Origin of the sequence: Rhizobium aethiopicum, from assembly GCF_900094625.1 — a bacterium.
GTDB classification, from domain to species: domain Bacteria; phylum Pseudomonadota; class Alphaproteobacteria; order Rhizobiales; family Rhizobiaceae; genus Rhizobium; species Rhizobium aethiopicum.
In genome coordinates, this window is the sequence record NZ_FMAJ01000019.1 from 1 (window position 1) to 56505 (window position 56505).

Annotated in this window: 55 protein-coding genes and 7 pseudogenes (1 of these 62 only partly in view); 48 read left to right on the plus strand and 14 right to left on the minus strand. The window is 58.1% G+C overall.

All coding sequences use genetic code 11. The features are described 5' to 3' along the window. A pseudogene (locus tag GA0061105_RS27230) lies at nt 1-348 on the plus strand (transposase); the annotation flags it as partial. 443 nt (nt 349-791) lie between these two features. Here GA0061105_RS27230 and GA0061105_RS27235 read toward each other — a convergent pair. Then, nucleotides 792-1559: an SDR family oxidoreductase gene (locus GA0061105_RS27235; protein WP_004671535.1), complete on the minus strand. Its 768-nt coding sequence runs from the start codon at nt 1557-1559 to the stop codon at nt 792-794. Nucleotides 1560-1693: 134 nt separating this feature from the next. On the opposite strand from GA0061105_RS27235, the gene GA0061105_RS27240 reads away from it, so the two are divergent. From GA0061105_RS27240 to GA0061105_RS27275, 8 genes are all read left to right on the plus strand, one after another. Next, nucleotides 1694-2203 carry a flavin reductase family protein gene (locus GA0061105_RS27240; RefSeq protein WP_008534378.1) on the plus strand — a complete coding sequence of 170 codons (510 nt, stop codon included), beginning with the start codon at nt 1694-1696 and terminating at the stop codon, nt 2201-2203. Between the two features lie 72 nt (nt 2204-2275). After that, nucleotides 2276-2683 (plus strand): carboxymuconolactone decarboxylase family protein, encoded by a 408-nt coding sequence (locus GA0061105_RS27245; protein WP_008534380.1) that lies wholly within the window; start codon nt 2276-2278, stop codon nt 2681-2683. Between the two features lie 60 nt (nt 2684-2743). Then, the gene (locus GA0061105_RS27250) at nt 2744-3865 is read left to right on the plus strand and encodes an LLM class flavin-dependent oxidoreductase (RefSeq protein ID WP_011053356.1); all 1122 of its coding nucleotides are present in this window, start codon (nt 2744-2746) and stop codon (nt 3863-3865) included. A gap of 123 nt (nt 3866-3988) precedes the next feature. Next, nucleotides 3989-5158, plus strand: a complete 1170-nt coding sequence (locus GA0061105_RS27255) for an ABC transporter substrate-binding protein (RefSeq protein WP_008534383.1) — start codon at nt 3989-3991, stop codon at nt 5156-5158. Next, complete coding sequence (locus tag GA0061105_RS27260; RefSeq protein WP_011053357.1) at nt 5158-6453, plus strand: LL-diaminopimelate aminotransferase; 1296 nt, start codon at nt 5158-5160, stop codon at nt 6451-6453. The genes GA0061105_RS27255 and GA0061105_RS27260 overlap by 1 nt, the downstream gene beginning before the upstream one ends. An 11-nt stretch (nt 6454-6464) precedes the next feature. Next, the gene (locus tag GA0061105_RS27265; protein ID WP_008534386.1) at nt 6465-6863 is read left to right on the plus strand and encodes a GFA family protein; all 399 of its coding nucleotides are present in this window, start codon (nt 6465-6467) and stop codon (nt 6861-6863) included. A gap of 359 nt (nt 6864-7222) precedes the next feature. Continuing rightward, nucleotides 7223-7741, plus strand: a complete 519-nt coding sequence (locus GA0061105_RS27270) for an NAD(P)H-dependent oxidoreductase (protein ID WP_004671524.1) — start codon at nt 7223-7225, stop codon at nt 7739-7741. A gap of 16 nt (nt 7742-7757) precedes the next feature. Beyond that, nucleotides 7758-9038: a bifunctional 3,4-dihydroxy-2-butanone-4-phosphate synthase/GTP cyclohydrolase II gene (locus GA0061105_RS27275; protein ID WP_082935757.1), complete on the plus strand. Its 1281-nt coding sequence runs from the start codon at nt 7758-7760 to the stop codon at nt 9036-9038. Between the two features lie 235 nt (nt 9039-9273). Here GA0061105_RS27275 and GA0061105_RS27280 read toward each other — a convergent pair whose 3' ends face one another. Both GA0061105_RS27280 and GA0061105_RS27285 read right to left on the minus strand, forming a co-directional pair. Continuing rightward, nucleotides 9274-10380, minus strand: a complete 1107-nt coding sequence (locus GA0061105_RS27280) for an NAD(P)-dependent alcohol dehydrogenase (protein WP_037145482.1) — start codon at nt 10378-10380, stop codon at nt 9274-9276. 363 nt (nt 10381-10743) lie between these two features. After that, nucleotides 10744-11373: a 2,3-bisphosphoglycerate-dependent phosphoglycerate mutase gene (locus GA0061105_RS27285; RefSeq protein WP_064842555.1), complete on the minus strand. Its 630-nt coding sequence runs from the start codon at nt 11371-11373 to the stop codon at nt 10744-10746. Between the two features lie 255 nt (nt 11374-11628). Here GA0061105_RS27285 and GA0061105_RS27290 point away from each other — a divergent pair, with 255 nt between their 5' ends. From GA0061105_RS27290 to GA0061105_RS27335, 10 genes are all read left to right on the plus strand, one after another. Next, complete coding sequence (locus GA0061105_RS27290; RefSeq protein ID WP_004671515.1) at nt 11629-12717, plus strand: substrate-binding domain-containing protein; 1089 nt, start codon at nt 11629-11631, stop codon at nt 12715-12717. A 55-nt stretch (nt 12718-12772) separates the two neighbouring features. After that, nucleotides 12773-14302, plus strand: coding sequence for a sugar ABC transporter ATP-binding protein (locus GA0061105_RS27295; RefSeq protein ID WP_170964873.1), 1530 nt, complete (start codon nt 12773-12775; stop codon nt 14300-14302). Nucleotides 14303-14314: 12 nt separating this feature from the next. After that, nucleotides 14315-15256 (plus strand): ABC transporter permease, encoded by a 942-nt coding sequence (locus GA0061105_RS27300; protein ID WP_004671512.1) that lies wholly within the window; start codon nt 14315-14317, stop codon nt 15254-15256. Nucleotides 15257-15261: 5 nt separating this feature from the next. After that, complete coding sequence (locus GA0061105_RS27305; RefSeq protein ID WP_026188838.1) at nt 15262-16260, plus strand: ABC transporter permease; 999 nt, start codon at nt 15262-15264, stop codon at nt 16258-16260. Between the two features lie 58 nt (nt 16261-16318). Continuing rightward, nucleotides 16319-17422, plus strand: a complete 1104-nt coding sequence (locus GA0061105_RS27310) for an NAD(P)-dependent alcohol dehydrogenase (RefSeq protein WP_004671507.1) — start codon at nt 16319-16321, stop codon at nt 17420-17422. 12 nt (nt 17423-17434) lie between these two features. Continuing rightward, the gene (locus tag GA0061105_RS27315; RefSeq protein ID WP_004671505.1) at nt 17435-17746 is read left to right on the plus strand and encodes a putative quinol monooxygenase; all 312 of its coding nucleotides are present in this window, start codon (nt 17435-17437) and stop codon (nt 17744-17746) included. A 63-nt stretch (nt 17747-17809) separates the two neighbouring features. Beyond that, entirely contained in the window at nt 17810-19075 is a 1266-nt protein-coding gene (locus GA0061105_RS27320; RefSeq protein WP_077991326.1) for an NAD(P)/FAD-dependent oxidoreductase, read from the plus strand. Nucleotides 19076-19371: 296 nt separating this feature from the next. Then, nucleotides 19372-20337 carry a helix-turn-helix transcriptional regulator gene (locus tag GA0061105_RS27325; protein ID WP_008534397.1) on the plus strand — a complete coding sequence of 322 codons (966 nt, stop codon included), beginning with the start codon at nt 19372-19374 and terminating at the stop codon, nt 20335-20337. A 292-nt stretch (nt 20338-20629) separates the two neighbouring features. Beyond that, complete coding sequence (locus GA0061105_RS27330) at nt 20630-22891, plus strand: methyl-accepting chemotaxis protein (RefSeq protein ID WP_077991327.1); 2262 nt, start codon at nt 20630-20632, stop codon at nt 22889-22891. 175 nt (nt 22892-23066) lie between these two features. Then, nucleotides 23067-25865, plus strand: a complete 2799-nt coding sequence (locus GA0061105_RS27335; RefSeq protein WP_077991329.1) for a sensor domain-containing protein — start codon at nt 23067-23069, stop codon at nt 25863-25865. A 747-nt stretch (nt 25866-26612) separates the two neighbouring features. On the opposite strand, the pseudogene groEL reads toward GA0061105_RS27335, so the two are convergent. Continuing rightward, nucleotides 26613-26836 (minus strand): annotated as a pseudogene (gene groEL, locus GA0061105_RS33560) (chaperonin GroEL); the annotation flags it as partial. Nucleotides 26837-27130: 294 nt separating this feature from the next. On the opposite strand from groEL, the pseudogene GA0061105_RS27345 reads away from it, so the two are divergent. From GA0061105_RS27345 to GA0061105_RS27375, 7 genes and pseudogenes are all read left to right on the plus strand, one after another. After that, a pseudogene (locus GA0061105_RS27345) lies at nt 27131-27844 on the plus strand (ArdC family protein); the annotation flags it as partial. Nucleotides 27845-28008: 164 nt separating this feature from the next. Then, a complete protein-coding gene (locus GA0061105_RS27350) occupies nt 28009-29433 on the plus strand; it encodes a tyrosine-type recombinase/integrase (RefSeq protein WP_077991331.1) in 1425 nt (474 codons plus the stop codon). Continuing rightward, nucleotides 29430-31217, plus strand: coding sequence for a hypothetical protein (locus GA0061105_RS27355; RefSeq protein ID WP_077991333.1), 1788 nt, complete (start codon nt 29430-29432; stop codon nt 31215-31217). The genes GA0061105_RS27350 and GA0061105_RS27355 overlap by 4 nt, the downstream gene beginning before the upstream one ends. A gap of 206 nt (nt 31218-31423) precedes the next feature. Beyond that, the gene (locus GA0061105_RS27360) at nt 31424-33364 is read left to right on the plus strand and encodes an integrase (protein ID WP_425348782.1); all 1941 of its coding nucleotides are present in this window, start codon (nt 31424-31426) and stop codon (nt 33362-33364) included. Further along, nucleotides 33361-33942: a hypothetical protein gene (locus GA0061105_RS27365; RefSeq protein ID WP_077991337.1), complete on the plus strand. Its 582-nt coding sequence runs from the start codon at nt 33361-33363 to the stop codon at nt 33940-33942. The genes GA0061105_RS27360 and GA0061105_RS27365 overlap by 4 nt, the downstream gene beginning before the upstream one ends. Then, nucleotides 33935-34486, plus strand: a complete 552-nt coding sequence (locus tag GA0061105_RS27370) for a hypothetical protein (protein ID WP_077991339.1) — start codon at nt 33935-33937, stop codon at nt 34484-34486. Before GA0061105_RS27365 ends, GA0061105_RS27370 begins: the two co-directional genes overlap by 8 nt. Before the next feature lie 32 nt (nt 34487-34518). Continuing rightward, nucleotides 34519-34731 (plus strand): annotated as a pseudogene (locus GA0061105_RS27375) (zincin-like metallopeptidase domain-containing protein); the annotation flags it as partial. A gap of 110 nt (nt 34732-34841) precedes the next feature. Here GA0061105_RS27375 and GA0061105_RS27380 read toward each other — a convergent pair. Further along, nucleotides 34842-35024 (minus strand): hypothetical protein, encoded by a 183-nt coding sequence (locus GA0061105_RS27380; protein WP_016737443.1) that lies wholly within the window; start codon nt 35022-35024, stop codon nt 34842-34844. A 768-nt stretch (nt 35025-35792) separates the two neighbouring features. Then, nucleotides 35793-36164: a hypothetical protein gene (locus tag GA0061105_RS27385; RefSeq protein ID WP_004673403.1), complete on the minus strand. Its 372-nt coding sequence runs from the start codon at nt 36162-36164 to the stop codon at nt 35793-35795. Nucleotides 36165-36262: 98 nt separating this feature from the next. Here GA0061105_RS27385 and GA0061105_RS27390 point away from each other — a divergent pair, with 98 nt between their 5' ends. From GA0061105_RS27390 to virB11, 13 genes are read left to right on the plus strand one after another with little or no spacing between them, the layout of a single operon-like run. Then, complete coding sequence (locus tag GA0061105_RS27390; protein ID WP_077991342.1) at nt 36263-36799, plus strand: hypothetical protein; 537 nt, start codon at nt 36263-36265, stop codon at nt 36797-36799. A gap of 3 nt (nt 36800-36802) precedes the next feature. Beyond that, nucleotides 36803-37471: a lysozyme family protein gene (locus GA0061105_RS27395; RefSeq protein ID WP_077991344.1), complete on the plus strand. Its 669-nt coding sequence runs from the start codon at nt 36803-36805 to the stop codon at nt 37469-37471. Beyond that, complete coding sequence (locus tag GA0061105_RS27400) at nt 37468-37767, plus strand: TrbC/VirB2 family protein (RefSeq protein WP_077991346.1); 300 nt, start codon at nt 37468-37470, stop codon at nt 37765-37767. The genes GA0061105_RS27395 and GA0061105_RS27400 overlap by 4 nt, the downstream gene beginning before the upstream one ends. A gap of 5 nt (nt 37768-37772) precedes the next feature. Further along, nucleotides 37773-38111, plus strand: coding sequence for a VirB3 family type IV secretion system protein (locus GA0061105_RS27405; RefSeq protein WP_077991347.1), 339 nt, complete (start codon nt 37773-37775; stop codon nt 38109-38111). Continuing rightward, on the plus strand, nt 38104-40470 hold the full coding sequence (locus tag GA0061105_RS27410) for a VirB4 family type IV secretion/conjugal transfer ATPase (RefSeq protein WP_077991348.1): 2367 nt from the start codon (nt 38104-38106) through the stop codon (nt 40468-40470). The genes GA0061105_RS27405 and GA0061105_RS27410 overlap by 8 nt, the downstream gene beginning before the upstream one ends. Further along, nucleotides 40467-41168, plus strand: coding sequence for a P-type DNA transfer protein VirB5 (gene virB5, locus GA0061105_RS27415; protein WP_077991351.1), 702 nt, complete (start codon nt 40467-40469; stop codon nt 41166-41168). The genes GA0061105_RS27410 and virB5 overlap by 4 nt, the downstream gene beginning before the upstream one ends. Beyond that, nucleotides 41165-41398 (plus strand): EexN family lipoprotein, encoded by a 234-nt coding sequence (locus tag GA0061105_RS27420; protein ID WP_007636178.1) that lies wholly within the window; start codon nt 41165-41167, stop codon nt 41396-41398. The genes virB5 and GA0061105_RS27420 overlap by 4 nt, the downstream gene beginning before the upstream one ends. 2 nt (nt 41399-41400) lie before the next feature. Beyond that, nucleotides 41401-42333 (plus strand): TrbL/VirB6 family protein, encoded by a 933-nt coding sequence (locus GA0061105_RS27425; RefSeq protein WP_077991353.1) that lies wholly within the window; start codon nt 41401-41403, stop codon nt 42331-42333. A 39-nt stretch (nt 42334-42372) separates the two neighbouring features. Continuing rightward, nucleotides 42373-42657: a hypothetical protein gene (locus tag GA0061105_RS27430; protein WP_077991355.1), complete on the plus strand. Its 285-nt coding sequence runs from the start codon at nt 42373-42375 to the stop codon at nt 42655-42657. Nucleotide 42658: 1 nt separating this feature from the next. Further along, nucleotides 42659-43330 (plus strand): VirB8 family type IV secretion system protein, encoded by a 672-nt coding sequence (locus tag GA0061105_RS27435; RefSeq protein ID WP_077991356.1) that lies wholly within the window; start codon nt 42659-42661, stop codon nt 43328-43330. Further along, nucleotides 43327-44184, plus strand: a complete 858-nt coding sequence (virB9, locus tag GA0061105_RS27440) for a P-type conjugative transfer protein VirB9 (RefSeq protein ID WP_077991357.1) — start codon at nt 43327-43329, stop codon at nt 44182-44184. Before GA0061105_RS27435 ends, virB9 begins: the two co-directional genes overlap by 4 nt. Before the next feature lie 8 nt (nt 44185-44192). Next, on the plus strand, nt 44193-45368 hold the full coding sequence (virB10, locus tag GA0061105_RS27445; RefSeq protein ID WP_077991358.1) for a type IV secretion system protein VirB10: 1176 nt from the start codon (nt 44193-44195) through the stop codon (nt 45366-45368). A gap of 7 nt (nt 45369-45375) precedes the next feature. Beyond that, the gene (gene virB11, locus GA0061105_RS27450; protein ID WP_077991360.1) at nt 45376-46404 is read left to right on the plus strand and encodes a P-type DNA transfer ATPase VirB11; all 1029 of its coding nucleotides are present in this window, start codon (nt 45376-45378) and stop codon (nt 46402-46404) included. A gap of 43 nt (nt 46405-46447) precedes the next feature. Here the strand turns inward: virB11 and GA0061105_RS34195 are convergent, their stop codons facing one another. The 4 genes from GA0061105_RS34195 to GA0061105_RS27465 form a co-directional block, all read right to left on the minus strand. Continuing rightward, entirely contained in the window at nt 46448-46693 is a 246-nt protein-coding gene (locus tag GA0061105_RS34195) for a VapC50 family PIN domain-containing toxin (protein ID WP_483434109.1), read from the minus strand. After that, entirely contained in the window at nt 46585-47025 is a 441-nt protein-coding gene (locus GA0061105_RS27455; RefSeq protein WP_245304432.1) for a PIN domain-containing protein, read from the minus strand. Before GA0061105_RS27455 ends, GA0061105_RS34195 begins: the two co-directional genes overlap by 109 nt. Then, on the minus strand, nt 47015-47461 hold the full coding sequence (locus GA0061105_RS27460; protein WP_077991362.1) for a MerR family transcriptional regulator: 447 nt from the start codon (nt 47459-47461) through the stop codon (nt 47015-47017). The genes GA0061105_RS27455 and GA0061105_RS27460 overlap by 11 nt, the downstream gene beginning before the upstream one ends. 303 nt (nt 47462-47764) lie before the next feature. Then, complete coding sequence (locus GA0061105_RS27465) at nt 47765-48955, minus strand: DUF1173 domain-containing protein (protein ID WP_077991364.1); 1191 nt, start codon at nt 48953-48955, stop codon at nt 47765-47767. A 310-nt stretch (nt 48956-49265) separates the two neighbouring features. On the opposite strand from GA0061105_RS27465, the pseudogene GA0061105_RS33565 reads away from it, so the two are divergent. From GA0061105_RS33565 to GA0061105_RS33000, 6 genes and pseudogenes are all read left to right on the plus strand, one after another. Beyond that, nucleotides 49266-49525: pseudogene (locus tag GA0061105_RS33565) on the plus strand (toprim domain-containing protein); the annotation flags it as partial. A 179-nt stretch (nt 49526-49704) separates the two neighbouring features. Next, on the plus strand, nt 49705-49827 hold the full coding sequence (locus GA0061105_RS33825) for a hypothetical protein (protein WP_258719717.1): 123 nt from the start codon (nt 49705-49707) through the stop codon (nt 49825-49827). Nucleotides 49828-49911: 84 nt separating this feature from the next. Next, on the plus strand, nt 49912-50178 hold the full coding sequence (locus GA0061105_RS27475) for a type II toxin-antitoxin system Phd/YefM family antitoxin (RefSeq protein ID WP_004676093.1): 267 nt from the start codon (nt 49912-49914) through the stop codon (nt 50176-50178). Further along, nucleotides 50175-50571: pseudogene (locus GA0061105_RS27480) on the plus strand (type II toxin-antitoxin system VapC family toxin). The gene GA0061105_RS27475 and the pseudogene GA0061105_RS27480 overlap by 4 nt, the downstream one beginning before the upstream one ends. A gap of 605 nt (nt 50572-51176) precedes the next feature. Continuing rightward, nucleotides 51177-51500 carry a DUF736 domain-containing protein gene (locus tag GA0061105_RS27490; protein ID WP_004676095.1) on the plus strand — a complete coding sequence of 108 codons (324 nt, stop codon included), beginning with the start codon at nt 51177-51179 and terminating at the stop codon, nt 51498-51500. Between the two features lie 345 nt (nt 51501-51845). Then, nucleotides 51846-52013: a hypothetical protein gene (locus tag GA0061105_RS33000; protein WP_004676096.1), complete on the plus strand. Its 168-nt coding sequence runs from the start codon at nt 51846-51848 to the stop codon at nt 52011-52013. 81 nt (nt 52014-52094) lie between these two features. Here the strand turns inward: GA0061105_RS33000 and GA0061105_RS27495 are convergent, their stop codons facing one another. After that, nucleotides 52095-52400 (minus strand): WGR domain-containing protein, encoded by a 306-nt coding sequence (locus GA0061105_RS27495; RefSeq protein WP_012489498.1) that lies wholly within the window; start codon nt 52398-52400, stop codon nt 52095-52097. A 503-nt stretch (nt 52401-52903) separates the two neighbouring features. On the opposite strand from GA0061105_RS27495, the pseudogene GA0061105_RS27505 reads away from it, so the two are divergent. Both GA0061105_RS27505 and GA0061105_RS27510 read left to right on the plus strand, forming a co-directional pair. Further along, nucleotides 52904-53385 (plus strand): annotated as a pseudogene (locus GA0061105_RS27505) (hypothetical protein). A gap of 158 nt (nt 53386-53543) precedes the next feature. Then, the gene (locus GA0061105_RS27510; RefSeq protein ID WP_077991365.1) at nt 53544-53813 is read left to right on the plus strand and encodes a type II toxin-antitoxin system prevent-host-death family antitoxin; all 270 of its coding nucleotides are present in this window, start codon (nt 53544-53546) and stop codon (nt 53811-53813) included. Nucleotides 53814-53821: 8 nt separating this feature from the next. Here GA0061105_RS27510 and traG read toward each other — a convergent pair whose 3' ends face one another. Genes traG through GA0061105_RS27525 form a run of 3 tightly spaced genes read right to left on the minus strand, consistent with a single transcriptional unit; the run spans nt 53822 to nt 56248 of the window. Further along, nucleotides 53822-55741 carry a Ti-type conjugative transfer system protein TraG gene (traG, locus tag GA0061105_RS27515; RefSeq protein ID WP_077991366.1) on the minus strand — a complete coding sequence of 640 codons (1920 nt, stop codon included), beginning with the start codon at nt 55739-55741 and terminating at the stop codon, nt 53822-53824. Further along, a complete protein-coding gene (locus GA0061105_RS27520; protein WP_077991367.1) occupies nt 55738-55971 on the minus strand; it encodes a conjugal transfer protein TraD in 234 nt (77 codons plus the stop codon). Before GA0061105_RS27520 ends, traG begins: the two co-directional genes overlap by 4 nt. Further along, nucleotides 55961-56248: a TraC family protein gene (locus GA0061105_RS27525; protein WP_077991368.1), complete on the minus strand. Its 288-nt coding sequence runs from the start codon at nt 56246-56248 to the stop codon at nt 55961-55963. Before GA0061105_RS27525 ends, GA0061105_RS27520 begins: the two co-directional genes overlap by 11 nt. Before the next feature lie 221 nt (nt 56249-56469). Between GA0061105_RS27525 and traA the strand changes: the two genes are divergently transcribed. Continuing rightward, on the plus strand, nt 56470-56505 hold the 5' portion of the coding sequence (gene traA, locus GA0061105_RS27530; protein WP_077991369.1) for a Ti-type conjugative transfer relaxase TraA. 4662 nt of this gene lie beyond the right edge of the window; the window shows 36 of its 4698 coding nt (coding positions 1-36); the start codon lies at nt 56470-56472; the stop codon falls past the right edge of the window.

The following is a 56505-nucleotide window of genomic DNA, read 5'->3' on the forward strand; positions in this document are numbered from 1 at the left end:
CGCACAATGGCGCAGTGTCGCCGATCAAATCAGGCCGAAAGTGCCGAAGCTTGCCACCATCATGGACGACGCTGAAGAGGAAGTGTTCGCCTACATGACCTTCCCGAAAGAGCACCGGGAAAGCTGCACTCGACGAATCCAATTGAGCGTCTCAACGGCGAAATCAAGCGACGCACCGAGGTCGTCGGCATCTTTCCGAACGACGAAGCCATCGTCCGTCTCGTCGGCGCACTGCTGCTCGAACAGAATGATGAATGGGCCGTTCAACGCGCCAGGTATATGACGCTTGAGACCATGGCCCAAATGAGCGATGAGCCCCAAATCAGCCTGCCCGCTGTGGCACGCTGATATCCCCTCCGACCCGACCTCGGAAAGCACGGCAATCAGCCGTCAGCTACCCCACCTCCCGGGACACGATCGTATCACCTTGTATTCCGGACTAAACTTATGCCGACAGCGTTGCGATAGAGGGCATTCGGAACCAGCATGCGGCTATTCCGGAAGGTCGGCACTCGCATGACGTCATCTGACCGACATCGTGGGGTTATTCGACAAAAATTGCGAAATGTCCTTGATCCAGTTTCCGCTGTTAGATCTCGTTGTCGCCGGCAGTCCTTTCTCTATCATATTTGCTGGAGCGTGCCGCAAGTCCGACAAGAGCTGCGCCTAGGCCAACAGCTCTGTGCTGTCATTGACGGGTTAGGAACACGTCAATGATCAACGAGGCTGGAGCCTTATACCCCGGTGTTCCTGCCTCAAATGTAAGGGCATGACGAGTGCCGCCCTTTCCTTCACTTGACCAGGTGGTTTCCGATCGAGGAGCCGCCATCGACCGTCAGAATGCTACCGGTCGCGAACCTCGAACGATCGGACGCAAGAAAAAGCATTGCTTCAGCAATCTCTTCAGCTGTCCCCATCCGATCCATGACGGCACGGGCGTTGAAATCGCTGCGAAGCTTCGCGGGGTCCTTCGCTTCGGCGAAGATTTTCGTGAAGTAAGGAGAGTCGATTGTCCCTGGAGCGACCGCGTTGACACGAATTCCCTCTTTCGCATGATCCATGGCCATCGCGCGCGTCAGCGAAGATATTGCTCCTTTCGATGCTACGTAGGCAGTCCTGTCCGCGATTGCTGAGGTTGCGGTGTAGGAAGTCGTATTGATGATCGAACCTCCGCCGTTCCGTCGCATAACAGGAATGACGTACTTTGAGCAAAGGAAGATCCCTTTGACGTTTACGGACATAATCCGGTCCCAAGTTTCTTCAGGAATGGTCACCACATTCCCCGTCGTTCCGAACCCGGCATTATTGACGAGCACGTCGACCCGGCCCCACTTTGCGGTCGTCTTCTCAACCATGCTTTCCGCGTCCTTGGCGGACGAGACGTCGACGCGAACACCGAAAGCCTTCGAGCCGATCTCGTTCGCCACACGAACCGCGGCGTCTTCATTGACATCAGCAACAACCACATAGGCGCCGTTCTTTGCGAAAAGCTCGGCGGTCGCACGACCAATGCCGCTGCCGCCCCCTGTGACGATACAAACCCTTTGATTCAAATCCATCGACCATCTCCTCATTTTTGGGTGCCTTAGAAGACATTTTAGCAGACAATCTGTCAATTGTGAAAATCCAGTTGACAGATTGTCTGCTGATCTGTTTATCTAGGCTCGATCGAATTTGGCCGTGGGAGGACAATATGGCCGATACCAGCACTGAGGCGCAGTTGGCTTTTAAGGCAGCTATGCGTCGGTTCACATCAACCATCTGCTTGATCACGACCGAACTCAACGGGGTCCGTCATGGCATGGCCGCCACCGCGGTCCAGTCGGTTACCGCGGACCCACCAACTGTTCTTGTCTGCATCAACCAATCGGCTTCGGTGAATCAGCCTTTGAAGATCTCCGGGAAGTTCGCCGTGAACATGCTGCATCTTTCACATGCCGATCTTGTGCCGCTGTTCAGTGGGCAATTGAAGGGTGAAGAGCGCTTTCATTACGGCGAGTGGCTGTCTCTCGACGGCATGCCGGTCCTGTCCGATGCGCAGGCGGCGTTTGTCTGCAAGCTAAAAGATGTCGTTCACGTTGGAACGCATGATGTTGTGCTCGGAGAAGTGCTCGAAGCACGGTTCATCGAGTCAATCGCGCCGCTTCTCTACGAAAACGGTCAACTCGTCAGGTCGTCGTCCATCAGTGGATCGGCCGCATAGTAGGTGGCTTTAACCACCAATCACATCACTCATCGAAAGCCCAAGGGCGGCAAGGAGAAAAGCGTGAGCAATATGGCACCCGCAAGAGAAATTCATGGACGTGAAGTCACAGAGCGCTTTGAGCGCGGACTAAAGACCCGGCGCGAAGTCTTGGGGGGGGCCTATGTTGATGCGTCGGTCAGCAAAGCCACCGACTTCAATTGGCCGATGCAAACCCTCGTCACGGAATACTGCTGGGACGCGATTTGGAATCGGCCGGGCCTGGAGCGCAAGCAGCGCAGCATCCTCAATCTCGGGATGATTTCGGCCCTCAATCGTCCGCATGAGCTGAAACTGCATGTTCGCGGAGCAATCAACAACGGTCTTACCAAAGAGGAAATTCGGGAGGTTTTCCTCCAGGTTTCGATTTACTGCGGTGTTCCTGCGGCCATCGACAGCTTCCGCGTGGCAGCGGAAGTTTTCGACGAGATGGGCATCTAGTTATTCAACGCATTTGAGTGGGCTGAGCATCATCCGTTGCCAGCCCGAGGAGGGACTACAGTGACCGCACAAGACGATTTCCGCGCTGCCGGAAACCCAATGTTCAATGATAACAAGCTCAAGCTCGGCGTATTTGGCACGAATTGCTCGAATGCATGCGCGATTACGCTCGCTGAGACAACGTTCGAACCTACCTTCGACCACAACGTCGAGATTGCAAAGAAGCTTGAGGCAGCCGGTTGGGAATGCATGGTGCCGATTGCACGCTGGCGTGGTTTTGGCGGTCCTTCAAACTTCAATGGCGTGAACATGGATACGTTCACCTGGGCGGCCGCTCTCGCGGCGGTCACCACGAAGCTCCAGTTCTTCTCAACGACTCACATTCCGACGCTAAACCCGATTGTTGCAACCAAGATGGCGACAACAATCGATCACATCTCGAAGGGTCGATACGGCCTCAATCTCGTTACCGGCTGGTTCACTCCCGAAATGGAAATGTTCGGAGTTCCTATGATGGAGCACGACACCCGCTATGAATACGCCACTGAATGGATGGATATCGTCGAGACGCTCTGGAAACGCAATGGCGTTACCTTCGAAGGCGAGTTCCTCAAAGTCAAAGACGCCTTCAGTGAACCCAAACCCTACAACAAGGCGGGTCGCCCGCTCCTGATCTGCGCCGGCGCCTCGGGCAAGGGACTGCATTTCACCGCCAAGTTCTGCGACTTCAACTTCGGCTTCATGCAAGACATGGAATCGGGCGCTGCCTGGGTCAAAAAGGTGAAGGACCTGGCGCGTACTGAATATAACCGTGATCTTGGCACATTCACAGCTTGCCCCGTTATCGTTCGCGAAACGGAGAAGGAAGCAAAGGAATACTACGACTACTACGTCAACCAGAAGGGTGACTGGGAGGCATGCGAGAACATCTGTGAAGTTCTGCAGGTGCAATCTCAAAACCATTCTGCCGAAATGTATCAAAAATTCAAGGAACGCTTCGTCGCTGGCTGGGGTGGATACCCGATCGTCGGCAATCCAGAACAAGTCGCCGACAAGCTCGTGGATCTCAGCAATACAGGCGTCAACGGCGCCTTGCTGACAATGGTCGATTACAACGAGGAACTTCCCTTCTTTAACGACCGTGTCATGCCGCTGCTCAAGCAAGCCGGTCTGCGCAACTGAACCAGTCCTCGGGACGGCGATTGCCGTCCCGACACGAACTCTGCCAGATTCTGGCAGGATTTTCGCGGCTGGCGGCCAAAGGGGCCGGCGGTTGAGCGGAACCACAAGGGGAGGAGGCCCTGAATGCTGAAGAAAATCGTTGCAGCGCTTTTTACGCTGTCGAGCCTTTATCACATGAACGGCGTGGCGAAGGCTGACGGCCTCGATTCGTTGCCGCCGGACCAAAAGGCGCTTTACGAGAATATCGATCCCGCCATTCCGCTCGGGGGGACGGTGTACAAAGATTTTGTTCCAAAACGTCCACCGCCGTGGAAAATTGGTTATGCATCCACATATGCCGGTAATACCTGGCGCGCGAACATCCTGGACGAATTCACCAACGTATTGCTTCCGAAATATAAGGAAGCAGGCCTAGTCTCCGATCTTATCGTCACGCAGTCTGACCTCAAAGACGCTGTCCAAATCCAGCAGATGCGGCAGATGGTTGACGACGGTGTTGATGCGATCGTCATTTGCTGCTCGAACATTACCGCACTTAACAAGACCATAGAGTATGCTCATTCGAAAGGCGTGCCAGTCTTCTCAGTCTCGGGCTATGTCACATCACCCTACGCAATCAATGCCACAGAGAATAACACCGACGGTGGCTACAAGGCTGCTGAATGGCTTGCCAAGGAAATCGGTGAAAAAGGCAACGTCCTGATGGTATCGGGCATCCCCGGTTTCGCATCATCGGACAGCTTCGACATCGGCGCGAAGAACGCGTTCGATAAATTCCCCGGTATCAAAATTGTAGGCACGATAGCTGGCAAATGGACCGACCAGGTCGCCCAGGTTGAGGTTCAGAAGTTTCTTGCCACCAATCTTGCTGAGGTTAATGGCATTCTCGTTCAGTCCGCTTCAGAAAACGGTGTCGTGAACGCAGTACAGCAATCCGGCCGCGACATGATGCCTATCGTGCTCGGGGGTGAGGCTTCCGCAGCCTGCTACTGGCGTAAGAACCCTGATTTCATAAGCAAGAGCTTCCATTTCTGGCCGCCGCGGTCTGATGCCCGCCTTGTGTGGGACGTCATGATGCGAACGCTCGAAGGCCAGGGACCAAAGATCCAGTCGATTCTTCGTCCTGCGCTTCCTTACACCATTGATGACGTGAAGGAAGTGCTGAAGGAAGATTGCGATCCCAATTCTACGGATTGGATCGAGCCGAAGAACAACGGCTGGTGGCCTGCAGACGTCGCTGCAAACTACTTCGAACGTCCTGAAGATCCGTTAGCTTGGCGGCCGAAGAAGTAATGAATGTTCTCCGGAAGGAGACCTCCCAGCCTCCCGCGTCGGTTTCTATAATCGGCGCGGGAGGTATCTGCGATTTGATTGGAAATAGTGTGCTGGACTTTCACAGAATTCAACGTTTGCCGCCTTATGTTTTCGAACAGGTCAACCGTTTGAAAGCAAGCGCGCGAGCGGGCGGCGCCGATATCATTGATCTCGGCATGGGAAACCCCGACCTTCCGACTCCCCAATCGATCGTCGACAAGCTGTGCGAGGTCGTGCAGGATCCGCGCACCCACCGTTATTCCTCCTCCAAGGGCATTCCGGGGCTGCGCCGCGCCCAGGCCGCCTATTATGCCCGCCGCTTCGGCGTCAAGCTCAACCCGGATACCCAGGTGGTTGCCACCTTGGGCTCCAAGGAAGGCTTCGCCAACATGGCGCAGGCGATCACCGCGCCCGGCGACGTGATCCTCTGCCCGAACCCGACCTATCCGATCCACGCCTTCGGTTTCCTGATGGCGGGCGGCGTGATCCGCTCGATGTCGGTTGAGCCGGATGAGAGCTTTTTCCCGCCGCTGGAGCGGGCGGTCCGACATTCGATCCCGAAGCCGTTGGCGCTGATCCTCAACTACCCCTCGAACCCGACGGCCCTCGTCGCGACGCTCGATTTCTATAAGGACGTCGTCGCCTTCGCCAAGAAGCATGACATCATCGTGCTTTCCGACCTTGCCTATTCCGAGATCTACTTCGACGGCGCTCCGCCGCCATCGGTTCTCGAAGTGCCTGGTGCAATGGATGTGACCGTCGAATTCACCTCGATGTCGAAGACCTTTTCCATGCCCGGCTGGCGCATGGGCTTTGCCGTCGGCAACGAGCGGCTGATCGCGGCGCTCACCCGCGTCAAGTCCTATCTCGACTACGGCGCCTTCACGCCGATCCAGGTGGCCGCGACCCATGCGCTGAACGGCGACGGTTCCGACATTGCGGAGGTTCGCAACGTCTACAAGCGTCGCCGCGACGTCATGGTCGAAAGCTTCGGCAAGGCCGGCTTCGACGTGCCGCCGCCGGCTGCCACCATGTTCGCCTGGGCGAAGATCCCCGAAAAGTTCCGTCATCTCGGTTCGCTGGAGTTTTCCAAGCTGCTGGTCGAGAAGGCCGACGTCGCCGTTGCACCGGGTATCGGCTTCGGCGAAATGGGCGACGACTACGTCCGTCTGGCGCTCGTCGAGAACGAACACCGCATCCGCCAGGCTGCGCGCAACATCAAACGCTGGCTTAGCGGCGACGAGAAATTTGAAATCAACGTAATGAATCAGTGAAAGGATACCCGATGCCAATCTTCGGATCATGCCAATGCAAAGCCGTTACGTACCAGGTTCAGGAAATTGATGGACCCATGTGGAATTGCTTCTGTCAAACATGCCGGAAGTCCCACGCCGCTGATCACAATACCGCTGCGAAGGTGAAAAGCGAGCACTTCAAGATCCTTACAGGCCAAGATACGCTTCATAGCTTCGAATCGACGCCTGGAAAGCTGCGGTGGTTTTGTTCGGTATGTGGCTCGCACGTTTATGCGGAGCGGCCGGCCAGCCCGGAGCTCAAAGTCGTTAGAGCCGGCACGTTCGATACCGATCCTGGAAGTGTGCCGATGTCAAACGTATGGGTATCGCATGCGAAACCTTGGCTCGCCCATGATCCATCGAAGGCAAGCTCACCAGAGTTCCCGTAAGTGACCGGGATACTACCTGTCGTAACTGAGGTGGAGTCACGGCGACCGTATATCAAGCGGCAACGCCTCATTCCTGTCCAGGAGGTTCTAACGCAAACGTGCTGGGTCGGTAAAAGCGGCAGGGATTGGAGACAATAGGTTCGCTTGCACGGCGAGCCCACCCATTGAGAGAATAAAGTCGTACGAGACAGAAGACTTCTGCGAAGCAATCCAGCCTTCGAGGTTCGGAAATTACGGGTTGTGAGGGCTCAGGACACCGCAGGACTATTTTTGCCCCCACGGGTCCTCAACGACCTCCATTGCGGTGTGAGTGAAAATTGTAAGATTGTCTTATGCGAGAATGTTGGGAGTCCTGTGACATGAAAGTTGTTGTAATAACGGGGAATTTATCGCGCCCCTCGAAAACCCGGGCCGTAGCAGACTTCATGGTGGATCGGGTGCGCGCGTCCGGCAACGAAGCAAGCTGCTGGGACCTTGTCGACCTTCATCCGCACCTTGGGGCAACAGTGTTGCCCTCCAGCGCCGCTGAGATTGTTAAAGCGGCACTCAACGATATTTTGGCTAGTGACGTGCTAGTTGTTGGTAGTCCGGTCTACAAAGCATCTTACACTGGGTTGCTGAAGCATTTATTCGACCTTGTCGACATGAAAGCGCTTAAGGGCCGCTATGTGATCCCTTTTGCAACCGGTAAAGCATCGAGTCACAAGCCGCTCGTCGAAGCCTCGATGGAAGCCTTATTCGACTTTTTCGAAGCGCAAATACATAGCCGTTTCATTTTCGCTCTCGATGAAGATTTTCAGAACGATGCTCTTTCTGAGAACCTGCGCGCGCTTGTCGACAGAGAGCTCGATGCCGCGCGTCGCGCCGTCAGCCCATAATAAGGAGGAGGATTCCATGTCTTTTTCGAGCATAGATGAGGCGATCGAGGCGATCGAAGCGGGCGAGATGGTTATCGTGGTCGACGACGAAAATCGGGAGAATGAAGGCGACCTAGTCGTTGCTGCCGAAAAAATAACAGCTGAGCACATCGCTTTCATGATGAAATATGCGAGAGGCCTTATCTGCGTGCCACTTCCAGCCGAACGTCTCGACAAACTCGAGATCCCCCTGATGGTCACACGTAATTCGGACTCACTGCAGACGGCATTTACCGTTTCCGTCGATTGCAAACACGGCACAACGACAGGGATTTCAGCCGAAGATCGAGCAGCAACCGTCAAGTCGCTCATCGATCCGCAGACGCGGCCGGAAGACCTATCGCGGCCGGGTCACATTTTTCCTTTGCGTGCAAATCGTCTCGGTGTCCTGGGCCGTCCTGGCCACACCGAAGCTGCCGTGGATCTTGCACGACTGGCCGGCCTGGCGCCGGCTGGCGTAATCTGCGAGATCGCCAATGACGACGGAACCATGTCTCGACTGCCAGATCTCGAGAAGTTCGCAATCGAACATGGCCTGCACATAGTAACGATCGACGCTTTGATTGAGTACTGCAGGAGTCGTGATACGAGGGTAAAGCGTTACGCGCAGTCCTTTATGCCAACGCGGTTTGGGGATTTCAAGGCAATTGCTTATCGCGATAGTTTGACGGGAACGGAACACTTAGCTTTGACACTTGGCGAGTTGTGCGAGAAGGAAGACGTTCTGGTACGGGTGCATTCTGAATGTCTGACAGGTGAGGCGTTCCGGTCCATGCGATGCGACTGCGGTCAACAGCTCGAAATGGCTCTTCGGGCGGTCCAGTTAGCGGGCGCTGGTTGCGTGATCTACATGCGTGGGCAAGAGGGGCGTGGCATTGGCTTGGGAAACAAAATTGCGGCTTACGGCCTGCAGGATCATGGTCGTGATACTCTTGAGGCAAATCGGGAACTCGGCTTCGCATCTGATTCCCGCGAATATAACGCAGCGGCGGATATCATCCGCGACCTCGGTATCGGCAGCGTTCGGCTTCTGACCAACAATCTTGCAAAAATAGAGGCGCTGCGAACGTCAGGCGTCATCGTGTCGTCTCGCCAGAGTCTGATCGCCGCATCTAGCGCGTCCAACATCACTTATCTTAAGACAAAGCGCGATCGGTTTGGCCACCTGTTGGACCAGGACACGTCAGCTGAACACGTCGGCCGGAACAACGTCTTTTCAGTGTTTGGCGCGCAGGTGTTCTCTGGACCCCTTGGGTAGCGGAGCCGCCCTCGCCACTTACCTGCCGGTGATTGTAGGGGGCCGCCTTTGACCGGCAGAGTCCTAGAGCTTTTGCGTCGGCCCTGCCAGCACATCATTCGTGCAGGCGTATCGGAGTGATGTGGCCCGCGATTGCATCGAAAGCAGCGTTCGACCATATCTCGTCTTGAGCACGGCTGTTCCGACGGATCGCATTTAATCGCGGTCCGTCTTGTCTTTCGAAAAGTCTCGCAAACTAATGCTTCATGCGAAGGATCGGCTTAATGACTTTGCCGCTCTCGGAATCAGCCATCGCCTCGTTGATCTGGTCGAGGTCATAGAACTGAACCAGTTTGTCGAACGGGAAAAGTCCCTGCTGCCAATACTCGATCAACTGCGGGACGAACTCGGACGGAATGCTTTGTCCTTCGACAACGCCGATCAATGTGCGGCCGAAAAGGAAGTTCCCGATATCGATCGTGCCTTCAGTGCCGAGAGCGGACGAGCCAACGAGACCGCATGTTCCCGGCGTACCAAGGCAGTCGACTGCCTGACGGAAAACTCGTGGCGAACTCGTGCATTCCAAGCTGAAATCAACGCCTGCGGGGACGATCTTCCTGATCGCGGCAACGCTGTCCAATTTGCGGGCATTTATCGTGTGCGTCGCCCCGAGTTCGCGCGAAAGTTCCAGCCGTTCATCGTTCAAGTCGATCACGATGATGGTCGCGCATCCGGCGATTTTCGCGGCCATCGTAGCCGCCATGCCAACCGCACCAGCACCGAACACTGCTATTGACGAGCCGGGCTTCGGCTTGAGGCAATTCAGTACCGCGCCAGCACCGGTCTGAAGCCCGCACCCGAGCGGTCCAATCAACTCGAGTGGAACATCCTTTGCAACCTTCACGGCGTTTCGTTCGCTGGCGATGGCGTAGGTTGCAAATGACGACTGCTCGAAGAAGCAGCCACTAATCTGTTTCCCGTGAGAATCATGGATCGGGCAGGTGCCATCCGGACGAGTGCCGCGGAAATTGCGACCGAAGAAGTCCTCGCAGTAGAAAGGTGTACCGGAAAGGCACTTTTCGCACTTGCCGCAATAGGCGTAGCTCAAAGCAACGTGATCACCGGGCACAAGATCTTTAACTGCGCTCCCGACGGCCTCGACGACGCCAGAGCCTTCGTGTCCCAACACAACAGGTTGAGGTACGTCATATCCCTGGTCCCTGACCACCAGGTCGGTATGACATACCCCCGATGCGACGATGCGGACCAAAATCTCGTCTGCACGAGGTTCCTCAATCCCTATGCACTCCAAGATCAAGGGCTTCGCCTTTTCGCGCGAGACCGCCGCATATGCCTGCTTCATGTAACTGTTCCTCCAAGGCTCACAACGCAATTCGCGCGAACGTACTCATCGTCAGACAATCAGTCAATAATTACTCTGTTAAATTAGATCAGTTCAACCGGAGCAGGGCTGCATTTTTGCAAAGTCACGAGTGAACGCTGATTTGAAGTGATCAAAGGGTTCCGTGCATGTTCGAAAGGGAGCATGCGTCTTGTCCCGCTTTGGGCTGAAAGATCGGCAGACGAAAATTTAGTAGCAACGTGTGAGGCGAGCCGGATGGCGTCGCTTGCCGACGTCGAGCCGGTTCTGAAGGCTATCGACAGCTTCGAGACACCGGTATTGCCAAGTTTAACCGACTACAAACGATGCTACTGCCAGCCAGGCTTAACAGACAGTACCAACCAGGACGTTAGTCTTCTCGATGATCGAGAGGTCCGACGCAATCCGGTATACAGTTGGCGCGGCGGTCGGTGACTCAATAGCGAGCGTATCCTGGATCGTGAGGCGTTCGATGCCCTGCTTTAGTGACCTGATCGTATTCCCGTGGGCCACCACAAGAACCGATTTCCCTCTCAACAAGGGGGGGAACACTTCGCTTATCAAAAAGGGCAGAACCCTCGCGCTTATGTCCCGTATGCTTTCTCCCCCAGGTGGTGGAGTGCTGTACGAGCGGCGCCAAACCTGGACAACATCCTGGCCCCACCGCTCACGTGCCACGTTCTTGTTGATGCCGGTGAGCTGTCCGTAGTCGCGTTCGTTCAACTCGGTTCTCCTGATTGGCTCCAGCAGATCGCCGTTGGTTTCGTTCAAAATCGCTCTGCAAGTGTCAACTGTGCGCAAGAGGGCAGAGCTAAACGCAATATCGAACGAGATGCCGAGGTTCGCGAGCAGTGAGCCGGCTCGCCTGCTCTCAGACCAGCCCTCCTGTGTGAGCGGAACGTCGCTCGTACCCGAGAACTCCCCGCGCGCGTTCCCTTCGCTTTGGCCATGCCGGACAATCACCAGAGTGGACATTCATAACCCTCCCATCGATTTAGCGAACACGAATATTGTCGCACTATCGGACAATCCGTCAAGTGCGACTATGTGCAAGTGAAAACAAAACGATGCCGAAAAAATAAACGTCGAAGTATATATTTATTGACAGATTGTCTGATAGCTCATACCAATGCACTCCGCCGTATTGAGGAGAGTCCGGCACGGCTTGGGAAGGCAAGGCTCTCGCCTTAACAGACAATGCCGCCCAGAGCGGCCGGAGGAGGAATTTTCATGAAGAGACGTACATTTCTACAAGCGAGCGGGGCAATTGCTGTAGCCGGCACGTTCGGAATGCCGGGGATTCTTCGCGCCGACGACGCGATCAGTCTCCTACCTGACACTTGGCCCTCCGAAGGCGCCAACCCAATTGTCGACGCGGGTAAGTTCAAGAAGTCAGGCCCGTGGAAGATCGGACACAGCCACTACGGCCTCGCTGGTTCAACGCATACCTACCAGACGGCGTTTGAAGCCGAATATGAAATAAAAAAGAACAAGGATCGGATCGCTGATTACCAGTTCCGGAGCGCTGATCTCAATGCCTCCAAACAAGTTGCCGATATCGAGGATCTGATCGCCCAGAAGGTCGATGCGATCATCATCGCACCGCTAACCACCGGTTCCGCCGTCGAGGGCATCAAGAAGGCAAAGGCTGCTGGCATTCCAACCGTAGTCTATCTCGGACGCGTCGACACCGAGGAGTTTACGGTTCAGGTCCAGGGCGACGACTTCTATTTCGGGCGCGTGATGGCTCAGTTCCTCGTCGACAAGCTTGGCAACAAGGGCAAGGTATGGGTTCTGCGTGGCGTCGCCGGGCATCCCATCGATGCAGATCGTTATGCAGGCGCCATGGAAGTCTTCAGCAAGTCTGGACTTCAGATCACGTCGACCCAGCACGGAAGCTGGTCTTATGAGGACTCAAAGAAGATCGCCGAAAGCCTGTATCTCTCCGACCCCGATGTCGCGGGCATCTGGACCGATGGAGCCAACATGTCTCTTGGCGTTTTGGATGCCTTGCAGGAGGCTGGCGCCTCAACGATCCCGCCAATCACGGGCGAAGCACTTAACGGCTGGATGCGTCGTTGGAATGACGAAAAACTTTCCTCGATCGGTCCGATTTGCCCACCCGCTCTGTCTACTGCCGCGCTGCGGGCCGCCTTCGCCTTGCTGGATGGGAAGCCGATTCAGCGTAACTGGACGAACCGCCCCAAGCCGATCACCGACGAGACGCTCTCCCAGTTCTATCGCGCAGATCTCACTGATGCGTACTGGGCGCCGACCGAAATGCCGAACGAAAAGCTCCTTGATTATTTCAAGGCTTGATGAACTACGGGCACGATCACTCGTGCCCGTATCCCTGTCGAAGATGGAAATTCCCATGAGCACGCTTGTCGAGATGGTCGGCATCAACAAATCGTTTGGTTTCACGAAAGTCCTTTCGGACGTTCGCTTTTCCCTGGAACGTGGCTCCGTGCACGCTCTGATGGGGGAAAACGGCGCGGGGAAGTCCACCCTGATGCGTATTCTGGCGGGGGTATATCAGCCGGGCGCAGGAAGTGTTCGGCTCCGCGGGGAGGAAGTCAATTTCCGTTCCCCTAAGGAGGCACGGTTGGCGGGAGTGTCGACGGTGTTTCAGGAGTTTACCCTGATCCCCAATCTCACCGTTGCTGAGAACATGTTCCTGGGCCATGAACCTCGTCGCATTGACGGTTCGATCGATAGCGTCGAGGTAGTGAAACGCGCTCGCGCTTTGCTGGCTGACGTATTTCCACAGCTCGACGCAACTGCGATCGTCGAGACACTGACTGTCGCGCAGCAGCAGGCAGTAGAGATCGCGAAGGGACTTACGTCGAACGCGGACGTATTCATCTTCGACGAGCCAACGGCGGCGTTGAACTCGACCGATGTCGCGCATCTTTTCAAGGTTATCCGCGACCTTAAGGCTCAACATAAGGCTGTCGTCTACATCTCTCATCGCATGAATGAAGTCTTCGAACTATGCGACACCATCACCGTCATGAAAGATGGCGCTTGGGTAAGGACTGCAAGAGCGCAGGACTTCAACTTGCAAACGCTGGTAGCGACAATGGTTGGTCGCGAACTTCAGAACTTCTTTCCGCCGCGCTCGCAGGCCACCGGAGCGGCAATGCTGGAGGTTTCGGACTTGCGCCTCGACGACAGCAGCTCGACAGTCACTTTCGTTGTCAGAAAAGGTGAAATCATCGGGCTGGCAGGGCTCGAAGGACAGGGCCAGCGAGAGATAATGCGTGCCATTGTGGGCGTTGAATCGCCAAAGGCCATCGCCGTGTGGCGTGCCGGCCTCGACAACAGCATGCACGTGGTGAATGTAGGGTCAGGGTTCGCTCGCGCGGTCGCATCAGGAATCGGTTTTATCCCTGAAGACAGGAAGCAGGAAGGGCTGTTCCTGCGCCTGCCTATCTACGACAACATCGCGCTGGGAAAACAGCTCAATCGGAATATGGCAAGCGTTGCGTGGCGATCGGTGTCGAGGGTCCGCGAGGTGATCAAGTCGCTACGAGTTGCGGCCGCCGATCCCAATGCGCCCGTAGGTAAACTCTCGGGCGGGAATCAGCAGAAGGTGCTGCTGGGCCGCTGGTTGCTCTCCGGAGTGGACATCCTCGTTATTGAGGAGCCCACGCGCGGCGTCGACGTCGGTGCAAAGGCAGAGATTTACAGATTGCTGCGGGACTTCAGTGATCGTGGCGGTGCGGTCGTGGTTTCGTCGCGCGAGCACGCTGAGCTTATAGGGCTCTGCGACAGCATTTTGGTCGTTCATGACAGGAAGATCGTCGGGCAGATGTCCGCAGAGGGGGCGACCGAGGAAAGAATCCTCGAGACTGCGCTGGGGGCGAGTGCGTCACCGGATCCCCGTGCTGCGGTGCATTGAGGAGGATAACTTATGAATTCATTTGCCAGTCGCCTGAAGCTCCCTTATCGCGCGGGAGCGATCGGGCTTTCCATTGGAACGCTCCTGGTGATGGTTGTCGCCTCGGTAATATTATTGCCGGACTTCATGGATCCGGAGAATTTGTCTAATCTCCTGGCGCAATCGACGGTGCTCGTCATCTCGGCTCTCGGTCAGACGTTCGTCATTCTCACTGGCGGCCTCGACGTGTCGGTTGGGTCCGTCATCAGTCTAACGACGACGATCATGACGCTTGATCTTCCTGAGATAACCCGCGTGCTTATCTGCATCGCGGTGGCGATGGGGTTCGGAGTAGCGAACGGTTACGGTGTCGCGCGCCTCAATGTACATCCAATCATCATGACGCTGACAACAATGGGCATCGGCCAAGGTATCGCGTTGATCATTTTGCCAATCCCAGGTGGGCGCGTTCCGGAGTGGCTTTCCGGCTCGGTAGCCGGATCCATCGGCCCCGTACCTAACTCATTGTTTTGGTTGATCACGGCATCGCTCTTCGCATCCTGGATTCTCTATCGTCGTCCCTTCGGCCTCTACCTCTTCGCTTCCGGCGGCAATGACTTCAACGCACGGATGAACGGTGTTCCCGTCGAGCGCACCATCATCAAAGCGTATGTTCTTTCCGCTCTATTCGCATGCGCTGCGGGGATGTTTCTTGCAGGTCGCCTTGCATCGGGTGATCCTAAGGGCGGCGCTTCATTCGGGATTGAGTCTGTAACGGCTGCAGCATTGGGTGGGGTCCACCTCGCCGGGGGCATCGGAAGCATTGTGGGAACCGTCGTTGGCGCGGCGATCCTCGGGACAGTGAATAATGTGATGAATCTGGCCAACGTCTCTGCATTTCTTCAGTCGGTCGTCAAGGGTGTGTTGCTTCTCGTACTCGTCGTTTCGCAGCGACGCAAAACAATCGGACTTTGAAAGAGATGGACTTCTCGATGACCACATCAGACTCGAAAACTGAAGCACCATCTCGCTCATTGAGGGGTAAGAGCGCCATTTCGTGGATACTCGGGCTACCGCCCGCATACTATGTGCTCGCAATCCTGGTTGCGGTTGCTCCAGCAGTGAGCGCCACGCTCATAAATCCCAACTACTGGTTTGTAATCCTCAAGCAGTCAGCGCCGCTCGGGATCGCGGTGCTCGCCCAGTCGCTTGTCATGCGGGTGCGATCCATCGATCTCTCTGTCAGCGGTATTTTCGCCTTCGCGATCTATCTGGCCAGCTCGGGCCAGCTCAACAACTATCCACCGCTAATGACCGTCCTCATGCCTGTTGTGATTGGGCTAGCTGTGGGGGGTGTAAACGGAATACTCGTAGCATACGTGCGCGCTTCTGCCGTTATCTCCACACTAAGTGTTTCGGCCATTCTGATTGGGATCGTCCAATACATGAGCGCCGGCCGCGCGCCCGGTTCAACGCCAAGCTGGCTTCGAATACTTACGAGCGGCAATATCCACGGCCTTTCCTATTCCGTGGTCCTGTGGATCGTCATCGCCGCCCTGATTTCTATCGCATTTCGCTTTCTCATCGTCGGGCGTTACTTCAGGGCCGTCGGCGACAATCCGAGGGCGGCGGAAACTACAGGAATTCCGTTGGCACGTACGATTTTTGTCTCGCACACGCTCGCGGGCGCCCTGACAGGCATCGCGGCCCTGGTCCAGGTATCCGCGTTGGCGGTCGGCACCATCAAGCCAGGCTTCGACACCTTCATGAATGCGCTCGCCGCCACGATCCTCGGCGGTGTGACGTTCGGCGTCGACCGGGGCGGCGTCGCCGGGCCGTTCGTTGCCGTCGTTGCCTTCAGCTTCCTGTTCGCGATGCTGACCGTCTTCGGCATCCAGGAGCCGGGCAAGCTTATCGTCCAGGGCGTGATCATTGCATTTGCCGCAATCATCTACGGTGCGCGCGCGGGTCGCGTCTAGTCCGTCGGACCGATCAAGTCATTCCCGTAGCAATTGCGGGAGAACGCAGGAGAATATAATGGTGAAGATCACTGCGGCTGTCGCCGTGAAGCCAAAGAGCCCGCTGGAATTCCGTGAACTCGAACTGGCTGACCCCGAAGGCAACGAGATCCTGGTTCGCACGGTTGCGAGCGGGATCTGCCACACGGACTTGCTGCTTCGCGACGGTATTTTTGGCCCGCCGGCACCGGTGATCCCGGGGCACGAAGGCGTCGGCGTCGTCGAGGCGGTCGGACCAGAAGTTCAGAGCCTCAAAGTGGGTGATCACGTCGCACTGAGCCAGAGCTCATGCGGATTCTGCGCCGACTGCCGCCGTTCTCACCCAATGAACTGCCAAAACTATACCCAGTACAATCTTACGGGGCTTCGTCCGAATGGTAAGAAGGCATTGCTCTGCGATGAAGTTGGCATTGGCAGCAATTTCGTGGGCCAGTCGTCCTTTGCGACGCATATCCTTGCGACTGAAAACAATGCAGCGCTTTTGCCGAAAACAGACCTCGACCTTACCGACGCTGCGCCACTCGGGTGCGGCATGGCAACAGGTGCAGGAACAGTGATAAACGCGATGAAGCCGGAAATAGGGTCGACGATAGCCGTTTTCGGCGCAGGTGCTGTCGGCATGGCCGCCGTGATGGCCGCCAAAGTTCGTCGGTGCAGCAAGATTATCATCATAGATCTGAATCAGCAGAGGCTAGACATGGCCATGGGGCTTGGTGCCACACATGCGATCAACGGCAAAGATCCCGACGTAGTCAACCAGATCCATGCGCTGACGGGCGGCGGTGCCGACTTCGCGATCGACGCAGTTGGCATCATTCCGGTTATTCTGAACTCGATCAAGTGCACCCGTGCCGGCGGGCACGTTGTCTTGCTCGGCCTCGACGCGCTCGGGAACGACATTCCCATCCCCCTCGATCTAATGGTGTTCAATCGCAAGATCCAGGGTGCGATCCTTGGTGATCAGATTCCACAGCTGTTCATTCCGCAGATGATGGATCTTAATCAGGCTGGGCTTTTCCCCTTCCAAAAATTGATCACCAAGTATCCCTTCGAGAAGATCAACGAAGCGATCGCGGACGCCGAAGCCGGGCGAGTGATCAAGCCGGTCGTCGTTTTCAACTAGGAGCCAGCGCAAATGACATCGAAGAAGTCAGAGGAACAGCACCTTGTCGTGGAATTCAAAACCACGTCCCAAAATCGAAACCGCGTAAAAGAACTCCTTCAGGAATTCATTGGACCCGCCCGCGAAGAGTCTGGTTGTCTCTACTACGACCTCTACCAGCGGTCGGACGATCCGAACACTTTCATCATCTTAGACGGCTGGCAGAATGAGGCGGCTGTCGTTGGCCATGGCGAACATCCTAATGTCAAGCGGGTGCTGGAGCCTCTTCTTCCACTGTTGGTGAGTCCACCGTCGATTAATGTAAATACCCGTATCAGCGACTGATCGGGCGCAATGGCCATTTCTACGAGGCGCGCGCCCCGAGCGCGCAGGTTTGAGGGAGACGAAATGGATACGCATCGAGTTGTCGTAGTCGGCGGTGGCTTTGCCGGACTCCAGTTAGCGAAGGACCTCGAGTGTCCCGACACTTCCATAACGATCGTCGACAGGCGCAACCATCACCTCTTTCAACCGCTCCTCTACCAAGTTGCCACGACTGTATTGGCAACCTCGGAGATAGCTTGGCCCATCAGAGCATTGTTCAGAGGACGAAAGGATGTATCGACGCTGCTGGGCGAGGTTGTTGGCGTTGATACCGAGGCACGCGTAGTATCGCTCAAGGATGGGAATGCTATTCCCTATGACACGCTCGTTCTCGCGACAGGTGCAAGGCACGCCTATTTTGGCCGGGACGAGTGGGAGCCGTTTGCGCCCGGGCTAAAGGCACTCGAAGACGCGACGACCATCCGGCGGCGGCTTCTTCTCGCGTTTGAGAAGGCCGAATTGGAGGCTGATCCCGAACGGCGGAAGGCAATGCTCACGTTCAGCATAATCGGAGCAGGCCCGACAGGCGTGGAGATGGCTGGGATTATAGCGCAACTGGCCCAACGAACCCTTGTTGAGGAGTTCCGTAGCATCGACACCAGATCGGCGCGCATCCTTCTCATCGAGGCAGGTCCACGTGTCCTACCCGTGTTCCCGGAAGCACTTTCGAGATATGCCGAGCAGTCGCTAATCAAGATGGGCGTCGAAGTGAGAACAGGCATTCCCGTGACGGCATGCAACGAGAACGGCATCGCGATCGGAGATGAGTTCGTTTCAAGCCGGACCGTCATCTGGGCTGCGGGGGTGCAAGCGTCGAACGCCGCCGCCTGGGTCGGTGCTGAAAAGGACAGGGCGGGTAGGGCGGTCGTGCAGCCAGATCTGACTGTTGGCGGTAAGCCCGAGATTTTTATTATTGGAGATACTGCCTCCGTGAAGGCCGCTGATGGAACACCCGTCCCCGGAGTGGCTCCCGCCGCCAAACAGCAAGGCAAATATGTCGCTTCGGTAATTGAAGCACGACGTCTGGGTACACCCACTCCAAGTGCGTTCAGATATAGGCATCTGGGAAACCTGGCTACCATCGGGCCGAATTCGGCTGTTATCGACTTCGGGAAGATCCGGCTCAAGGGCGGAATTGCATGGTGGATTTGGGGGCTTGCCCATATCTACTTCCTGATAGGTACGAGGAGCAGATTGGCAGTTGGACTAAGCTGGCTATGGATCTTTGTTTCCGGCCATCACTCCGCACGTTTGATCACGCAAAAAGAAACCTTAAAGGATGAGGTTTAGTCGCTAGCGCGAGCACGCCCGAGTCTGCTGGGCCGTGAATGGAGACCATCAAAGGCCAGACATTTGGGAATCGGTTGCGAAGCGATGGTTGGCAGCAGGTAACAATTCTGTCGGAGTTCCATATATAACAATGATTGATCTTCGCACTATCAACTTAGGCGACTTCGACTGCGTCGAATTCACGGCGAGGACTGGCCGCGACAAGTCAATTGCCCTGTCCGCCTGTCGTTAGCGATAGGCGGGCCTCATGCTTGAATACCGTTTCGGGAAGGAAGTGATGATGTGGAGAGTTGAGAGTGTCCCCCTCTAAGATTGACCATTTCTCGCTCAAAGGTACCTGCAGCGAGGAACTCGCGGCAGCGCTTTCGAGGCTTTCCCCGCAATCTGAAGCGCATGTACATGGCGATAAGACGATCGCCTACGATGTACATGCGATTACCAATGGTCCGATTGCAGTTATTGCCGCGCACTACGAGGGCGACCTAACGGTCCAGCACCGGGGACCGGCGGAGGCAAACATCATCATGCTTCCACTACATGGGCGATCGGTCGTTACCGTTGACGGCAGACAAATCCCGTCAGAGGGAACGCGGGGCGTTTTCGTGAACAGTATGTCGGCGAGTACGACCCAATTCATTGGGCCCAGGAAACATTTGGGGCTTAGGATCGCCCATGATGAGCTGACGCGCCGTTTGGGATGTCGGCTCAATACGCCAATAAGAGGCAGCCTCGATTTCTCGCCAGAAATCGACCTATCGGTCGGGTTCGGCTCCCTTTTGGTTCAACTGGTACCAGTGCTGTATGCTGGATTACGAGACGGAACCCTCCTTCAATCACCGATAGCACTTCATCACCTCACTGAAACGACGATGGAGCTTTTGATCGAAGCTGCGCAGCATCGCTACTCATCTGAGTTATGCCGCGTTGCTGAATCACCCTTACCCAAGGCCGTTAAGCGGGCGGTCGACTATATGCGTGCCAATATTACTCGGCCGCTATCTCTTGAGGAAATCGCAACGGCTTGTGGCGTAAGCCGACGCACTCTTCAAAGCGGTTTTCGCAACTTTCGGAATACGACCCCTCTGGCATTCCTGCAGCACCTACGGTTGGAATTAGTGCATCAGGAACTGATGACAGGCGAACCTGGCCTCTCGGTCACGCAGGTCGCTCTGAAATGGGGCTTCGTGCATAGAGGCAGATTTTCTGCGGACTATCGCAAGCGCTATGGGGTACTTCCCTCGGAAACATTGCGTATATCATAAGCAGATTGCGCCGACCGAGCTACGATCAGCCGGCACGCTCGACCGTCCTCAAGGCTTGTAGCAACAGCACTCTCCAGAAAAGCCGACTGCCTCGGCCCAAGATCTGTCTTGCAGATGATCCCCTGAACGCGACGATGTTCCGATCTGCGCAACGCAGTTCAAGACCACTACAGGGGTTAATCTTATAGTAATTATGCCGAGGTCATCTCACACATAGCGGTCAATGTCGCAATGTTCTGGACCGCGTCGCTAATGGAAGCCGGTGTAATTTATAGTCGTCTATGAGGAACATATGTCGAGACTGCCGCTATCTCTACTTTTAATGATTTTGGCAATTATCCCGTTGACGGCGTTCGTAATCATCGGAGTATCAACATCACTGGGATATTACCGAGAATACTCTACCTTCCGCAGCGCACAAACAACGCAGCGACTTGGGCGGGAAGGCGGATTCCTCGCCCAAGCTATAGCGGCGGAAGCGTTTGCAGGCGCCGACGTGCGTCGGGCAAAGCAAGCTGCATCGGACAGGGCTTTTACAGCGGTCTTTTCCGCTTACGACTCTTGGAAAAAGGCATTCGACGATCCGGCCATAGAACGGGCGGTACAGATCATTCGTGAAAGGCGGGACAATATCGATAGCTTCCGCCGGCGCGTCGATGACGGAACGGCTAGCGAGGCGGAGGGAGCTGTTGCTTTGCGCCCAGCTGCCCTTGCGGGCTTGGAGCTCGTCCGTCGCACTGGGGCGACTGTCAATGATTTGGATTTAGCACGCCAAATTACCGGTTTTCACGCGCTCATGCAGATCACGGAAGCTAGTTTGCTGGAGATCAGGCCCGGCCGAGCCTACGTCAAAAATTCAGCCATGTCCGTCGATCTATTTTCGTCCCTCTTACAGTCAAAAAATCTAAAGCAGCTTTATGTGCCTGCGATGCAGGAATTTCTCCCCGCCGATCTCGTCAAATCTTATGACGACTTCGAGGCCAGCGCCGCAGGCAAGTTCATCGCGGGCGTTCGCGATCAGATGTATGCAAACCAGCCGGGCGTTTCCTTCCCCCCCGAGACGTTGGATCGATGGAATGAAATCACCCAACAGCGGGCTGCTTTGTTGACCGCACTCATTATGCGCACCGGCGACGAGTTGGACGAGATGGCATTTCAGCGTTACGCCGATCTTCGCAATGCCTTTATCGGCTACTCCGGCGCCACGCTTCTGATCATGTCTACGGTACTCATTTTGTGCATTTCGGTCGTTCGGAGAATTTCAAGCTCCATTCGGACTCTGACAAGCCGAATGAAGGCACTCGCAGAAGGCGATACGTCGGCGCCGGTGCCCTTGACGATCCGACGCGACGAGATCGGGGACATGGCGCGTTGCCTTGAGTTTTTCCGCGGCGCGGCCATACAGAAAAGTAACCTGGAGACATCCGCGGAAGCTGAGCGCATTCGTTCTGACCAAGAGAAGCTGGATATTCAGGTAAGGGCGGAAAAAGAAGCAGAAGAGCGCCTCATCCGAGCGACGACGGCATTGGCAACCGGGTTGAAGCGGATGGCGGATGGAGACTTGATTTATGAGATTGAGGAGCCGTTAGCGCCACAGTTTGAAAGTTTGCGCAGGGATTTCAACGCTTCCATTCGTCAGCTCCGGGACGTGCTTGTTACCGTCGGCCATTCAGTTGAAACGGTCACGAATGGCAGCTCGGGCGTCTCGGCCGCATCTGAAAATCTTTCAAGACTCACGGAGCAGCAGGCGGCTTCGCTCGAGGAAACTGCAGCGGCGTTGGAGGAGATAACCGTCAACGTTGCGTCGACCACGAAGAGGACGGCTGAGGCGCGCGGAGCCGTCCAACAGATGCGAGATCATGCGGAAATGTCCGGTCGGGTTGTACGCGATGCTATCGGCGCCATGAATCGCATTGAAAACTCCTCCAAGCAGATTTCCCAGATCATCAGCGTCATCGACGCGATCGCCTTCCAAACGAACCTCCTGGCGCTGAACGCCGGCGTCGAAGCAGCGCGTGCTGGCGACGCGGGAAAAGGCTTTGCGGTTGTTGCCCAGGAGGTCAGGGAGCTTGCACAGCGCTCAGCGACAGCGGCAAAAGAAATCAAGGATCTCATCGGCAATTCAGCTCTTGCCGTCGACGAAGGCGTAAGGCTCGTGAGTGAAACCGGATCGGGCCTGAGAACGATTGAAGAGCTTGTGCAGGATGTAAATCTTCATATGGACGCAATCGCAACGGCCTCCCAGGAACAATCGTCGGGCCTGCGCGAGATCAACGGCGCGGTTAACCATATGGACCATGCCACTCAAGAAAATGCGAGCATGGTCGCGGAGATGAATACTGCAGGATCGCACCTCGCTCAAGAGAGCCAAAGCCTAGCCGCACTGTTGAAACATTTCCACTTCAAAGACGAGAGCGGGAAGCCACAGAAGGTCACGGGCGAACTTGGGAAGAGCTTCCCGCCCGGTCAGACAATGGTTGACCGCGGAGACTATCCGATGCGCCGTGGTAACCTGGTGCTCGCGCCTTCGAATGATGATTGGCAAGCGTTCTAAATGATATGGGCGGCGTCGCCGACCACATGCAAATACACGTCTTTGATGATTCTGAATGAGAGCGATATCCCGGTGGGGTAGCGGCATGGTACTCCGCCAAATGACTTGTGCGGTCCTAACAAAATGCTGGCTTGACGCATGATTGCTCAGCCACGTGACAAAGCAGGACAGGCACATGAAACACGTACGTCAATCGGAACGCACATCCCGCCCCGAACAGCCTGTGGAAGTGCAGATGGCGACTGATGCTCAAATCGACCAGGGGCGTGGAGCCTTCCGCAACGCGGTCAATGCCAGCCCTCCGCTTGCCACGGGCACGGCCCCGCCATTTTCGGAAGCCTCCGTTGTCCGGCCATCGGACGGTCACGACGCAGATGTCGCAAGTCTGAAGCAACCGTTTGAGAAGGCTTTCCGGGCGAATCCCCGGCATCCTGCGACAAACGTCGACTTGCCATTCAACGCCGAAGAGATGTCCAGTGCCGTCGTACTCGACGCGATCCCGTTACCCGTCTTCTTCAAAAACAGAGATGGGATACACCTTGGTTGCAACAGGGCCTTCGAAAGCTTCTCCGGCCGCTCAAAGGGAGATATTATCGGAAAAACCGTTTTCGATTTGGTGCCCGCACCCATAGCCGAGACGTATGCCGCGTTGGACGAGGCGCTTTTTGCAAATGGCGGTGTTCAGCAATATGAAGCAAAGGCCACCACCGAGAATGGTGGTGTCGTTGATCTTTTACTCAGCAAGACCGCAATCACTGATATCGCTGGTAACAGGATCGGCTTGGTTGGCGCGATGTTGGACATCACAGAGCGAAAACGTGCGGAGCATGATCTCAAAGAGGCTCTTGAATTCGCAGAGGGAATTATTGCCGCCATTCCTGACGTTCTGTTCGAGGTAAATGCCGACGGTCGCTACCTGCAGGTCTGGGCAAGGAATCAGGAGATCCTGGCGCAGCGAAAAGAAGTGCTGCTCGGCAAGCTTGTCCGCGATGTGCTCCCTCCAGATCAGGCCGACATCGCTATGCTGGCTCTTGAAGAAGCCGATGAAACCGGCGCCTCCTACGGTCGTTGTGTCCGTATAGCCCTACCAAACGGCGAATCCCGTTGGTTTGAACTGTCGGTCGCAAGGCGACCAAGCAGCAATCACTCAACCGTCACTTTTCTGGTGTTATCTCGCGATATTACCGAACGAAAGCACGCCGAGGGCACGACTATTGAAGCTCGGGCTCGCCTCCTAAGTGTCCTGCAGACCATTCCGGATATGGTATGGCTGAAAGACGTAACAGGCAAATATCTGTTGTGCAATCATGCCTTCGAAGAATTGGTCGGCAAGGCAGAAGCGGAAATCGTCGGGAAAACGGATTATGACCTGTTTACTCCCGAACTCGCCCAATTTTTTCGTGACAAGGATGAGGAGGCCATGCAAGCCGGCCGTATTCTCATCAATGAGGAACGGTTTACCGCTCACGAGGACGGTCGATCAACGCTTTTGGAGACTCGTAAGGTTCCGGTATTCACGGGGGGAAAGCTGATGGGGATCCTCGGCGTCGCCCGCGATATCACCGAACTGGACACGTCCCGTAAGAAAATCCATCAGATGGCATTCTACGATTCTCTGACCGGCCTGCCTAACCGGACACTTTTCAATGAACGGCTACGCGAGATGATCGGGGACGCGGCTTCGGCGGGCCAGCGAGCCGGGGTGATGCTGATCGACATGGACCATTTCAAAGCGATCAATGACACTATGGGACATCCCGTTGGTGACGAGTTGCTGCGGCAGGTGGCGACACGCATGAAAAAAGGCGTCCGTGCCAGCGACACCGTGGCGAGACTCGGTGGAGATGAATTTGCAGTCTTGCTGCCCAATGTTCAGGACAATGACGATTTGGCTCAAATTGCCAGCAGAATGCTTGCCGCATTCGGCGAACGCTTCATGCTTTCCGACAGGGAGATCTTTGTATCCTGCAGCATCGGGATATCGGTATTTCCAAATGACGGCGACGCTCCCGACGATTTGGTGAAATATGCGGATTCTGCGATGTATTTGGCGAAGCGCTCGGGGCGTAGCAACTTCCGCTTCTACTCAAAGGATCTCACGATTGGGGCTGAAAAGCGCCTAGCGCTAGAATCAGACCTACGCCTAGCTTTGAAACATGAGCAACTTGAACTCCATTATCAGCCAAAGGTCCTATTGGACAACGGAAAGGTGATCGGTTCAGAAGCACTGCTACGATGGCATCATCCGAAGATGGGAATGATCCCTCCGGGAGAATTCATAGGTGTCGCCGAGGAAACGGGATTGATCATCGATCTTGGACGATGGGTGCTGCATGAGGCGTGTTGCACGGCTGCCGTCATGAATGCAGATGGACTGCCCCCGCACAAGATTGCGATAAATTTGTCTCCTAAGCAGTTTCAATGCCCGCGTTTGTCGCAAACGGTGGCGGACGTATTGCAGGAAACCGGTTGTCGTGCGGAGTGGATCGAGGTTGAAATAACTGAGAGTCTCCTGCTCCATAACTGCGAGGGCGTTTCGACGACACTCTCTCAATTGCATGCGAGCGGAATTTCCATAGCGATCGATGATTTCGGCACCGGCTACTCATCTCTGAGCTATTTGGCTAACTTTCCCATTGATACCCTCAAAATTGACCGGTCATTCATCAATCGATCCGACAAGCGAAGTAGAGAACTGGTCAAGGCAATTCTCTCAATTGCGCGCTGCCTAGGGCAAAATGTAGTCGCTGAGGGCGTGGAGACGGTCGATCAAGAAAAATTCTTGGCTGAAAGCGGCTGCGCTGTGGCACAGGGGTTCTACTATAGCAAGCCCATCCCGAAGTCCGAACTTCTCGCTGCAAACGCAGTGCCCGAGTTCTCTCGCGGTGATTCCCATCTTACGCCGATGCCCGCAGAGGAAGGGGTGGCACTCATGCGCTTGCCTCCCGCATCTGTTGGGACCCGAACCGCGTGAAGCCTACGGCTAACAGCGCGCAGGATCCACGCCACCTGCGGCGCTGTTTATACCGCACTCATCCAACGGAAGCCCAAACTACTCTGGGCGATTGGATAAAACGCGGACCAATAGGAACTACTTAAAACTTCAGGTGCTTTGATGTTCCGAAATATGCAGGCCCTGTACCGAATTGCGCGACGAAACATACGTTGACGTGTTTTCGCTTTCGATTGCCATTGCAAAGACTTGCCCAGTACAATCTACTATTCTGCGTCAATATCGTCAAAAGCATAACCGTGCAAAAGCTCATCCCATTTCCCCATCCGAATAGAAATTCTGCGGATTTGAAAAGTTCAACTGCGAATTCGAATGGCTCCGGACATTTCGACATCATCCAATCGCTGAAATCGGAACTTCACGATTTGGCTAGTGCCGTAAATCAGTTGGAGGCGCTATGTGAGTCATACCGATCCCAAGCTGATACGTGCTCGCAACCTGACTGAACGACTGAGCGTCCGCGCTTGTCATCGTATTCCCTATGACCCTCTCTGGGCGTGGCGGCCAGTGGTTCGTTGAATCTTGCCAAACGTTCCCGGATCCCACCACTTCCCGAACACGGGAGCTTCAATTCGATCAACTCGAAACTTTCGGCCATTTGAACGGGTGGCGGAAAAAAACGCCAGCGATTGCGCCGTGATTTCGTAATGGTTCTGCCTATTTGCTGAAGGCGGTCGGCCGATTGGAATGCTCCATCAGACCTCAACTTACCGGCAGCAAGGACTGCAGGTTCGATAGCTTCTTTTCGTGGATGAGGATATACGGATCCTCGAACTCTACCCGCATCTTGTCCTGGTTGGCGACGAAGTAGGGGCTGAGGTACGGGTCGAATTGCATGCGCGCGAAGACTACGAGTTTGGTCTCGGCGGTCTTGGCTTCCTCGACGAAATGGCACTCTCGTTGCTAACCTTCTCCATTGCGTCGACGAGGAACGGCCGCGCAAGGTCGATGCCACGCTTCGGGTCCATCGATTCATCCCGGACGCTCCCGCCTTGCGTAATAGACTGGATTTTTCATTTCTGCCTGGGTTTCAAACCTGTCTCGCCGTGGTGTTGCTGCATCCCGTCCTGCCCCGGCTTTTGGTCCTGCCAGGCTCGCGCTGCCCGCAACGGCTTTGCCGTCCTTCACTTCGTTGCGGCCCTGCGGGTGCTGGCCGCACTTGCAGCCTGGCTTTTGGACCGCCGTAGCAGGTCGCGATGGCCGCGACCTCGAACGGAGGTTCAGAGATGAACAGGCAGCAATCCAATCAACGATCCGATATCTACAGCCGCATCACCACCAAGATCATCGCCGATCTCAAACAGGGCGTCCGTCCATGGACCAAGCCATGGACGACGGGAGGCTGGACAGCCGAGGTCAGCCGGCCACTGCGCCACAATGGCCAACCCTACACCGGCATCAATGCTCTGCTCCTCTGGTCTGAAGCCATCGCCCGCGGCTTTGCATCACCAAGGTGGATGACGTTTCGCCAGGCAATCGAGCTCGGCGGCGCCGTCCGCAGGGGCGAAACCGGCACGACCGTCGTCTTCGCCAGCTCTTTCATCCGCGCCGAGACGACGGAGACAGGCGCCGAAATCGAACGCGACATCCCCTTCCTCAAAACCTACACCGTGTTCAACACCGACCAGATCACCGGCCTTGATGGCCTTGCCCATTCCATCGCGCCTGACCAGGATTGGATGAGCCGCATCGGTGCTGCCGGCCGCTTCTTTGCCAATACCGGCGCCCTGATCCGCCATGGAGGATCGGCGGCCTATTATGCTGCTGCCCGTGACTACATCCAGATGCCGTGCTTCGACGCCTTCCGGGACGATGCATCCTATGTCGCCGTTCTCAGTCACGAGATGACGCACTGGACCGCTGCACCGCGAAGGCTCGATCGGGATCTCAGCCGCTATGCGAAAGACAGGAGCGAACGCGCCCGCGAAGAGCTCATTGCCTTATCTTGACAGTCTGCACTAACTCTTGGCTTCATGCTCAGGTTGATGCACTCGCTGACGGAGGCGCTTTCCAGGCCGGACGCAGCGCTCCCAAATAGCTGGCGGAGGCCGGCCTGGAGAGTGCCGGGCAAGTTGAACTCCTTCGTTGATTCTGGGCTCCCCGGATGGGGGTCCGGGGGAAGGTTGAGCAACTTGTGGACAATGTAATCGCAGCTTTGAGTATCACCATTCAGGAGCGCAGATCATCGGCGGGGCTTGATGCCTATGTCCCGATGATCCTCTGCGATGGGGCGCTATACGATCCTGATCTGGATCGCTTTTTCCGCGACCTCCCTCTCAACGGCGTTCGCTCCCGCCATTCTCTTCGTGCCTATGGCTACGACGTTCTCGTCTGGGTTCGTTTTCTTTCGGAAGCCTGCGCGAAGACGATATGGCAAGCCGACCGGCATGATGTTCTTGCCTATCACCGCGTCCAGCGCCGCGCCGACGCTGGACAACGCATCTCCGCTGCCTCGTGGAACCGCGCCGTCGCCTGCCTCGACCGGCTATATCGCTGGGGTGTGCAGGAAGGACTGATCGCGGAAGCACCCTTCACGCATCGCTCGGTCTGGAGGCAGGGGTACGCTGGGCGGCGGTCGCAGGTGGCAGCGCGGAACGATGCCTATGAGCCCGCCGCGCGTCGAACCGACGTCAGTTTCGTCACGCTCGATGACTACCGACGGTTTCGGGACGTCGGCCTCAAAACGCTTTTGCCTGACGGCCACGTACGCCCTGGCGCCCGAGATCGCAACGGTATCCGCAATGCGCTGTTCGCCGATCTCCTGGTGACGACAGGTCTTCGGCTGGAAGAAGCATCATCCCTCTTCACCTCCGATCTCGGTTTCGGCGATCAGCGTCCGGGCCGTCAGGTCTGGCTGGATTTGGCGGATGCCCAGACCAAGGGTGATCGCGGTCGACAGATCCTCGTTCCCGCTCGACTGCTCCAGCAGGTGCGCGCCTATGTCGGTGTCGAACGTGCTCATGCCGTCACGAAGTTCCAGCAACGCTCTGCGTGGCGGTCGATCGACCGACCGATCTTCGTTCATCGGGATCGGCATGCTGCCCGGCTGCGGTTGCTTGATGGCGGCGATATCGCACTCGACCTGCTCGATCCGGAGGAACGCGGTCGGATCATTGTCTGCGACAGCGACGGCACGCCGAGCGAACCGGCGATATTATGGCTTTCGGAGATCGGCTTACCGGTGCAGCCGAACTCCTGGGAAGTCGCTTTCGCCCGTGCCTCCAGCCGGTGCAGATCCTTCGGTTTCGATATCAGCATCAGCCCGCACCAACTCCGTCACACCTTCGCCGTTCACATGCTGGCGATGCTCATTCAGCATCGCCTCCGCGATGCTGCCTTGCCTGCCGGGCCGATGGAGGGATATCGGCAAGTTCTTGGCGATCCTCTCCAGCAGGTGCAACGGCTTCTGGGCCATGCCAGCCTGACGACAACATATATTTACCTGGACCACATCGCGACGCGCTCCGATACCGTCGATGCGGCTGTCGAAGAACTCCTGGGACTGCTCCCCTCGGAGGCCACGCTATGAGGGGGCGCCCACGCAAGGGAACTGCGGTTCGTTTTGCGCCAGCCGATGGCGTTGTTCTTCCACACGCCAGCGATCCGGTGCTGGGTCTGCGCTTCAACATCGAGGCGCGGTATGGCGGGTCCGTCGAAGTTGATCTTGTCGGCGAGCATCCTAGACCCTTCGCCCTCGCGTTTGCAGGGGCTCTGCGCCGGCAGTCCGAGCTTGGTGGTCCGCTCGGCGCGCGGAGCACGATCAAGCAACACCTCCAGGCCTATCTCCGCTTTTTCGCATATCTGCGCGAGCATTCCACGGTAAAGACGCCCGCCGATCTGCGCGCAGATGATATCGATGGGTATGAGGATTTCCTCGCATTCGTCGGGATGACCCCGATCCACCGACACACTGTTCTCGCCAAAGCCATCCTCGCCCTGCGCTCGATAGACGCCGACCAGCCAAGGCTTCTGGATGAAGGTGTTCGTCGTCGCCTCAGCTACACTAGCTCACAATCCGCCGGCCGATCCCGACCGCGTGATGCCTATAGCCCGTTCGTTGCAAGGCAGCTTCGCGACGCTGCCCGTGGCGATATCGCCAGGATATTCCGGCGGATCGGGAAGCCGCTGGATGAAGACGACAACTATCCCAACCTTCGCAGAGTGACCGACGAGGCCAATGCCCGGATCGTCGCGTCCGGCAGGCTCAGCAGCGCAGACCCCGCCTTCAAAAGCCTCTATTTCATGAGGCTGCGGCGTGGTCTTCCGGTCTCGACCCTGGCCGAGGATCTACATGCAGGTTTCCATCTGCGTGCAATGGATATTCCTCCTCTGCTGACCTTCCTGTCACTGGAGACCGGCCTTGAGATCGAGTGCTGCAAGGCATTGACGGTCGACTGCCTTCAGAATCCCGGACCCGGCACGATCGAGATCGCCTATGTGAAGCGGCGGGCCCGCGGCGCTGAGCACAAGCACATCCGCGTCCGTGACGGTGGGATCGGAACACCGGGCGGTCTGATCCGCAAGCTGATCGAGGCAACGGCATTCACACGGCAGTTCGTGCCGAGCGAGAATCTTTGGCTCTATTATTATACCGGGCCTACGCAGCTCCGGGCGGGTATCGAGCATCCACATGAGCTCGTCGACCGATGGACCGCAGGCCATGGGATCGTCGATGACAATGGTGAACCTCTTCGTCTCGTTCTTTCCAGGCTGCGCAAGACCCACAAGGCGCTCTGGTATCTGAAGACCGAGGGTCATATGACCCGTTTCGCAGTCGGACATACGCCGGAGATCGCCGCTCGCCACTACGCGGATATCCCCTCGCTGCGACCGCTGCACGAAGCCACCATTGCCGAGGCATTCTCAGAAGTCGCGGCCGCTGCAGGTCCGATCGTTGTGGCGCCCGCCCGGGAAGATTCCTGGCGGCAATGCGATGCGACGCCGGAAGCGCGCGAGAACCGAGACGGTATCCTCAGTGGCGAGCAGGACGTTTGGCTGGCGGCATGCTCCGGGTTTGACCGCAGCCCGTTCGGAGACTCAGGCGAGCCTTGCCCGCAACCGTTCTGGGGCTGTCTCGAATGCCGTAACGCTGTCATCACCGCGCGCAAGCTGCCGGCTATCGTCGCGTTCCTGCGGTTTATCGAAGAGCAGCGGGCGGGTCTCTCCGCGGCGGATTGGGCCATGAAGTTTGGGCGTGCCCATGCTCGCATTGCCGGGCAGGTTCTGCCGGCATTCCCCGACAGTGTGGTTGCCGCAGCCCGTCGCGAGGCAGAAGTGCATCCCCTCTATCTCCCTCCGGAGGCCCGCCAATGAGGGGACTATCGTCAGCAGCCCGGCAACACGATCTGCGCCCGGTTCTCGCGACCGCTCCGTTGAAGCCTGGTTTCGATCGGGACGCTCTGTCGCGCTACAGTGATCCGAGCTGGGATCTCGGCCCGGCCGTGTTTCGGGAGAGCGCCCGTCGCTGTCATGTCACCGTGCATCTCGGGTCTGTCGGGGATACGAGCGTCCGCGAGGCGTTGCGCGAACTCCTCTATGCCCGGCTGAACGTCGATCTGCCGGGTCACCGCAAGATACTTCCTCCCGGCAGTGTCCGGCAGGCGTTCAACCGAGCGCGGCGCTTCTTCGATTTCGTGCGTGATGAACTCGGTGCTGTCGATCTTCACCTGGTCGATCAGCCACTCCTGGACCGATATGCCCGCCATCTCAGTGCCGATCGGGCCCGTCGGCCCGTCATTGTCGCGCAATTACTGGAAGTACCTGCCGATCTCTTCCTTTATCGCGACCATCTGCCCTCCGGAGGACTGCGGTTTCAACCTTGGTCCGGAAGATCACCTGCGCGTGTCGCGGGCTATCGTCACATCTGCGAGAACCGAACGCCGCGCATTCCCGAGACAATCATCTCACCGTTGCTGGCTTGGTCGATCCGGTATGTCACCGAGTTCGCCGCCGATATCTTCGCAGCCCGCGAGGAGATGGACCACCTCGAAGCTCACTGCACCTCACTCATCGAGCAGGACAGCGTTCTCGAACGTAATGACCGGCGGCGCCAGCAGCGTAAGCGGCTTGAGGATTATTTCGGGCGGCTGCGCAGTGAAGGTCGCGGGGTGCCGGTCTGGGGCACTGCCCATAACGGCATGTTTCTCCGGCATCCCGAGACAGGAGAGCTGTCGCCACCCGTCAACGCCCACCTGCTTCACCTGCACATCGGTATCGACACGCTGGCCGAGCCGAAGATGCACATTCAACTCACGAACGGCGCTCCACGCCAGATCAGAGCTGCGGTGCTCGAGCTCGGTGTCGAGACTGGCGGCATGGATACACCCATCTCCATTCTTCCAGAGACCGGCAAGCCCTGGCGGTCTCGCTTCGATGCCAAGACCCTGGCGGCGGAAGAGCGCATGCTGCAATCAGCGGCCTATATTCTCTGTGCTTATCTGACCGGCATGCGAGATTGCGAAGTCCAGGCGATGCAGCGTGGATGCGTTTCTCTGACGCGCAGCGACGACGGCGTGATCATGCGCCATCGCGTGCAATCCGTCGCCTATAAGGGCAAGTCTGCCCAGGGTGAACCTGCCGAGTGGGTCACCATCGAGCCCGTTGCCAGAGCTGTCGAGGTTCTGGAACGCTTGTCTTTTCGGGTCGCTTCCGCCCGCGGCCTGATGACGCTCTGGCCCGTTCTGATCGCAAGGCCTGTTTGCAAGGACCACCTCTCGGCTGAGATCGTCCGCCAGCTCAACCGATTCCGAGATCACCTCAACGACCTGTTCGGAACACCCGACGAGCCAGCGGTCCCGAGCGGACCAGGTGGACAACCCTGGCGTATTACGACGCGGCAGTTCAGACGAACGATCGCATGGCACATCGCCAATCGTCCCTTCGGCACCATCGCCGAAATGATCCAGTACAAGCATGCCTCCGTCGCCGCTTTCGAAGGATATGCCGGCTCCAGCCGTTCCGGTTTCAGGGCGGAAGTCGAGAACCAGCGTAGCCTCGGCCAGCTCGACGACCTGTTGATCTATTTCGACGAGCGGCAGGCCGGAGCCAGGCTGTCGGGGCCTGCGGCGGTGCGGATCGCGAAGACGCTCGACAGCGTATCGGATGATCTCGGGCCGCTTCCGGCCATGATCGCTGATCGCGCCCGACTGCGCACCATGCTCGCGAGCCTCGCGCGGACCCTTCATGTCGGCGTGCTGGCCGATTGCTTCTTCGATCCCGGCATGGCCATGTGCCTGAAGCAGGCCACCAACAACGACAACAAATCGCCGCTAACAGCACTTTGCCAGCCAACGCGCTGTCCAAACGCCTGCATCACCGCTCGGCACCTGCCAGCATGGAAACGTATGGCTGACGATACTCGAAGCTTGTTGAAAGAGAAAAGGCTGTCAAAATTGCAACGGGAAGTACTAAGAAGTGAGCTTGGTCGCATACAGGCAGTTCTGGAGGGAGGGGGGCAATGACAGATTATATTATCCGTGCGTCATTACACGACGAGGCGAATGAGGGGTGGGTCTGGGTCGAAGATTTCCCGTCCCGAAGTTTGATAAAAATAATCCATCAGACAAATGATCGGAGCGTCGTTTGTCAGACCAGAAAGTTCGATAAGAACTTCTTGGATCGCTACAATGCCGAGGGTGCTGGCCGTATAGAGATCAACGAGCTGAAGCAAAACACCATCGTGATGTCTGGGTGGTATCGAGATGCCTTGGGAGGCTTTGGCACTACCGACAAGGATAACGAAACTGGCAAGGTAACACTCAATTTATGCCCGCTCGGGTGCTGGAAACCCTGGTACCAGATGCGTGCTGCGTCACATCATCCAGATATCGTCGTGAGGTTAGGGGTTCGTCTCGGTGCTATAGGAATCTGGGCGGGATTACTTAGCATTTGGCTGGGTCTGCTATCAATCGTTCAGCCCGGCGGATGTGCCAAACCGATAGCAGGGGTCAGCGGTCTTGTCGTGCTGCTCCTAGCGGGCTTCTTCCTAGTTGCTGCATGCTGGCCACCGAACACATCGCCAAGAGGCCGCCATGAGTGAACGAATTGCAATCCTCGGATGGGGCTCTTTGCTATGGGACGGGCGCCCAGATTTCGATAATTGGCATGGGCCGTGGCAATTCGACGGGCCGGTCTTGAAGATCGAGTTCTCACGTATTTCGTCGTCTCGCCTCGGAGCATTGACGCTTGTGCTGGATCCGATGAATGGCTCCGATAACCAGGTTGCCTATTGTCAAAGCTTGAGAAGTGACCTGTCGGAGGCTGTGGAGGATCTCCGCATCCGAGAAGGCACAAGCCTTGCCAATATTGGTTATATCCATCGGGATGGCCGCACACGATCGCGAGATGATGGGTCGGGCTCCATAATTAACGCTTGGGCGGTCACGAGAGCGTTCGATGCCGTCGTCTGGACCAATTTGCAGAGCAATTTCACGCAGAAGACCGGCAAGCCGTTTTCAATATCCGCTGCTGCGGAGCACATTCGATCGATTTCAGAAGATGGGCGCCGCGCGACGCTCGAATATGTCGCCAAGGCTCCAGATTTCATTGACACCCCTTTTCGCCGGTACTGCGCCACGTCCTGAACATCGTATTTTTCGGTTGACTGTCAGGATATATCGCCGAACTCGGCAGCTGCTTTCTCTGCGCCGATCTTGGTATCGTCCCCGAGCTCGAACCACGCCCCGACCATGCAAGCTATCTCGATGACTGGCTCAAGGTTCTCGGCAGCGACAAGCGTGCCATCTTTTCAGCGGCAGCTCATGCCCAGCGCGCGGTCGACTATCTGCATGACTTGCAGCCGGACCTCAACGAGGAGGAGGCGGCGTGAGCCGTCTCCTTCTTAGCCACCCGGACGCCGCCCACTGCCGCGACCCGACGGCCGCAAGCTCCTATCCCGCGAACCGGCGTCTAAAATCGTCAGGCATTGACCTCGCGCAGCTAGTGGGGCGTGTTCACCGGCATATTGAAGTGACGCGCGAAGTATTCCGACGGCGTCGTCATGCGGCCCGTGGTGAGAACCAGCGCATCCCCTCGACCGTCGATGCTGAAAATCACGCGACTGTGCAGGCTTGCAACCTCCTCCGGCAGATCCTCCCTTAGCATCGCGATGGCGGAAGCCATCGTCCGCCGAGGGCGAACGAGAACGATGTCCCGCGCGAACGAGTCGTCGTGCGTAGCATCGAGAGAAGCGTTGATGACAGCGGGTCGTCGGATGATCTATTTGGAACTAGCAAAAAATATTGCTTTGATAAATTTGCGCTGACAGCTTTGGCCGCGGCCTCAACACGAGCGGGTGCCTGCAGCCGCTGGCGCGCATTGGAAAGATGGAGGCGGACGGTTTGAATGGATAAGTTTCAGTCTCCTATGGATAGCACCGTCACTATCGCCGTCGGATAAAAGCTGCAAACAACGTCTTTCCTGTTTCGTCAGATCCTGCCTGGGATTAGCGATCTCTCCGTCCAAACGCGTTGGACCCGTTCATGAAATCTGTTTTCGCTTGGCGCGTAATGCCGGATAGACACTGGAGAGCCAACCATCGGCGCCCTCACCGGTAGGTCATGTTCCAGCCGAGTTCGCCGGTGCGCAACGCGCTCCATATGCTGAGCGGCGACGGAGATAGGGAACGCACGGGCGGGGGCAGTCGGTCCCGCCTCCCTTGACGGCCGCTATGCTGAGGCTCCTGCGGCTGCCCTTGTTCCGCCCTTAGCGTGGCGAGAATTCCCGAAATCCGCCTCACGGCGCCGCTATGCTGATTTCTCCGATACTCTTCATTGTTTGATTGCAACCCGCCTGCGGACGGGTTGCCTGATCGTCCCTGATGACTACCGGCAGCCATGCGATCGGGCTGGCGGATGATTCGCATCTCACTCCATTAAAGCCGAAGATCAGTCAGTTTAACCCCGCCTCCTGGCTGGCGCGGAAAGAGCTCAGCTTGCTCAGGAGGTCCTGAGAGATCTCGAATTGCCGCGCCGTCCCCCGGCCCATGGCGTTCTTCCCCATCGTCTCCACCAGCATTCCCCGCTTTACCAAAAGGTCGACCGTCTCCTTCACACCGCTGCGTGTTAGCTCGGTAATCTCAATTATATTAGAGAGGGTTAGCTTCTGATGGGCCTGAGTCATCGTATAGAGGATCGTCATCATGCCGATCTGCTTCAGCCTCGCCTGCGGGGTCTCGTCCTCCAGCGGATGGTCGAGGATCTCATGGAGAATGAGTCCCGAGAAGGCAAGGTTGTGCCATTGCGTTTTAATCGCGCTTGTCATGTCATTTAACTATGTTATATACGACAGTATAAACGCGGGCAGGCAGATTGAGTCTCCCGAAACGCAATAGGGCGCCATCGTCTCGAAGGATCCTGTTCATGAAAAGCCTTCTCCTGAATTCACTGCTTACGGTCTGCTTCGTTGCGCCACCCTATCTTATTTTCGGCAGTAACGCGCGGGCCGAGGATTGGGGATGCCAGGTTATCCTATGCCTTTCCAATCCCGGCGGGCCGACGCAATATGCAGAATGCCGGCCGCCGATCCAGAAGCTGTGGCGGGAGCTTGCCGAGGGGCACTCATTCCCGACCTGTAGCGGCGTCGGTTTTCAGAGTTCGCGGCCTGGCTATGAGCCCTATTATTGCGATGCGGGGTACAAGCTCACGACTGATAGCGGTCGCGGCGGTCGGCAAGCAACCTGCGTATCGACATCGCCGCAGCCGGTCAGCAACAGCCTCTGCTGGGATGGGAACGACTATACTTCCCGCGACAATTCGGTCCTGTCGCCACATTGGCAGCGCGTGGACGGGCACCGCCAGTGCATGGGCTATCCGATAACGCGCCCGAATGTGCGATCGCAGCCGCGCTATGTCGATGTCACCATCGACGGCGCCGGTAAACAGCGCGTTTGGTATTGACCGATGGGTGCTGCATTCGTCGAAATCGCGCAAACCTGTGCGCCGATGGTTCAGGTGCAGACGCTGGCCGGCGTTGTCAGCCTCGAGAGCCGGTTTCAGCCCTTCGCCATCCGCATCAACACGGGCCCGCCGCTGGCCACCCAACCCGCATCGAAGGCCGAAGCGATCGAGGTTGCCACGTCCCTGATTGGCGATCGCCAGGATATCCAGATCGGCCTTGGCGGCATTGGCATCGAGCACCTTCAGAAACTGAATCTATCCGTCGCCGACGCCTTCGATCCCTGCCGGAACCTCAAGGCCACGGCCACGCTTCTCGACGGATACTACCGCGCCGCATTACGCGCGGGGGATCCGGCTCAGGCCGAAAGGGTGATGCTCCAGTCCTATTATGGCCGCGATGATCCATCCCTCGGCGCCATGGTCAAATATGACGAGCAGGTACGCCAGGAAGCAAAGCAGTTATCGCCGACGCTTGCCTCGCTCACCATTGGCGAACGCGGTGACCAGGCCGGGGCTGGCGGGCAGCCACAGGATGAGGTGGTACCAGCACTTCCCGAACCGCCTTTACAACCCTCCCAAACCGTCGAGGCCGCATCCTGGGATGTGTTCAGCTCAGGGCGGCAATCCTCGATTCTCGTTTTCCAGAATGATCGATCGGAGCAAAGTGAATGATCTCCAAAGCCAGTCTTCGCCCCCTTGCCTCATCCACGCTGATGGCGGCCGCCATTGTCATCTGCCTGGTCGAGCCAGCCTTCGCCCAGGCCGCCGGCATCGAAACCGTGCTGCAGAACATCGTCGACATGCTGACCGGCAATATCGCCCGTCTGCTGGCGGTCATCGCCGTCATCATCATCTGCATTGCCTGGATGTTTGGCTACATGGATTTGAGGCGAGCCGGCTTTTGGATTATCGGGATCGGCGGCATTTTCGGCGCCACCGAGCTGGTCAACACCATCGTCGGGAATTGAGCGCTATGGTGAGCATTCCGAGTCTCGAAGACGACACGTTGTTTCTCGCCTGCACGCGCCCGGCAATGATCGCGGGTGTGACGATGGAGGCGATGGGCGTCAACATCATGCTGACGACCATCCTTTACATCACCGCGGGATCAATCGCCTACGCGCTGGTCGGCATCGTCTTCCATGTCTTGTTTCGCGCGCTCGTCAAGCACGACCACAATATGTTTCGGATCCTGATTGCGTGGATCGAAACCCGTGGCCGCTCCCGCAATGCCTCCTATTGGGGCGGCGCCACGCTCTCGCCTCTGACGCTCACCCGGCGTTATGACGAAAGGGATCTCAGCTTTGTCTAACATTGCGACGCTCCGGTCGCGCGAGCTCGGGCCGGAGACCTTCATTCCTTATGTCAGGCATGTCGACGAGACGACCATTGCGCTCGAATCCCGAGCGTTGATGACGATGATCGCTCTCGACGGCGTTTCTTTCGAGACATCAGACGTCAGGGACCTCAACGGCCTGCACCGAAGCCTGAACACGCTCTATCGCAATATCGCCGACGAGCGGCTGGCGCTCTGGACGCATGTCGTGCGCCGCCGCGACAATGCCTATCCCGAGGGACGCTTCGCCAATCCCTTCTCCGACGGTTTGAACGCGAGATATCGGGAGCGGATGGTGAGGGAAGACCTGTTTCGCAACGATCTCTACCTCACCCTTGTCTGGCATCCCGGCCGGGATCCTGCCGAAAAGGCGGCCAAGCTTCTCTCCCGACTGCGCAAGGCCCGCCGATCCGATACAGAGCTCGACGGGCAGGCTCTGAAGCATCTGCGTGACCGTGTGGCGGATGTCGTCGCCGGCCTGCAGCGCTTCGAGCCGCGGCTGCTCACCCTCCACGAACATGACGGGATCCTTTTCTCCGAGTCGAGCGAAGTGCTCCACCAGATCATCGGCGGCCGGCGGGAACCGATTCCGTTGACGGAGGGACGAATTTCTTCGGCGATTTATTCCGACCGGGTCATTTTCGGGCGCGAGACCGTCGAGATCCGTCACGAGGCCGACAGCCGCTATGCCGGCATGTTCGGCTTTAAGGAATATCCGGCGACCACGCGCAGCGGCATGCTCGATGCTATCCTGACCGCACCTTTCGAGCTCATCCTGACGCAGTCCTTCGCCTTCACCTCAAAGCCCGATGCTCGAACAATCATGGGCCGCAAGCAGAACCAGATGGTCAGCGCCGGCGACAAGGCGGCTTCGCAGATCGAGGAACTCGGCGAGGCGATGGACGATCTCGAATCCAATCGCTTCGTCCTCGGAGAGCATCACCTTGCGCTTGCCGTCTTCGCGCCCTCGGTCAAGGAACTGACCGATCACATGGCGAAGGCGCGCGCCTACCTCACCAGCGGCGGCGCGGTCGTCGCCCGCGAGGATCTCGGCCTCGAGGCCGCTTGGTGGGCGCAATTGCCGGGCAATTTCCGCTATCGGGCGCGCTCGGGCGCGCTCACGTCGCGCAACTTTGCAGCCCTTGCTCCCTATCATTCCTATCCGGCGGGTAAGAAGGACGGCAACGAGTGGGGACCGGCGGTCGCCATGCTCAAGACCGCCTCGGGTTCGCCCTTTTATTTCAATTTCCATCACGGCGACCTCGGCAACACTTTCGTCTGCGGCCCGTCGGGTGCGGGCAAGACGGTGCTGTTGAACTTCATGCTGTCGCAGCTCGAAAAGCACGATCCGCATATGGTCTTTTTCGACAAGGACCGCGGCGCGGATCTCTTCGTACGCGCGGCCGGCGGCACCTATCTGCCGCTGAGGAATGGTGTCGCCACCGGCTGCGCGCCGTTGAAAGCACTGGAATTCACTGCGGAAAACAAAATATTCCTCACCGGTTGGATCGCCAAGCTGGTCCGATCCGGATCTGGCGAACTATCGATCACCGAGTTGCGCGACATCGCCTCGGCGGTCGACGGGGTGGCGGACCTGCCGGTGGAGCGTCGCTCCATCGGCGCCCTGCGCACCTTCCTCAACAACACCGATCCCGAGGGCATTGCCGCACGTCTGCGACGCTGGGAGAGGGGCGGGCCGCTTGGTTGGGTCTTCGACAACGAAGCCGACGATATCGGCATTGGCGCCAGGTTCATCGGCTACAACATGACCGATTTCCTCGACAACGAGGAAATCCGCACGCCGTTGATGGCTTACCTGTTCTATCGCATCGAGCAACTGATAGACGGGCGTCGCATCATCATCGTCATCGACGAGTTCTGGAAGGCGCTGCAGGACGAAGGCTTTCGTGATCTCGCCCAGAACAAGCTCAAGACGATCCGCAAGCAGAACGGTCTCATGCTGTTTGCGACCCAGAGCCCGCGCGACGCCATCGTATCGCCGATCGCCCACACGATCATCGAGCAGTGCCCGACCCAGATCTTTCTTCCGAACCCGCGCGGCGACCGCGCCGACTATGTCGACGGCTTCAAGCTGACTGAGCGCGAATTCGAGCTCGTCTCACGCGAACTCTCCGTCGAAACCCGCCGGTTCATCGTCAAGCAGGGGCACAACAGCGTTGTCGCCGAGCTGAACCTCAACGGCTTCGACGACGAACTTGCCATCCTCTCCGGCCGGACGGCCAATGTCGAGCTTGCCGATACTATCCGTTTGGAGATCGGCGAGGGACGGGAGGATTGGCTTGCCGTGTTTCATCAGAGGAGGAAGACAGGATGATCCGAACAGGAACGATGCGGCCATTGTTCGTATCGGCCGCTCTTTTAGCGTCGGCGATGCTGGCGTCGGCCCAGGGCATCCCGGTCATCGATCAGACATCGATCGCCAAGCAGATCGAGAGCATCACGCAGCTGAAGTCCCAGCTCGACGCCTTGAACCAGCAGCTCCAGCAAGCCCAGCAGCTCTACGGCTCGCTGAACAAGATCACCAACATGGCCGACGTCGCCAACCTGCTGAACGATCCGTCGATCCGCGAGGCGCTTCCCCAGGACTTCAACGCGATCGAGGGCCTGTTCCAAGGTTCCGGCAGCGGCGTCTTCGGCAGTTCCGCTTCGAAATTCCGCCAGGACAACTCCAGCTATCGCACCGATGCCGATGATTTCTATGCGCAGGAACTGTCGCGCATCCAGAACCAGAACGCCGGGCAGATGAGCCTCGGCCAGCAGATCTACGATGCGGCGACCAAGCGCATCGACGGCATCGATGAGCTTCGCCAGAAAATCTCCAGTGCTGCCGACGCCAAGGACATCGCCGATCTGCAGGCCCGCCTCCAGGCCGAGACCGCCTTCCTGCAAACCGATGTCCTGCGCATGCAGGGCCTGCAGATGGTCCAGCAGGCCCAGGTGCAGGTCGACGACCAACGCAAGGCCGAGGACTGGCGCAAGCGCATGGACACGATGGGAGCGGCGCTCAAATGAGGTGGTTTCTTTCCGGCACGGCCATGCTTTTTCTGGCGGCCTGCTCCCCACAGGCGGATAAGATTTACACCGTCGATGAGCTTATGGCCGACGATGCTCTGCTCGCTAGGATTATCGGCGAATGCCGTAACAATCCCGGAGAACTCCGCGATACGCCCAATTGCCGCAACGCCGAGGCCGCCGACGGCAAGCTGCGGCTGGAGCGGATGGGCAAATCGTTGGGAGGCTGACGATGTATCAGGTCTTCAGCTTCGTCGATGGGCAGTTCAAGGCACCGCTCGAGAACTTCATTTCCTCCGGCACGTCAAATATTGCCAGCTGGGTCAGCGGCCCGCTGACGGCGGCACTCACGCTCTATGTCGTGCTCTACGGCTATCTCGTTCTGCGCGGCTCCGTGCAGGAACCGATACTCGAATTCGCCTTCCGCGCAATGAAGCTCGCCATCATCGTCATGCTGGTGAGGAATGCCGGCGACTATCAGACCTACGTCACCAATATCTTTTTCGATGCGCTGCCGCGCGAAATCTCGCAGGCGCTGAACTCCGGCACGGCGCCGAGCGCATCGACCTTCGACAGCCTGCTCGATAAGGGCCAGAAATGCGCCTATGAGATCTGGTCGCGCGCCTCCTGGCCGGTCGATATCGTCACCGGCATCGGCGGCATGATGGTCATCGGTGCGAGCTTCATCGTGGCCGCGATCGGCTATATCGTTTCGCTCTATGCCCGGCTGGCGCTCGCCATCGTTCTGGCCATCGGACCGATCTTCGTCGCGCTTGCGATGTTCCAGTCGACCCGCCGGTTCACCGAATCCTGGATCGGCCAGCTCGTCAATTTCGTCATCCTTCAGGTTCTGGTCGTTGCCATCGGTTCGCTGCTGATCACTTGCATCGACACGACGTTTGCGGCGATCGAAGGCTATAGCGACGTCCTGATGCGGCCGATCGCGCTCTGCGCCATCTGCCTTGCCGCTCTTTATGTCTTCTACCAACTGCCCGGCATTGCTTCAGCTCTTGCGGCGGGCGGGGCGTCGCTCACCTATGGCTACGGCGCTGCCCGCGATGCGCACGAAAGCACGCTCTCCTGGGCGACATCCCACACAGTCAGAGCGGTCGGCCGCGGCGCGCGTTCCGTCGGCCGCCGCCTGACGCCAGGCCGGACCGAATGACGCCCCCAACGCTTCAGATAATCGAACAGGTTTTTTTGGATGCTCCGTATCGTTTTATCGCTTTTGCTGACCGCTGGTCTCGTAGGCTGCGGTTCGATTTCCCACCCGCTGCCCAAATGTGACGGTTATTCCCGCCGGCCGCTGAACCGCGCCATGTGGCAGTGGGAGGATGGCGGAGGTAGGCAGCAGCCGACGACCGGGGCTGTTCCCGCGGAGCCGACCAGTCACGCGGCCGCCTATGTGCCGGAACCATCTTCAGCCACACCGGCCGCTTTCGCGCATTTCGATGTCGCGGGCTCCTACCGTCCATGCGAGGGCGAATGACATGGTGACCACGAATAACCTCAAAAGTTACTTCGACAAAGCCCGCCGGTTCGATCAGGACCGGATGATCCAGGTCGAGCGTTCCGCCCGCATCGCCTGGTTCGTCGCTGCTTGCGCCGGCACGGTTGCTGCCGTTTCCGTCTTTGCCGTTGCCGGCCTCACTCCTTTGAAAACCGTCGAGCCCTTCGTCGTGCGGGTCGATAATTCCACCGGTATCGTCGATGTGGTCTCGGCGCTGACATCCACCGCCGGCACCTACGACGAGGCCGTCACCAAATATTTCGCGGCCAAATATGTCCGCGCCCGCGAGGGCTACGTCTGGAGCGAGGGCGAGGAGAATTTCCGCACCGTCGCCTTGCTGTCGACGCAGCCGGAACAGACTCGATTTGCCGCAGTCTACCGCGGCAGCAATCCCGATTCCCCGCAGAACATTTATGGCCGCAGCGCCACGTCGCGGATCAACATTGTTTCCATCTCGCTGATCAACGCCAATGTGGCATCCGTCCGCTATATGAGGACCGTGAGCCGCGGTGACGAGGTGCGCACCACGCACTGGGTTACGACCCTGACCTTCTCCTATGCCAACGCTCCGATGTCCTCGACCGACCGGTTGACCAATCCGCTCGGCTTCGTCGTCAGCGAATATCGCGCCGATCCGGAGGCCATCAATTGAGACCGCACTTTCTCCTTCCGCTCATCCTGGCCACCGGGTTTTCGTCTGCAGCGCTCGCCCTCGAGACGCCGCGCGGCGCCGCGCAGGACAGCCGCATCCGTTTCGTCGTCTACCAGCCCTATAACATCACCAAAGTCGTCGGCACACTGCGGTCTTCGGTGCAAATCGAATTCGCCGCCGACGAGGAAGTCGCTCATGTGGCGCTTGGCAACAGCGTTGCTTGGGAAGTGGCGCCGGCCGGCAACATCCTGTTCCTGAAGCCCAGGGAAAATCAGCCGGTGACGAATATCTCGGTCGTGACGACACGACGGGACGGCTCGACCCGCAGCTATCAGATGGAACTCACCGTTCGCGACGGCAGCGTCGAAGCCGGGCAGAACACCTATTTCTATGTGAAATACCGCTATCCCGCTGATGAGGCGGAGCGGCGCCGCCAGGAAGCAGCTGCGCGCGCGCAGGCGGCACAGGCCGGCGAGGCCGATCGCGTGCTTGCCCTTCACGAAGCTTATGGACCGCGCAACTGGCGTTATTCGGCGCAAGGGACCCAGGCGCTCGAACCGCAAACGGTCTATGACAACGGCAAGGTCACCACCTTCACCTTTGCCGGCAACCAGGAAATGCCGGCGATCTATATGGAAAATTCCGACGGCAGCGAAAGCCTGGTTCCGAAGTCAGTCGACGGCAATCTCGTCCTCGTTCACGCGATCAGCCGCAAGTTCATACTGCGCCGTGGCGGCGACGGGCTTTGCGTCTTCAACGAAGCCTACGATCGCGTCGGCACCAATCCCGAGACCAACACGACGTCACCATCGGTCGAGCGCGTCGTCAAAGTGCCGCCCGGCGCGGCGCAATAGGAGGTGACATGGCCGAGGAAGAGATTACCCAGATTCCGGGCGAGCGCGCCGAGACGTCGGCCGGTGGCCGGCTCGACAATAACCCGATCCTCAAACGCGGCGCTATCGCCTTGGCGATCGTCGTCTTTGTCGCCTTCGCTCTCTGGTCGATGCGAGGCCAGGACAAACCGTCAGACGGTGCCCAGCCGGAGCGGGTGGTCATCCGGCAGACATCGGATTTCGAACCGGCCAAGGAACCGGTCCAGCCTGTAGCGCCTCTTCCGCAGGTCCAACTGCCGACGCCCGCTGTCACAGAACAAGCGCCCACGGACGACGATAAGCTGCTCGACGCTGCCCGGCGTGCGCCGGTCATCGCCTATGGCGGCGAGAAATCGCCGGCGACGCGGCGGCAGGATCAGGATGCGGCGACGGATCAGGCTTCGAACTACGTGCCGCTCGGCGCCAATCCCGGTGGCTTCGCCTCGCAGGGCGAAAACGAAGATCAGCGCTTCAACCGCTTGCTGACGCCGACGCAATTGCAGGGATCGCGTGCAGGGACGTTGGGCAATCGCGATTTCATCGTCGCAATGGGGACATCCATTCCTTGCGTTCTCGAGACCGCGCTCTCCTCCGATCAGCCGGGGTTCACGAGCTGCGTCATCAACCGGGACGTTCTTTCAGATAACGGCCGCGTTGTGCTGATGGAAAAAGGTACGCAGGTCGTCGGCGAATATCGCGGCGGCATTCGCCGCGGGCAAAAGCGCGTGTTCGTTCTCTGGAACCGGGCGAAGACGCCGAAAGGCGTGATCATCACGCTGGCATCGCCGGCAACCGATGCGCTTGGCCGGGCGGGCATCGACGGCTATGTGGACACCCATTGGTGGGAGCGTTTTGGCAGCGCAATGCTCCTGTCGATCGTCGGTGATGCCAGTTCCTATGCCAGCAGCCGGCTGCAGGACAGCGACGTCGAAGCGCAAAACACCACCAGTGCCGGTCAGCAGGCCGCGGCGATCGCCGTCGAGCAGTCGATCAACATTCCCCCGACCCTGATGAAACATCAGGGCGAGCTCGTTTCGATCTTCGTGGCGCGCGATCTCGATTTCTCCAGCGTCTATCGGCTTCGCGTGACGGAGCCCCGCAATCGCGTCTATGACCGCGCCGTGCTTGGGGATTTCAGCCCCTCCTCGAAGCTCGTGACAAAATAGGTTCTGCATGACTGAAGCTGCCGACGCCGGCGTCGTGCGCGAACTGCTTTCGCCACTATCACGCTTCCTACGCGACAAGACGCTCTATGAGGTCATCGTCAACCGGCCGGGACAGGTCGTCACAGAGGGTAGGGACGGATGGCAGACCTATGAGATGCCCGAACTTTCTTTCGACCGGCTGATGCGTCTCGCCCGCTCCGTCGCGAGCTTCTCCAATCAGTCGATCGACGAGACGCGACCGATCCTGTCGGCGACCTTGCCGGACGATGAGCGAATTCAGATCGTCATCCCGCCGGCAACGACGAAGGGAACCGTCAGCATCACCATCCGTAAGCCATCCTCCGTGTCGTTGACCCTGGAGGATCTCGATCATGGGGGATTGTTCGCCGATGTTGTGCCGGCCCAAGACGACGGGCGACGATCAGACCATAGGCTGTTGGAATACTATCGCATCGGTGCCTACAAGGCGTTTCTCCGGGAGGCGGTGTTTGCAAGAAAGAACATCATCATCTCCGGCGCCACCGGGTCGGGAAAAACAACTCTATCGAAAGCGCTGATCCGCCACATTCCGCAAAGCGAGCGGATTATTTCGATCGAAGACACTCCGGAACTGGTGGTCCCGCAGCCCAACCACGTTCGACTGTTCTATTCCAAAGGCGGCCAGGGATTGTCTAAAGTCGATGCGAAGGATCTGCTGGAATCCTGCTTGCGCATGCGGCCCGACCGCATCCTACTTCAGGAGCTGCGGGACGGCACGGCCTTCTACTACATCCGCAATGTCAACTCCGGCCATCCTGGCTCCATCACCACGGTCCATGCCGACTCGGCCCGCCTCGCCTTTGAGCAGCTGACTTTGCTGGTCAAGGAGTCGGAGGGAGGTGCGGACCTCGAACGGCACGACATCCGCGAGATGTTGACGATCGCGGTCGACATCATCATCCAATGCAAGCGGATCGACGGCCGGTTTCGGGTGAGCGAGATCTACTATCGAGACGCCGCGACTGACCTCGGCCGCTCTTCGTCGGATCGAGCTTAACGGGTTGCGTCCGGGCCTCTAACGATTCTGTCGGTCTCGACCGTCAGTCCAATTGTGCGGCCTTCTCACGCAGGACCACTGAAAACGCGCGGAGCCCCTGATGGTCCAGTGCATCAATGAATTCGTCAACCGCCGGCACCGTCTTGCGTAAATTCAACCGGGCGCGCCTGATGCTGTCGATCAATGCGCTCGAAAAGATGGAATGGAGGCCCACGAGGAAATTGTCTGGCGATACGCAGGCCACCCCATGAGGCCGAAGGTCCGCGGCTGGAAATCTTTGAGATTCCACGTGACAATCACAGAAGCCTTTCCGGCGATGGCTGCAGCTAAAACATGACGATCATCCGGATCCGGTAGCGAGAGGTCGGGGATGAGAAATTGGTGGTTACCGACATCTGCATCGGGCAAAACCTCTTTCATCCGATCACGGGTCGCTTCCAGACGTGAGATGGGTATCTCGGGGGAGCCGATGGCCAGATTGCGAATCCACTCGGCGTGGATGTCGTCGGTCCAGCGTGCGTCGACGAGACCGTCGAAGCCACATTGGACCAAGACATTGCGCAAATGGAAAGGGTAGAGGACGCAGGCATCATAGACCGCGACAGGCGGCTTAGAGGCCATGATTGACGATGAGATCCTCTGTGTCCTCGGCCAGCGCGTCGAGGCTTTTCTGGCGAGCATCGAGCTTGGCCTTGAGCGCGAGAACATCCTTCAATTTGGCTCGGCGGTGCTTGCCGACATAGCGGAAGGGCAGATCGCCGCGATCCATGCGCAGCACCACGAGAGGACGTGAGATGCCGAGGATGGTGGAGGCGTCGGTCGGGCTCAATTCCTGATCTTCCGTGAGCACGGCAACACGCTTGCCGCGCAACAGATGATCGAGGAGTGCTTCGACAGGCGCGAGAGCCGAGGCTGGGAGAGAAAGGGTTTGAAGTTGTCCACTTTGACGGCGAATCCGTAGTTCCAGTTGGTCGCCCTCCGCCAGATTTGGCATAGGCGCGACGGCCTTGCGGTCGCGATCCGACAATTTGGTAAATTGAAGAACATGGCTGGTCATGGCGAACACCTCTGACCATGTATATAGGGCAAGTCGCTCATAACTGCAATAACTGAAATATCTTCCCCTTCCATCTCCGATTTCTGGGTGCCATAGGAGCGCGCGGCGAACGAGCTCGACCCGCCAACTTCAAGCGTGGGTTACCGCCAACGGCAAGCGCTCCGCTTTCGATGTGATCGTGCAATGCAAAAGGGCCGCCTCTGGGCCGATTTGACCGGGATATAGCTTCACGCAGTCGAGATCGCCCGGGCGTTGGTTTCCTTTTAGGGCGTCTACGTCGCTGACCAAGGAGGCTGGTGTGGATCATGGCAGTCGCGGCATTTCGCCGTCGGCCACACGCCAGATCCACGGCGTCATCTCGGCTCTCGCGGCGATCATCTCATTCAGTGCAACGTCATAGTCTTCGTCGGCCTTCGTCGGAACGATGAACATGGCGATCGGCGCTGGCTTTGCCTCCGGTAAGGTCACGGAGGCAATCGGCTGGTCGCGCGAAAGATCGAACCGGAGTCCTTTCACGCTCCTTCGCTTCAGGCTTGAGAGCCGCTCCAGGAGACGCTGTTCATGGATGGTTTCGAACGGGATCCAGTTCTCGTTGACCACCATCAGCGCCACTTCCTCGACCGAAGCTATCCCCGCTCCCGAAATGCCGAACGTGGCGATGACGATGAGATGAAACCCCTCGTTGGATCGCCACAGTTCCAGTTCGGTTTCATATCGGGCATTCAACCGTTTCCACGCCCCCTCATCGAGCATGAAGGGGAAAGGCAGGTGGCGCACCAGCATCTTCTGGCCATCGCGCGCTGAGGAAAATTCCTTTACCTCTCCGACGGTCATCATCAGTTTCCGCGGACCGGGACCGGTTAACTGGGCGCCGGCCAACATAGCCGCACGCCGCGCTGAAATCCCCTCTTTGTCGTCCTGATGAAAGACTTCCGGGACAAACAAGATATCGCTGAGAGGGCCGCCGCGGACGATCATCTGCTTTGCCGCGTTCACCAGACTGCTGCGCACGCGCCCCCAGCCGCGTTTCCCGGCCCATAGCGAGGTCCATTCCGTCAGCTCCCCCATGTCCCAGAGATAGTGGAGCATCGCCCTGAGCGAGAGCTTCTTGGGCTCGCTTCGCACAATCTCCGACGGCTCCGAAGGCGATGTCGACGTCGATCGGCCCCCTCGTTTCGACAGCGAAAAATCGAGTTTCAGCGTTGCCGCACCGGTCGCCGCGTCGATTTGGATGGCGTTGCCGATCAACGGCCCGAGGCCGGATAGCTCATACGGCGGGTCGTAAGACGAGCAGCCGGGATCATGCTGCCGGCCTGAGAGCGGCATGCGTTTGATCAGGAATTGGCCATCCATCCGGGCAATGTACATCGGCACCGGCGGTTGCCGGCACTGGCAAAGTGGCCTGAGCTTCTGTTGGTAAGCGCGTTCGAGCTGCGGCAGAAACTCTGGAGAACTGTCGTCGAACGCCTGGTTGCCGATCAAAAACTGTCGCACGTCGTTCCTCCCTTGCCTGACCAAAGGCTGATCGAACCGTAAAAGGAAGGCGTAGCACGAGCTTCGCGGACTTTACTAGCGCAAAATAGTTAGTATGTAAATGTTACGGCCGCTGGGGCCGATTTCAACGCCATAGGCAGGAAAGAAGATACGTGCATTCCAGCCTCCAAAAATTAAAATTAACGATCATGATAATTAGAAGTCAACGGTGCGTTGATTAGACGTCAGCCCGTCAAAATGTAGAGACTGCGCCAGCATAAAGTGAGTTCTAATCGCGTGCTACCCAGCCCTTCGAGCCGGCCGGCGCTGAACCGCCAATCACCTTGCCGCCTTCCGACTGCCCGCTGGCTGCCGGCGTCTCTACATCGCAGCTGACGCCGATGCGGCCGGCCGGCACGTATCGAGGGATTGAGCTGCCGCGCCCAGGCGCTGGGGATCCTGCCGCTAGTGCTTGCCCCGGAGCTCGGCGACTTCAACGAGGATCTGCGCCGGCTCAGCCCGGAACGGCTCATCGCTAATCTCAGGGCGCAGCTCGTTCTGGGAAACGCTCTGGCCTTTCTGCCCGCATGATCGAGCCGGACGGGGAAGGTGAGGGCGTGAGGGCCTACAGGATGGCCGGTCTCTGCCGGTCGCCGCACGGGTAGGCGCCCGCCCGCGGGCCTGCCGAGAGGCGACCCTTACCATGCGGCGGGCGGGCCTTCAGCGGGTCGCTCAGGTTTCTTCCCCTGGCTTCCCGCCGCAATGACGACATGCTCTCGGTCATGCCGGCTGGCGTCGTCATCTTCCCCGGCTCCGGCATTGCCGGCAATCTGGCCGACAAGGCCCGCCGACTTGGCATCTCCGTTTGGCAAGCGGCGGGAGATGGCGCGTAAGCGCCATCTGTCCATACGGCTGAAGGAGATGCTTGTATTTCGTAAAAATTGTGTACACATTTGCCGTTGAAACGGAGCTTCGCCATGACCCAATCTCGGCAGCAGATACCATCTCCCCGCCGTGTCGGCGTGCGGGAATTTCGCGGCAACCTGACGTCTTTCCTCAAGCAGGTCGAAGACGGCCAGCGGTTCGTCCTGACGTCGCATCACAAGGTTGTCGCCGAAATCGGCCCGCCGTCAGCCGGCGTCGTCATGCGGAAACCAGGCGCGCTGCGCGGAAAGATCAAAGTTGCCGATGACTTCGATGGTCTGCCGGCGGATGTTTTGAAGTCCATGGAAGACGGGACGTGAGGCTGCTGCTCGATACACATGCCTTGCTGTGGTGGCTGAACGACGACGAGAAGCTAGGGAACCATGCGCGTCGCCATCGGCGATCCCGAGAATGATGTCCTCGTCAGTGCTGTCTCGCTTTGGGAAATCACTGTGAAGCTGCGCATCGGCAAACTTGATGCCGATATCGAAGAGATTGTTGCGATTTTGCCGGATCAAGGTTTCGACCGGCTGGATATCTCGGACGCGCATCTTATCGCTCTCGCTGCTCTTCCACTTCATCACCGCGATCCTTTCGATCATCTGCTCATGGCGCAAGCCGTGGCGGAGGGAGCGTATTTGGTTTCGGACGATCAAAATGTCGCGCTTTATGGCATTCCGTTTGTGACTTGCTCCGATCCTGTTGCCTTGTGATCTCACCGAGCTTGGCTCCGCGGATGAAGCCGGCTCAGATCGTTCCGGTTGCGTGTTTGCCAATGGCGATGTACCTGGCGACCCATCGGCGGCTCAGGTGCTTGGGAGCGGGCACGTTTGGGGAAGATCACTCATTCGACACCCGCGTGAACAGCTTCACCCGGGATTGGAGCACGGTCTGCAGACGGCAATGCGGTGCCGCGGCGACCTCGCCGATCAGCAGAAATGCTATCGAGGTGCTCACAGCCTGCCGCAGCCGGGAGCGGGCGAGGGATTATGTTGATCGACATGCGGGCGAAGCGTCCGTGGAGTGCGCGGCCAATATCCCCCAGTGCTTGGACCGGGGGGCCATGATGGTTTGTCGCAGCCTTCGATTGCCCCGAACCATTCCCGTTTTATGTCGCTCGTATAGACGACCGCCTGCTTTTGCGGCCAACCCCTGAAGGGGTAAGACTCGCCCGAAATTTTTGCAAAATTCGATTTCGGTTCGCTTGTCCTGGTGGAAAATAGAATTTTGCAAAATTTTCAGGCGAGCTGACCGCAGCAGGTCGGCCGTCTCTTCGTGCGCCATCGGGAATGGTCCCGAGCAACCGGAGACAACAACCATGGCCACCACGATCGCAACGCTCACGCAGAAGACCGACGGCATCCTCGAAGGCGTCTTCGCCACGATCCGGGTCAACGCCCCGATCGCCATCGTCCCAAATGCCAGCAAGGCAAGCGAAGAAGCGCCCGACTACCGCGTCATTCACCGCAAGACGGGCTTCGAGATCGGCGCCGCCTGGAACCGCATCGCGCGGCAGACCGGCGAGGAATACCTCTCAGTGAAGCTTGAGGCCCCCGAGATCGGTGTGATCTTCGGCAATCTCGCACCGGCACCCGGCGGCGATCCGAGCAAGAAGGTGATCCTCTGGAACAGCCCGAACTGAAGAACAAAGCGAGCGGCCCCGAGCAATCGGGGCCGGCTTCGTCGTATCTCAAGTTTTGCGCGCAATAGCGGGATTGAAAGCGGGCATCGAGCCCGCTTTCAATCCTCCTGTCGTGCCACACGAGACCAAGGACCCTGTCTGCCCAGATACTTGAAGTCTGCCGTGAGGCTCGTGCCGCCTCAAGGACTTCGCGGCCCCTCCAATTTTCAGCCGGCGCCCTGAAGGGCACCGTCAGAAAATCGGTTCCTCCGCTCGCCGGCTCCGCCGGTCGCTGACGCGATCCTTGACCCGGCCCGATCCTCACGACCCCGGGCGTCATCTTTCACATTTCAGGAGATGACGACGATGACGATTGCACTCGAAATTCAGGTTGAGGAACTGCGGGCCGAGCTCAGAAACGCCGATCCGGCTGAGCGCCGCCAGATCGAAGCGGAGCTGGAGATCGCTCGGGCCGAACTGAGGGTAGCGATCGCCGAGCAGGAGGGCGCCATCGACGCCGCGCCACCCTTCTGAGGGCGGCGTTTGCCTCCTCGCCTGGGCCGGCGCGCCGGATCGACCGGCGCGTCGACCCGAAGCTGCGCTTCACGCCGATAATCACCGGCAAGGACCAGGAAGACTTCCGCGGACAGCGCGGACCATGGGTTCCCGTCCGGCATTTGTGTTCGGCCTATAGCCGCGCGCCCGTTTTGATCGGAGAAGTTCGAGGAACATACGGACTGCATCCTCCTCTCTGTCGAAGTGATGCACCATGGCTTGTCCGATCGTTCCGATGCGTCCCCATCGCCGCGTCAGGCAAGGTGTGCCGAACAACGTCGGTTCGATTGCGAGCGCGTAGAAGCGCGCCATGTTTTTCGTCGCGTCCGTGCGTTCGATGTAGAGCTGATAGGGTTGAGTGAGCATGACGGAGAGTCGCCTCTTCCAGCTTTTGCGTCTAACGACACTTATGAATCGATCGGCCCACACCGATTCATTTTTGTGATGATCGTCGAAGCCGAAGATCATGGATTTGGGCGAGCCGGCCAATCGCCGGCCGGGTGCTATTCGCTCCGCTCACGGAGCCCGAACACCGTCTGCGCCTCCGGTCACGCCCCCTCTCGCGGAATGACGTGAGCGAATTGCCCAGCCGCGGGGCGGGGTTCTATCCTCGACACCTGCTGCCGGCTCACGCCGGAAACGGTCGCGTCCCCTTCGGGTCCGCGGGTCTCTTCTCTCTCTGACGTCCAATTTTACTCCAGCAAATCCGGCGTCAAGGACGGCGCGTCTCCCCCAATTTTTCCGCTGCTGCGTTTCACTGCGCTCTGGAAAAATCGGTTCCCCCGCTTGCGAGCCGCGTTCCGCGGTCCTTGACCCCTCTTTGCAACAGAGTGGCCGATCTCCGTCATCAAGATGAAGGAGATCACATTGTGACAACCGATCAGAACCTCATGCTCTACACCAAGCTTGCCGGCTTCCGGCTCGGGGTCCTGGCAAACCGCTTCGGCTGCGACAGCGATTTTTCGCGAGAGCTTCACGATCGCCTGGTTGAGGGGCTCGACGCGGCAATCGATCGGATCCGCGTCATCATGGAATTGGAACGAAGTGTTCTCATCGGGGAGGATGAATTCGCCGAATATCAGCTGGAGGGCGAGATCGAGATTTTCGGGCGCTTCACTATCAATCTGCTGGACGAACTCGAATTGATTACGACACGCGTGAATTCCGCGTCAACGGCGGCGATTGGATGAGCGCTTGGGCTGCCGACGACACTGGCGTCGATATCAACTATCCTGAGCTCGTTGCGCTGATTGCGGACGAACTCGGCTCGCTGGCGCCGATCATCAAGGATATCACGTTGGCAACTCGCATCCCGGTCTATGCGGGGCGCGCCGTTTGGTCATGGTGGTAGCAGCACCATCTCACATACTGAGAGGCGACAGACGAGGTTGCCTCTCAGTTGCCGATGGCCCTCAAGTGGGCCGAGGAAGGACGGCTGCGAAGTTTCACAACAATCGCAGTAATGTTGTAAATGCTGTAAATCCCAGCGATAGCAACAAGGAAGCCCATATGCCGAAGCCAAGCGGGACGTATTCAACCAGTGACCTCCCACGTAAATCCAGCGACATCATCGCCGAGGCGCTGCGTCATCCGGTGACGATCACCCAGCGGAACAAACCCCGGCTGGTTCTCCTCAATATCGAAGATTATCAGCAACTGATCAGGCAGGCAGACCGACGCACCGTCGGCACTATCGAAACGATGCCCGACGAGCTTTTTGCCGAACTCGAAAACGCCGTCGACGCCTATGCCGGCGAGGACGAGGTGGGCCGCTCATAAAACCACGATCATAGCACGGGTTTGACGAAACGATTGACCTTAGCTGCCTCATCCATCTCCTTTCGCCGGAAGTAGATCGCCCGACCGCAGCGGATCGGACTATGCCCCTGGACGATGATGATCTGCTCGTCCTTCCTCATCGACTGGGTGATCTCGTGCGGCATGATCAGCGGCCGGCGCTGGAAGTTGACGTTCTCGGATCTCCTGGATGCATTGTTCTTCGTGTCCCAGCCGATGTTGCGGGAACTGCCCTTCACCTCCACCGTCATCTCGCCACATTGCGCAGAGACGTTGCGCGCCGTGTCAAGCGCTTTGATCGCTGCGTAAGAGGCGAAAGCGCAGCCATCGATCCATGACGTCGCGCCATCCTTCCCGAAATGCCGCTCCAACTGCCCGACCGATTGGTACATCAACATCATCGAGATGCCGTACTTGCGGCCGCGGTCGCGCGCCTCCTCGAGCACGCGCATGTAGCCAAGAAGATCGACCTCATCGAGCATGAACAGCGCCCGGCGCTGGAAGGCGCCGTCGGCCTGCACCATGGCGTTGATGAGCGAGCCGATGATCACACGAGCGATGCCCGGATAGGAGCGCAGGATCGATGCGGAGATGTTGAGGAAGACGTCCTTCTTGCCCGAAACGATATCACTCGATTTGAAGGCATTGCCGCAGACGAGCGCGGCATAGCTGTCGAGCGACAGCCACTGGGTATCCTTCGATGCTGTGGAATAGACGCCCGAAAACGTCTGCTCGGTCATGTTGGTGAAGACGCCGAGCGTTTCGCGGATGAAGGCCGAACCGGAATGCTCCTGAATGTCGCGCAGCATAGCGAGCACCGAGGGCTCCGGTTCGGAAACGATCTGGCGGAGACTGCGCAAGCTTCGCCGGCCCTCATATTCGGGCGAGAGCATCACATGGGCGAGCAGACCGGTCAGGAGGTTGTGCGCCTGGTTCTGGAAGTAGGATCCCGTCGAGCTTTCGAAGCGAAGGCTTTCCGACAGCAGCATATGCGCAATGCCGACGATGTCCTCTTCCTTTTGCTTGGATGCTTCGATCCCGTCGAGCACGTTGAAGCCCATGATCGGGTTCGTCGGATCGAGCACCATGACCTCGCGCTTGAGGGCGCCGGCTCGGTGTTCGGCCACCATTGGTGCGACCTCGGTGGAGGGATCGAGGCAGATCAACGGCCCGCTATAGCGCAGCGCCGTCGGGACGACGTTGCTGGTGGTCTTGTATCCGCCCGATCCTGCGAAAAACAGCATGTGGGTGGAATCGAAGTCCTGTTTGTAGGTCAGCAACGAGGCCTTGCCGCCTTGCCCCCAAGTCGCCGGATCGTTCGGATCGAAGGGCAGCTCATGGACGATTTCCTGGTCGACCCGGTAGCGCTCGCCGACGACGATCTCGCCATCGGGTGGAAAGAGCTTTGCAGCCGCGGACATCGAAAGCCAACCCGCGTCCCCGAAGATACCGCGCCTGGCGCGCGTCACCGGTTCGGACACGACGGTCGAGATGCGCGCGGCGACCGCCACGGCCATGAAGCCCATCAGCGCGCCGATGACGGCCACGAGATCCAGATAGGAAAGTGCCCGGCTCCATGAGACCGCGCCGCTCTCCACGGATGGGGCGAGCCGGCCATATTCGCGCAGTGCGTAGAAACCGGCCACAGCCAGAAAGCTGACGAGGCTCACTATGGCCACCGGCCTTCGCCGGTGCAGTGGCAGAGCCAATACCGTCAACAGCCCCGCGAGCGGCCCGAACAGAAGCGCCGGCAGGGGTGCGAAGCGCAGGAACCAATATTCCGTCTTGCCTGACATGACAGCGGCGAGTTCCTGCCACCGCCAGCCGACGACATAGGCACCAAAAGCAGTGCCGGCGATCGGCGCCAGAACGAGTAACAGGCTCGGGCGCGGTTTCCTTAGCGGGGTCATTCGGCCGCCTCCGCGATGCGTAGCGAACCGCCGTCGAGCTTGGAGATCTTGAACGCCTCCTCGCCGATATCGCGCAAGCGCCGATGCTCCGATGAACCCGGGGCGATCCTTGCCAATTCGAGAAAGCCGCCTAGTAGGAACGCCCGGTCGGCCTTTGAAATTCCCGCCTTGACGACGAGGCCGCCGAGCAAAAACTTTTCGCGCGCCTTGTGCCTACGATCAGCCGTCATGAGAAACCTCCGCCGGCGTTCCAGCGACGCCAGCTGCTGGTCGACGCGGCGAAACAGATGCGCCATCAGTCCCCTTCTTCTCTCCTTTGCGAAATCGCGCCGCGATCTCCTCGACGAGGCGATCGACCTCCTCGTCGGTGATCTCCATTTCCGCCAGGCCCGACTTCGTCGCGGCCCGCGCAAAGCGCTCGGCGGACTTGGCGATCATCGCGCGCCTGCGCTCGCGCAGCTTTTCGATCTGGGTGTCTATGTCGGTGATCGATGATTTTGTGGCCATCGGTGATTCATCCTTCCTGAAAATAACCTCAGCGGACAGATTATACTAACTAGAATAAAATAGTTAAATGGGCTATTTTCCATCAAGTCGAAAACGTCGCAGCCGGAATTCCGGCCGATGGCCGTGTTCCGGAAAAGCGGCATCGGCCCTTCGGTCCGATCTGTTCGAGGGCGCAATATACGTCGCTGTCGCGACGTGCTTGGGCCAGTCTGGAGACACCGGTGGCGATCATGTTCGTCAGAGCGCAGGTGATCAGC

Coding starts and splice junctions, on each gene's coding strand:
- GA0061105_RS27235 (WP_004671535.1), bottom strand. CDS start 1,559: ATGGATTTGAATCAAAGGGTTTGTATCGTCACAGGGGGCGGCAGCGGC.
- GA0061105_RS27240 (WP_008534378.1), top strand. CDS start 1,694: ATGGCCGATACCAGCACTGAGGCGCAGTTGGCTTTTAAGGCAGCTATG.
- GA0061105_RS27245 (WP_008534380.1), top strand. CDS start 2,276: ATGGCACCCGCAAGAGAAATTCATGGACGTGAAGTCACAGAGCGCTTT.
- GA0061105_RS27255 (WP_008534383.1), top strand. CDS start 3,989: ATGCTGAAGAAAATCGTTGCAGCGCTTTTTACGCTGTCGAGCCTTTAT.
- GA0061105_RS27260 (WP_011053357.1), top strand. CDS start 5,158: ATGAATGTTCTCCGGAAGGAGACCTCCCAGCCTCCCGCGTCGGTTTCT.
- GA0061105_RS27265 (WP_008534386.1), top strand. CDS start 6,465: ATGCCAATCTTCGGATCATGCCAATGCAAAGCCGTTACGTACCAGGTT.
- GA0061105_RS27270 (WP_004671524.1), top strand. CDS start 7,223: ATGAAAGTTGTTGTAATAACGGGGAATTTATCGCGCCCCTCGAAAACC.
- GA0061105_RS27275 (WP_082935757.1), top strand. CDS start 7,758: ATGTCTTTTTCGAGCATAGATGAGGCGATCGAGGCGATCGAAGCGGGC.
- GA0061105_RS27280 (WP_037145482.1), bottom strand. CDS start 10,380: ATGAAGCAGGCATATGCGGCGGTCTCGCGCGAAAAGGCGAAGCCCTTG.
- GA0061105_RS27285 (WP_064842555.1), bottom strand. CDS start 11,373: ATGTCCACTCTGGTGATTGTCCGGCATGGCCAAAGCGAAGGGAACGCG.
- GA0061105_RS27290 (WP_004671515.1), top strand. CDS start 11,629: ATGAAGAGACGTACATTTCTACAAGCGAGCGGGGCAATTGCTGTAGCC.
- GA0061105_RS27295 (WP_170964873.1), top strand. CDS start 12,773: ATGAGCACGCTTGTCGAGATGGTCGGCATCAACAAATCGTTTGGTTTC.
- GA0061105_RS27300 (WP_004671512.1), top strand. CDS start 14,315: ATGAATTCATTTGCCAGTCGCCTGAAGCTCCCTTATCGCGCGGGAGCG.
- GA0061105_RS27305 (WP_026188838.1), top strand. CDS start 15,262: ATGGACTTCTCGATGACCACATCAGACTCGAAAACTGAAGCACCATCT.
- GA0061105_RS27310 (WP_004671507.1), top strand. CDS start 16,319: ATGGTGAAGATCACTGCGGCTGTCGCCGTGAAGCCAAAGAGCCCGCTG.
- GA0061105_RS27315 (WP_004671505.1), top strand. CDS start 17,435: ATGACATCGAAGAAGTCAGAGGAACAGCACCTTGTCGTGGAATTCAAA.
- GA0061105_RS27320 (WP_077991326.1), top strand. CDS start 17,810: ATGGATACGCATCGAGTTGTCGTAGTCGGCGGTGGCTTTGCCGGACTC.
- GA0061105_RS27330 (WP_077991327.1), top strand. CDS start 20,630: ATGTCGAGACTGCCGCTATCTCTACTTTTAATGATTTTGGCAATTATC.
- GA0061105_RS27335 (WP_077991329.1), top strand. CDS start 23,067: ATGAAACACGTACGTCAATCGGAACGCACATCCCGCCCCGAACAGCCT.
- GA0061105_RS27350 (WP_077991331.1), top strand. CDS start 28,009: ATGGGGGTCCGGGGGAAGGTTGAGCAACTTGTGGACAATGTAATCGCA.
- GA0061105_RS27355 (WP_077991333.1), top strand. CDS start 29,430: ATGAGGGGGCGCCCACGCAAGGGAACTGCGGTTCGTTTTGCGCCAGCC.
- GA0061105_RS27365 (WP_077991337.1), top strand. CDS start 33,361: ATGACAGATTATATTATCCGTGCGTCATTACACGACGAGGCGAATGAG.
- GA0061105_RS27370 (WP_077991339.1), top strand. CDS start 33,935: ATGAGTGAACGAATTGCAATCCTCGGATGGGGCTCTTTGCTATGGGAC.
- GA0061105_RS27380 (WP_016737443.1), bottom strand. CDS start 35,024: ATGGCTTCCGCCATCGCGATGCTAAGGGAGGATCTGCCGGAGGAGGTT.
- GA0061105_RS27385 (WP_004673403.1), bottom strand. CDS start 36,164: ATGACAAGCGCGATTAAAACGCAATGGCACAACCTTGCCTTCTCGGGA.
- GA0061105_RS27390 (WP_077991342.1), top strand. CDS start 36,263: ATGAAAAGCCTTCTCCTGAATTCACTGCTTACGGTCTGCTTCGTTGCG.
- GA0061105_RS27395 (WP_077991344.1), top strand. CDS start 36,803: ATGGGTGCTGCATTCGTCGAAATCGCGCAAACCTGTGCGCCGATGGTT.
- GA0061105_RS27400 (WP_077991346.1), top strand. CDS start 37,468: ATGATCTCCAAAGCCAGTCTTCGCCCCCTTGCCTCATCCACGCTGATG.
- GA0061105_RS27405 (WP_077991347.1), top strand. CDS start 37,773: ATGGTGAGCATTCCGAGTCTCGAAGACGACACGTTGTTTCTCGCCTGC.
- virB5 (WP_077991351.1), top strand. CDS start 40,467: ATGATCCGAACAGGAACGATGCGGCCATTGTTCGTATCGGCCGCTCTT.
- GA0061105_RS27420 (WP_007636178.1), top strand. CDS start 41,165: ATGAGGTGGTTTCTTTCCGGCACGGCCATGCTTTTTCTGGCGGCCTGC.
- GA0061105_RS27425 (WP_077991353.1), top strand. CDS start 41,401: ATGTATCAGGTCTTCAGCTTCGTCGATGGGCAGTTCAAGGCACCGCTC.
- GA0061105_RS27430 (WP_077991355.1), top strand. CDS start 42,373: ATGCTCCGTATCGTTTTATCGCTTTTGCTGACCGCTGGTCTCGTAGGC.
- GA0061105_RS27435 (WP_077991356.1), top strand. CDS start 42,659: ATGGTGACCACGAATAACCTCAAAAGTTACTTCGACAAAGCCCGCCGG.
- virB10 (WP_077991358.1), top strand. CDS start 44,193: ATGGCCGAGGAAGAGATTACCCAGATTCCGGGCGAGCGCGCCGAGACG.
- virB11 (WP_077991360.1), top strand. CDS start 45,376: ATGACTGAAGCTGCCGACGCCGGCGTCGTGCGCGAACTGCTTTCGCCA.
- GA0061105_RS27455 (WP_245304432.1), bottom strand. CDS start 47,025: ATGGCCTCTAAGCCGCCTGTCGCGGTCTATGATGCCTGCGTCCTCTAC.
- GA0061105_RS27460 (WP_077991362.1), bottom strand. CDS start 47,461: ATGACCAGCCATGTTCTTCAATTTACCAAATTGTCGGATCGCGACCGC.
- GA0061105_RS33825 (WP_258719717.1), top strand. CDS start 49,705: ATGCTCTCGGTCATGCCGGCTGGCGTCGTCATCTTCCCCGGCTCCGGC.
- GA0061105_RS27475 (WP_004676093.1), top strand. CDS start 49,912: ATGACCCAATCTCGGCAGCAGATACCATCTCCCCGCCGTGTCGGCGTG.
- GA0061105_RS27490 (WP_004676095.1), top strand. CDS start 51,177: ATGGCCACCACGATCGCAACGCTCACGCAGAAGACCGACGGCATCCTC.
- GA0061105_RS33000 (WP_004676096.1), top strand. CDS start 51,846: ATGACGATTGCACTCGAAATTCAGGTTGAGGAACTGCGGGCCGAGCTC.
- GA0061105_RS27495 (WP_012489498.1), bottom strand. CDS start 52,400: ATGCTCACTCAACCCTATCAGCTCTACATCGAACGCACGGACGCGACG.
- GA0061105_RS27510 (WP_077991365.1), top strand. CDS start 53,544: ATGCCGAAGCCAAGCGGGACGTATTCAACCAGTGACCTCCCACGTAAA.
- traG (WP_077991366.1), bottom strand. CDS start 55,741: ATGACCCCGCTAAGGAAACCGCGCCCGAGCCTGTTACTCGTTCTGGCG.
- GA0061105_RS27520 (WP_077991367.1), bottom strand. CDS start 55,971: ATGACGGCTGATCGTAGGCACAAGGCGCGCGAAAAGTTTTTGCTCGGC.
- GA0061105_RS27525 (WP_077991368.1), bottom strand. CDS start 56,248: ATGGCCACAAAATCATCGATCACCGACATAGACACCCAGATCGAAAAG.